This is a genomic window from Maricaulis maris MCS10 (genome assembly GCF_000014745.1).
GTDB lineage: Bacteria > Pseudomonadota > Alphaproteobacteria > Caulobacterales > Maricaulaceae > Maricaulis > Maricaulis maris_A.
The window spans coordinates 55928-111654 of the sequence record NC_008347.1 but is presented as its reverse complement, the minus strand read 5'-3'; the positions used below and the strand labels follow the sequence as shown (position 1 = coordinate 111654).

Below are 55727 nucleotides of genomic sequence, written 5' to 3'. Positions count from 1 at the left end.
TGCACCGCGCGCCGCGCGGCGCTAGACGCTGGGACAAACAAGGATGACGCCATGACCGTGCACTATCACAAGGGCGACCTGCCCGCAGACATCGACCTCGGCCCTATTGTCGCGGTCGATACGGAAACTCTCGGCCTGTCCCTCACGCGCGACATGCTGTGCGTGGTCCAGCTTTCGGCCGGTGATGGCGATGCCCATGTCGTACAGATGAACCGGGCCGATTATGACTGCCCCAATCTCAAGCGGGTCCTGGCGGACCCGGCGGTCGAGAAAATCCTGCATTTTGCCCGCTTCGACGTGGCCATGGTCGATAAATATCTCGGCGTGACCATGGCGCCGGTCTTCTGCACCAAGATCGCCTCCAAACTGGTACGCACCTATACCGACCGGCACGGCCTCAAGGATGTGACCCGCGAACTGGTCGGGGCCGAAATGAACAAGCAGCAGCAATCCTCCGACTGGGGCGCCGACGAATTGTCGCCGGCGCAGCTGGATTATGCCGCGTCGGACGTCCTGCACCTGCACAAATTGCGCGAAAAGCTGGGCATGATGCTCGAACGCGAGGGGCGCACGGATCTCGCCAAGGCCTGTTTCGACTTCCTGCCAACCCGCGCGAAGCTGGACCTCGCCGGCTGGCCGGAAATCGACATTTTTGCCCATTCCTGACCTTGGCCGCCTTGAAAAGGCCAGCAAAGGCTGGTCTTTCTGACATGCGGGACTGATGAGAGTGCCCGATCGGATGTGTGTGACCCGGTGACCAGCCTGACCGCTTCTTCTGGCCTTGATGCCTTGCAGTCTCCCGCACCTGTGCGGTGGGAACCCAGGCGCGCGCTTGCTCTCAGCGTTGCGCGCAAACGCACGGCCTTCGTGCGCGGGATGCGGCTCTTCTTTACCGCTGCGGCACTGGCCATCACCGGCCTGCTCGTGGCCCAGCTTGTCCTTGGATCCGGCGGGCCGACGACAGGCGAGACCGAGGCGGTGAGCGAGGATGTCCGTATGACCAACCCGCGCTTTACCGGTCGGGACGAAAACTTGACGCCCTATGTCGTGACCGCCGACACGGCGATCCGCCGGCGTGATGCCGCGGACGGGGTGACCGAGCTGGAACACCCACGCCTCGACTATAACTTTCTCGAGACCGGCACCGACGTGTCCCGGGTGCTTGCGGAATCGGGCCGGTATGACCTGCCGAACCGCATTCTCGACCTCCATTCCGATGTCAACTTCCGGACCCGGGCGGGCTATACCTTCCAGTCCAACCACGCCCGTATCTTCCTGCGCGAGGAGCGCGTGACCGGCGAGGAATCCGTGGAAGGGACAGGCCCGATGGGTACAATCCGGGCCGATAGCTATGAAATCACCGACGGTGGCAATCGGATCGTCTTTTCCGGAAATGTCCGGGCCCGACTGACACAAGACCGCACCGCGCCCACACCGGATGCGACGCCCGAAGAAGGAAATGACTGATGCGCCTGCTAGCAATCTCCCTGTTCGGAATGGCCGCGGCAGCATTGCCGACCACCGCCGCGTCGGCGCAAATCGGGAACTCGTCGCTGCCGTTGGACATCGAAGCCGAAACCTTTGAGGTGCTCGATGCCGAGCGACACATTGTCTGGCTGGGCAATGTCCATGTCGTCCAGGGCGATTCGAGCCTGCAGGCCGATCGGATGGACGTTTACTACACCGGCGAGGGGCCCGGCGGCGGCTGGGGTGATATCGACCGCATCGTCGCCACCGACAATGTCTTCTATATAACACCGGCCCAGCGGGCGCGCGGCGATCGCGGCGTCTATGAGCTGGCCGAGGAAGTGATCACCCTGACCGGCGATGTCGTCATCACACAGGGCGACAATGTCATTACCACCACCCGTTTCGTGAATAATCTGACCACCGGAAACTCCAATTTCGGAGAGGCGGGTACCGGCGAACGCGTGCGCATGGTGCTTCAACCGGCCCGCTCGACCGACACCACGGAATCCTCCGAAGCGGCCGAAACCCCCGAAGGCTGACAGCGCGCCTGCTCACAGGCCTGCGGAACAAGGATACACCGCTTCATGGCGATCACTGAACCCACGCCCCGGACCGAAACCGCATCGGCGGGCGGTCTTGTCGTCGAACAGATCGGCAAGGCCTATCGCAAGCGTCCGGTTGTGAAAGGGGTCTCGGTCTCGCTCCAGCGCGGCGAGGTCGCCGGACTGCTGGGTCCCAATGGCGCCGGCAAAACGACCTGTTTCTACATGATTACCGGGCTGGTCGAAGCCGATTATGGCCGCATCCTGCTGGATGGCGAAGATATCACGCGCCTGCCCATGTATCAGCGCGCCCGGCTGGGTATCGGCTATCTGCCGCAGGAAAAATCGATCTTCCATGGCATGACCGTGGAGCAGAATGTGCTCGCTGTCGCCGAAGTGGTCGAGAAGGACCGCGACGCGCGCCATGCCCTGGTCGACCAGTTGCTGGAAGACCTGCGCATCTCGCACCTGCGCGAAGCTCCGGCACCCTCACTGTCAGGCGGTGAGCGCAGACGCATGGAAATCGCCCGTGCGCTCGCGACCCGCCCCTCCTTCATGCTGCTGGACGAGCCCTTCGCCGGGATCGACCCGCTGGCGATCACCGATATCCGCGACCTGATCCGCTTTTTGAAAGAGCGCGGGATCGGCATCCTGATCACCGACCATAACGTCCGCGAAACTCTTGAAATCACTGACAGAGCCACGATCATTCATGAGGGTGAAGTTCTGTTTGAGGGCTCGCCGGCGGAGATCCGGGCCGACCCCGATGTGCGGCGCGTTTATCTCGGAGAAAGCTTTGGCTGATTAACCTCTGCATGAAACGTACCAAACAGAGGTTCACATGGCCGGATTGATGCAGAAGCTGGATATGCGCCAGGGACAATCCCTGGTGATGACGCCCCAGCTCCAACAAGCCATCAAGCTGTTGCAGCTCTCGAATATCGAGCTTGCCGAGTTCGTCGAAGGCGAGCTGGAACGCAATCCCCTGCTCGAACGCGATGACAGTGGCGAATCGGCCGAATCGCAGCGCGAAGAGGGCCAGGGCGAGCCGCGCGAACTGGAATTGGCGGCACCCTCGGCCGACGCCAATGATTCCATCGATGCCGATGTCGACATGATGCATGGCGATGATTCGAAGTCGGACCTGTCCGGCGTTGACGGGGTCGAGAGCGGCGCCGCCATGGGCGCCGGGTCGGTCTCTGGTCACACATCCGGCGGCAGTCGTGGCCCGGCGAGCGAAGACTATGACGCCATCGCCAACTCCTCGCGCGACATTTCACTGGCCGATCACCTGCATGAGCAATTATCGATGGCGACCGGTGATCCGGTCGACCGCCTGATCGGCGCCCATCTGATCGACCTGGCCGATGATGACGGCTATATGCGTTCGGACCTCGACGAGATCTCGGCCCAGCTGGGTGTCGAACGGGCCCGCGTCGAAGCCGTGCTCGACCTGACCCAGACCTTCGACCCGGCCGGCGTGATGGCCCGTGACCTGCCCGAATGCCTGGCCCTGCAGCTCAAGGACAAGGACCGGCTCGACCCGGCCATGGCGACCCTGCTGGACAATCTCGAGCGCCTCGCCAAGCATGACTATGTCGCCCTGAAATCCCTGTGCGGCGTCGACAGTGAAGATCTCGACGAGATGATCTCCGAGATTCGCGCCCTGACGCCCAAGCCGGGGCATGCCTTCGGCAGCGATTCGACCCGCGCGGTGGAACCCGATGTCTTCATCCGTCAGTCGCCGGACGGCAGCTGGCAGGTCGAGCTGAATTCAGAGACCCTGCCGCGCGTCCTGGTCAATAACAGCTATTTCAATGAAATCTCGGCGGTTGCCAAATCCGAGACCGACAAGACCTTCATCACCGAGTGCTCACAAAATGCCTCCTGGCTGGTCAAGAGCCTCGACCAGCGCGCCCGGACGATTCTCAAGGTGGCGAGTGAAATCGTGCGCCAACAAGACATGTTCCTGGCTCATGGCGTCGCCTATCTGCGCCCGCTCAATCTGAAAACCGTCGCGGATGCCATCGGCATGCACGAATCGACCGTCAGTCGCGTCACCTCGAACAAATACGTCGCCACTGCGCGTGGCATGTTCGAGCTGAAATATTTCTTCACCTCCGCGATTCCGTCCGCCGGTGGCGGGGAGGCCCACTCTGCCGAGGCTGTCCGCCATCGCATCAAGCTGATGATCGGCCAGGAATCGGCCGACGGGGTGCTGTCCGATGACAGTCTGGTCGAACAATTACGGGATGAAGGGATTGAAATCGCCCGCCGGACTGTGGCCAAATACCGGGAGGCGCTCAACATCCCGTCCTCGGTCCAGCGTCGTCGCATGCTAAAACGCGCTGGCTAGGGATCGCTTGAACGAGCGCCCCGGTGGTAAACTTCCACCGAGATCGCGGCCTGCTGGCATCCGGAGAACAGTCATTGACTCCCCCTGCGGCCCGCGACTAGGTTCCGCCCGCTTTCCGAGGAGAGGCGGAACTACACGTCAACGCCTCACGTGCCGGTGAATGGCCGGCGGGAAGGAGCGCATGCATATACAGGTGGTCAGCAAGGGCATCGACGTCAGCGGCGCGCTGCGAGAACAGATTCTCGGGCGCGTGGAAGACGGGGTTGCCAAATACTTCAACCGTCCCGGTGAAGCTTATGTATCGATCTCGCGCGAAGGCACAGGCTTTCGCGTGGAGTGTTCGGTGCATCTGCCATCGGGCGTCATGCTGCAGGCTCACGGCGAAGCCGACGACGCCTACAAGGCAGCGGAAAATACCATGGAGCGCCTGGAGAAGCGCCTCCGCCGCTACAAGCGGAAATTGAAGAACCACCACAATGACAACAAGGCCGAACTTCCGGCCGAAAGTCTTCCGATCGTCGTCCTCAAGGGCATGCGCGACACGCATGTCGATGACGAGGATTTCGACGATGAAGACACGAGTGGTGCACCGCTCAATGGTGCCCCTGAGCCGATCGTCATCGCGGAACAGGTCGGAGAAGTCCGGACCCTGACCGTGGGCATGGCATCGCTGGAACTGGATGCGGCGGATTCGCCCTTCCTGATGTTCCGCAACGCCGCCAATGGCGGTCTCAATATCGTCTACCGGCGTCCGGACGGCCATATCGGTTGGCTGAACCCGGCGCGGGAAGACCGCTCAGAGCCAGCCTAGGAGCGCGTGGTCGTACAATGGCGTTAGCTGATTTGATCCCCAATGCGGGAATAAGCATTGATTTGGGTGCGTCCAGCCGGAAACAGGCCCTTCAGGCCATGTCCGAACTGGCCGCCACGGTTACGGGACAGGCGTCCCGAACCGTTTTCGATGCCGTGCTTCAGCGCGAACGCCTCGGCTCCACCGGAGTCGGACAGGGTGTTGCCATTCCCCATGCCCGCCTGAGCGGGATGGATGAGGTGGTCGGCATTTTTGCCCGGCTCCGGACGCCGGTCGACTTCGAGTCGATCGACGGTCGGCCCGCCGATCTGATCTTCATGCTGCTGGCACCTGAAAACGCCGGCGCCGAACACCTCAAGGCGCTGGCCCGGGTGTCACGCCTTCTGCGCCGGGAAGATGTCCGGCAGCGCCTGCGTGCGGCTCCCAACGCCGATGCCGTACACGCGGTCCTGGCCGGCGAACCGGCCTCGGACGCCGCCTGAAGCTGGCCCGCCTGAACAGGGCGCTCATCACAGGTTCAGCCAGACCCTGCTTTCCTGCACCTCCCATTGTCAGGAGACCGGGCATGCTGCGCGTCTGTCTACTGGCCGGAATCATGGCGCTCACGGGCGCCACGGCATCGGCCCAAACCCCACCCCCAAGCCTGCGTGAGCAAGCCGAAGCCGGCGACCCCGTCGCCGCGTTCGAATTCGGCTATTCATTGACCTTTCCCGAAGATGGCGAACCCGACACGGTGACCGGCCGCTACTGGCTGGTCCAAGCCGCCAATGCCGGGCATCAACCGGCCAATCACATGCTGGGCGTCGTCTATCGCGATGGATTCGGCGTCGCGGCAGATATTGATCGGGCACGGGCCTTCTTTGAGCTCGCCTGGCAGGCCGGTGACACCGTCGCCGGCCACGACCTCGCCGAACTGATCCTCTACGACTATGGCGACGAACGCGATGTGGCTGTCGAGATCCTGGAAGCCATCCTGGGCGATGTGGATGCCGGTCCGGCGGCCAGCCTCACGCTTGCGGAAACCCTGATGTTCGACGGAGATGGCGAGGCCGACGCGGTGCGAGCAGTGACCCTGGCGCGGGACGCACTTGATCGCGATGGTGAACTCTATCGCGCCCACTATCTGCTGGGTATCGGGGCCGCAGAAGGCTTGTCAGGACCGGTTGACCAGGCCGCCGCCCGCCTTGCCTGGGAAGCCGGGTCCGCTGCCGGTGACACACTGGCTCTGATCGCCCTCGCAGACAGCTGGCTGGACCCGGACTGGGGCGTCAATGACCGCGGCGAGGCTATGGCACTATACGCCCTGGCCGGCGAACTGGGGGACGATCAGGCAGCCGCAATGGCCGCTGAACTGGTCGATGACCTCGATGAGGCGGAAACAGAACGCGCGGACCTGCGCCGTCGGGCCTGGGAAAACCGCATGGGCTGGGAGCCATTGCCCGAATAGTGGTCCGCCTGTCCGGGCCGGACACGAAAAAACCCCGCCGGTAACCGGCGGGGTTTGATCTTGGTGGAGCCAGACGGAATCGAACCGACGACCTCTTGCATGCCATGCAAGCGCTCTCCCAACTGAGCTATGGCCCCGAAACTCGGGTCACCGCGGGCGAATGGGTATATGCTCGGGGCGAGAGGCGCGGAACCTAGTCCCGGTTTTCACCGGGATCAAGCCTCTTTTGCGCAGCAAATGCAGCGCAGATGCAGAGGCCTAATTGTCCTCGTCCTTGTCGATGTTGAAGTCGCCGAAATCATCGTCCTCATCATCATCGATCAGGACGCCGGTATCGTCGCCATCATCATCATCGTCGGCATCATCATCAACGCCGTCTTCGCCGAAACCGTCGGGAAGGTCGTCGCTCAGACCTGATGCGCCGTCGTCATCATCATCGTCGTCATCGTCATCATCCCCGGCCGGCTTGCGGGCGAGCGTGTCGGCATCGACTTCGGGCGTATCATCCGCCTCGTCGCCATAACCGTCCTCTTCGTCTGTCTTCACAGACTTTTTCGGCGAATCATCCTCTTCGGCGGCTTCGAGTTTGGCCTTCAGGCGCGGGTCTTCGCGCTCCGGGTCAAACTCGGTTTCGCACTTGGGACAACGGGCCGGCCGGCGTCCGAGATCATAAAATTTGGCGCTGCAGCTGGGGCAGGCGCGCTTGCTTCCTAGTTCTGGCTTGGCCATGGCTTCCCTACATAACCAGTTTTCTAAATCGGCGCGCCCCGTTGCCACGATCATCGCGCTCTGTCAAAACCTCATCGCCGTCATGTCACCTCAAACCTTGCAAATCCGTTGATGACCCCATCTTTGAAGCGCCTTTCCGGCGCCATGCGGGCCAGGCCCGCGCCTGCCCTGTCCGGAACCATCAAGGCACCGGGCGACAAGTCAATATCCCATCGCGCCTTTATTCTGGGCGGGCTGGCAAAAGGCGTGACCGAAGTCACCGGCCTGCTCGAAAGCGATGATGTGATCAATTCCGGGCGCGCCGCCGCAGCGCTAGGCGCCAAGGTCGAGCATCTCGGCCCGGGACACTGGCGGATCGACGGGTGCGGCGGTCAATGGACCACCCCGTCCGCGCCGCTGGACTTCGGCAATGCCGGAACCGGTGTCCGCCTGATGATGGGCGCCGTGGCCGGGACCGGGACCAGCGCCGACTTCATCGGCGATGAAAGCCTGTCCTCCAGGCCGATGCGTCGCGTGACCGATCCGCTCGGCGAAATGGGCGCCCGTTTCACCACGACCGGGGGACGCCTGCCGGCTCATCTGGACGGCGGCCCGCTGGCCGGGATTCACTACACGCCGCCCATTGCCTCGGCACAGGTGAAGTCCGCCGTCCTGCTGGCGGCACTCGGTGCGACCGGAACCACGGTGGTTCATGAACCGCAGATCACCCGTGACCACACGGAAACCATGCTCAGGGCCTTCGGTGTCACGCTGACGGTCGAACGAGACGGCGCTGCGGCGACCGTCACCCTGACCGGGCCGCAAACGCTCATCGCCTGCCCGGTCGACGTGCCGGGAGACCCGTCCTCCTCGGCCTTCGCGATCGTGGCGGCACTGATCAGTCCAGGCTCCGACATCACCCTGGAAGGCGTGATGGACAATCCGGCCCGGACCGGCCTGATCGAGACGCTGAAGGAAATGGGCGCCGACATCACCCTCACACCGGGACCGGACATGGCCGGCGAGAAAACCATGCATATCCACGTGAAACACAGCCAGCTGCACGGCATCACGGTGCCGGCAACGCGGGCACCGTCGATGATCGACGAATATCCGGTCCTGTGTGTCGCGGCGGCCTATGCGGACGGCATCACCCACATGCCGGGCCTCGAGGAGTTGCGCGCCAAGGAGAGTGATCGTCTCGCGGGGAGTGCAGCGATGCTGCGCGCCAATGGCGTTCCGGTCGAGGAAGGCGAGGACAGCCTCGCCGTCACCGGCATGGGCATTGGCGGCGTGCCCGGCGGTGGCCGCACCGTGACTCACCACGACCATCGCCTCGCCATGAGCGGCCTGGTGATCGGGCTGGGTGCCAAGGCCGCCTCCTCCGTCGATGACATTGCCATGATCGCCACCTCCTACCCCGATTTCTTCGACCATATCGCCACGCTCGGCGGCCGCCTGGAGCCCCTCACATGATCATTGCAGTAGACGGTCCGCTGGCATCGGGAAAAGGCACGATCGCGCGGGCGCTGGCGACCCGTTTCAGCCTGCCCTATCTCGATACGGGATCGCTCTACCGGGCGACCGGTATTGCGGTGCTGGACGCCGGTATCGATCCGGCCGATACCGCTGCTTGCGCCACCATTGCCCGTGCGCTGGACATTGGCGGCATTGACGAGGCCCGGATCCGCACGGCGGAGGCCGGAGCCATGGCGTCCCGCGTCGCTTCGATCCCGGAGGTTCGCAAGGCCCTCTTCGACCTGCAGAGAGCCTTCGCCACGCAGCCGGGCGGGGCTATTCTCGACGGGCGCGACATTGGCACCGTCATCTGCCCCGATGCCGACGTGAAACTCTATGTGACCGCTGATACCGAGACCCGCGCCACCCGGCGCTGGCACGAACTGGTCGCCCGCGGCGAGACCATCACGCTTGACGAAATGCTCGCCCAGACCCGCGAGCGGGACCGCCGCGATGCGGAACGCGATGATGCCCCCATGCGCCCGGCCGACGACGCGACCTTGCTTGACACGTCATCCTTGAGTATAGACGCGGCCGTTGCCGACGCTGTCGCGATTGTGGAAAAACGCCAAAAGGCGTGATCATTCCGTCGCCAAGGTAACAGATCGCCGGGCGTTCTGACCGCGGAATGTCGTGATCCTGACGGGTCACGGTGCCGTTGCGGACGCCCATACAGTTCAATTTCCAACCGGCCGAACCCGGCCAAGCTGCGAGACTACACACGGTTCAAAACCCATATCGAGACCTCGCGGCTCCGGAGCAACCCTTTAACATGTCTACAGAAACCCTTACCCCGTCCACCGATGATTTCGCCGCCATGCTGGAAGCCAGCCTGGCTGGCCGTGATCTGGCTGAAGGCCAGGTCATCAAAGGCAGCGTGACCGCAATCGAAAATGGCGATGTGGTCGTCGATGTCGGCCTCAAGACCGAAGGCCGTATTCCGCTGCGTGAATTCACCGGTCCGGGATCCGACGCCCCCAAGGTGGGCGACGACGTCGAGGTTTACCTCGAGCGCATCGAAAACGCCCTCGGCGACGCCATCCTCTCGCGCGACAAGGCTCGCCGCGAAGAGAGCTGGGATCGCCTCGAGAAGTCCTTCGACAAGAAGGATCCGGTCAATGGTGCCATCGTCGGCCGCGTCAAGGGTGGCTTCACTGTGGATCTGGGTGGCGCTTCCGCCTTCCTGCCGGGCTCTCAGGTTGATATCCGTCCGGTCCGCGATGTCGGCCCGCTGATGAACCAGGAACAGCCGTTCGCGATCCTGAAAATGGACCGCCCGCGCGGCAATATCGTGGTTTCGCGCCGCGCCGTTCTGGAAGAAAGCCGTGCCGAACAGCGCGCCGAGCTCGTCGGCCAGCTGGCCGAGGGCGAAGCCCGCGACGGCGTCGTCAAGAACATCACCGATTACGGTGCCTTCGTTGACCTCGGCGGCATTGACGGCCTGCTGCACGTCACCGACATGTCGTGGAGCCGCGTTGGCCACCCGTCTGAAGTGGTGGAAGTCGGCCAGACGGTCAAAGTCCAGATCATCAAGATCAACAAGGAAACCCAGCGCATCTCGCTCGGCATGAAGCAGCTCATGTCCGATCCGTGGGAAGGCGTTGCCGCGAAATACCCGGTGGGAGCGACCTTCGAAGGCCGCGTCACCAATATCGCGGAATACGGTGCCTTTGTGGAACTGGAAGAGGGCGTAGAAGGCCTCGTCCACGTCTCCGAAATGTCCTGGACCAAGAAGAACGTCCACCCGGGCAAGATCCTGTCGACCTCCCAGGAAGTCCAGGTCATGGTCCTCGATGTCGACGCCGACAAGCGCCGCATCTCGCTGGGCGTCAAGCAGACCCAGCGCAATCCGTGGGAAGTCTTCGCGGAAACCTTCCCGTCCGGCACCGCCATTCAGGGCGAGATCAAGAACATCACCGAATTCGGTCTGTTCGTTGGCCTCGAAGGCGATATCGACGGCATGGTCCACCTCTCCGACATCTCCTGGGATCAGTCGGGCGAGCAGGCCATCGAAGGCTTCAAGAAGGGCGACATGGTCGACGCCAAGGTTCTCGATGTTGACGTCGAGAAAGAGCGCGTCTCCCTGGGTATCAAGCAGCTGGCCGGCGATCCGATGGATTCGTCCGGTGTTGGCCGCGGCGACACCGTCACCTGCACCGTCACCGAAGTGACGACCGGCGGTATCGAAGTTGCCTTCGGCGACGACAGCCCGGTCAAGGCCTTCATCCGCAAGTCCGACCTCTCCCGCGATCGCGGCGAGCAGCGTCCGGAACGTTTTGCGGTCGGCGACAAGGTTGATGCCCGCATCACCAATATCGACAAGGGCACGCGTCGCATCTCGCTCTCCATCAAGGCGCTCGAGATCTCCGAAGAGCGTGAAGCTGTCGAGCAGTATGGTTCCTCGGATGCCGGCGCTTCGCTGGGCGACATCCTCGGCGCCGCCCTGCGCGAGAAAGACGACAAGGCTGAATAGGCCCCTGTCACGACCCAGTTGGTCATGAAGAACGGCCGGAGCTCAGGCTCCGGCCGTTTTTTATTGCGCTAAATTGTCCGTGTGGATTGACGGGGCGAGCGCCAGACGTAAGGATTAGGCATTCACTCGCGGAGGGTTAGCATGATCAAATCAGAATTGATCGACCAATTGGCCGAAGCCAATCCCCATCTCTATCACCGCGATGTGGAACGCGTGGTCAACACCATCCTCGATGGCATCACCGATGCCCTGGCGCGCGGAGAGCGTGTCGAGCTTCGTGGCTTTGGCGCCTTTTCGGTCCGCCACCGCCCGGCCCGCGTCGGTCGCAATCCGCGCACCGGCGAAAGCGTCGCCGTCAAGGAGAAGCACGTTCCCTTCTTCAAGACCGGCAAGGAATTGCGCGAGCGGGTCGATGCCTCTCGCGAGAGCAATCCGGAAATCGCCTGATCCGCGCGATCGGCCCTGCGGTCACGACAGCTTTACCAATCCGATTTACCGGCACTTAAAGGCTTGAGTGCACGCTCGCCTGCATGATCAGCGGATCTGTGTCCTCATTCCCGTCAGCGTCGGCCTTTGCCGGCGGCCTTCGTGCGCCCGTCGCTGCGGAGCCGGCGGCAGCAAAGGGCACGGGCTGTGCGTCCTGCGGCGGGGCGGACTGCTCCGGCTGTGGTGGCGCCTCCAAGGCGAAGGAAACCGCGGAGCTTTCCGACGAGGAACGCAAGCAGGTCGACAAGCTCAAGGCGCGTGATCGCGAAGTGCGGGCGCATGAGCAGGCGCACCAGGCCGCAGGCGGCCAGTATGCCGGCGCGGCCAGCTATACTTTCCAGAAGGGCCCTGACGGCCGCTCCTACGCCGTTGGCGGCGAAGTTCCGATCGATGCCAGCGAGATCAAGGGCGACCCGCAAGCCACGATCGACAAGATGCAGCAGGTCAAGGCTGCCGCCCTGGCACCGGTTGAACCGTCCGGCCAGGACCGCAAGGTCGCCGCACTGGCCGACGCCAAGATCGCCCAGGCGCGGGCGGAGCTGAACCGGTCCGAGGGTGAAGATGGCGGTGAGGACGAGCCCGCAGCGCCTGGGGAGAAGCTGCAGCCCTCGCTGAACCAGCAGATCGCGGAGATGCGACAGGCTGATACCCGGTCGGAAACGTCATCGGCATCAACGGCACCGACCGACCTCACCGCCTATGCGGCCCATGCCTATCGGCATCAGACATCGGCCGTATTCTCAACGCAGGCCTGACTCTCAGACCTTGCGGTTCCAGTCCGCATGACCGTCCAGCCAGGCAAAGCGCCGAACCATCCAGCCCAACCAGTCATGGCGCCCTGAATGTCGCGGCATAATCGCGTTCACGCGCTGGGGTTCGGTGGTTTCAATCATCAATTCAACCAATGTCATGGCCGCCTCCTGTTCAAGCGATGACTTGATATAGGGGCCTGGGCATGGCACTGACCAACGGGTTCTCAGCGGTCTGACATAAGGTGAATTAATGGCTGAACAGCCCAGACTTCCACCGATCAATGCGATCCGCGTGTTTGAGACCGCAGCCCGCCTGGGTAATTTCACCCGCACAGGAGAAAGCCTCGGCATGACCCAGGCAGCTGTGAGCTATCAGATCAAGCTGCTGGAAGACCGGCTCGGCTTTGCCCTGTTCGAACGCAAGGCCAGGCATGTTGAATTGACCGCCCGCGGAGCGCGGCTGGCCACCGGTACGTCTGACGCTTTCCGGCTGCTGGAACGCACCTTCCGCGATGTGCGCGAGGACCGCGATACGGTTCTGTCGATCACCGCCCTGCCAACCTTCTGCTCGAACTGGCTGGTGCCCCGGATCGGCGCTTTCCAGCTCGACAATCCGCAGCTTGCGGTCCGCATCGACAGCCGCGCCGACATGGTCGACATCAAGGCAGGTGAGGCGGATATCGGCATCCGGATCGGCAAGGGCCATTGGCCGGGCCTGGAGGCGCGCCGCCTGTTTGGCGACACCACCGCGCCACTCGTCTCGCGCGCCGCACACGACCGCTTTGGCCCCTTTGATCGCCCGGAAGACTTGCTCAAACTCCGCCTGTTCGGGCCGATCGGATGGTGGAATGACTGGTTCAAACAGGCCGATGGCGACCCGGCTCGTCTGCCGGACCGCCCCGCACTCGAGCTTGAAACCCAGACCATGGAAGTCTCCGCCGCCATCGCCTCGGGCGATGCCGCAGCCATGGTCTCACCGGTCTATTTCGCCGAGCAGCTTGCAGCCGGTTCGCTCGTCGCGCCCTTCCGGGTCGAACTCGATCATGGCAAGGCCCACTACATGGTCTTCGATCCTGCGCGCTCAAAGGAGCCCAAGATCAAGGCCTTCATCGCCTGGATGCTGTTCCAGCCCATGGCGTTTTGCCTCAATCGTCAGGAACCCGCCTTTCCTGAGGCGGGGCAGGCGGTGGGCAAGAACTAATATTCGCGGAGACCGCCGACCACGCCCTGATGATCGCGCGTAGCGCAGATGTCGCCTTAAATCCCTTGCCGGGAGAAAGCCGTATCCGTTTGTTGAGCTCAAGGGGCATGCCCGCGAAACGGCGCCTGCGGCGCCCTTGACCTCAACAACCGGATACGGCCCGCTGGCTGCCATGGGGTTTATGGCTGGATCCGCGCACAGCGCTCGAAAATTGAAACAAGTACTGCCTGTTCTGGCGACAGCATCTTCCTTCATCAAAGACTTCCCCCACTGCACTGAAACCGCTAACGCTCAGCCCATGACCGACATCAAGTTCTGCGGATTGAAGACCGGACGGGATATCGCGGCGGCCGAAGCGGCCGGGGCGCGCTGGACGGGGTATGTGATCTTCCCCAAGAGCCCGCGCCATGTCTCCCCGACGCTGGCCGGTGAGCTGTGTCACCTGGCCAGAACAAGCGAAACCGTAGCCGTCACCGTCAATCCCGATGACGATTTGCTGGCGCAGATCCGCGACGCCATGCGGCCGGACTGGATCCAGCTTCACGGATCGGAAAGCCCACAGCGTGTCGTGCAGGCCCGGGCCTATGCAAAGCGTGGTATTATCAAGGCCTTGCCGGTGGCCGAGGCGAGCGATCTCGACGCGGCCAATCCCTATGACCGCGTCGCCGACATGCTGCTCTTCGATGCCAAACCACCCGCAGGCGCCGACCGGCCGGGCGGGCTGGGCCATGGCTATGATTATGCTTTGCTGAAATCCCTGCAGATTTCCGTGCCCTGGCTCTTGTCCGGCGGGCTTGATGACACCAATGTCTGCGCCGCTGTCGCGGCTGCCGGAGCCAAGGCAGTGGATGTCTCTTCCGGTATCGAAAGTGCGCCGGGCATCAAGGATGCCGGTCGCATTGCCGGCTTTGCGTCTGCCCTCGCAGCCTGCTGAGCCCCATCCCAGCGCACAGGAGCGTGCCATGAGCGAAACCGTCTCTGCCGACACACGACCGAATGCGCTGTCGGCCTGGCCCGACGCACGTGGCCATTTCGGACAATTTGGCGGTCGTTTCGTTGCCGAAACGCTGATGCCGAACATTCTCGAGCTGGAAAAGGCCTATGCGGCGGCGAAGACGGATCCCGGCTTCAAGGCCGAGATGGACCTCTTCCTGAAGGACTATGTCGGCAAACCGAGCCCGATCTATTTCGCCGAACGGCTGACCGAGGAATTTGGCGGCGCCAAGATCTGGTTCAAGCGCGACGAGCTGAACCATACCGGCAGCCACAAGATCAATAATTGCCTCGGCCAGGTCCTCCTGGCCAAGCGCATGGGCAAGACCCGCATCATCGCCGAGACCGGCGCCGGCCAGCATGGCGTGGCGACGGCGACGGTGGCGGCGCGCTTCGGTATTCCCTGCACCGTCTTCATGGGCGCCACCGATGTCGAGCGCCAGGCGCCCAATGTCTTCCGCATGAAGCTGCTGGGCGCCGAGGTGATCCCGGTCACGGCCGGCACCGGCACGCTCAAGGACGCCATGAATGAAGCGCTGCGGGACTGGGTCACCAATGTCACCGACACTTTCTACGTCATCGGCACGGTCGCCGGTCCGCACCCCTATCCGGCCATGGTGCGCGACTTCCAGTCGATCATCGGCCGCGAGGCCCGGGCCCAGATGATGGACCGACTGGGCCGCCTCCCGGACGCCTGTGTGGCTTGTATCGGTGGCGGCTCGAACGCGATGGGGCTGTTCCATCCCTTCATCGAGGATGAGGAGGTTCGCCTGATCGGGGTCGAGGCCGCGGGCCTAGGCGTCGAGACCGGCAAGCATGCCGCCTCCCTGAAGGGCGGACGGCCCGGCATCCTGCACGGCAACAAGACCTATCTGCTGCAGGATGATGACGGCCAGATCATCGACGCCCACTCGATCTCTGCCGGCCTCGACTATCCCGGCATCGGCCCGGAGCATGCCTTCCTGCACGACATGAAGCGCGCCGAATACGTCTCCGCCACCGATGAGGAAGCGATGGAGATGTTCCAGCTCTGCACCAAGCTGGAGGGCATCATCCCGGCCCTGGAACCCGCCCACGCCCTCGCCCGCGTCCGCGACCTCGCCAAGGAGCTCGGCCCGGACGGCGTCATCCTGATGAATATGTGCGGCCGCGGCGACAAGGACGTGCCGCAAGTCGCGCGCATGCTGGGGGTGGAGTTGTAGCGCCTTACGGTTGCGTTCCTTCTTTGTTCCCGCATAATGCGAGTGGAGATCGATTGCGGAAAACGACAATTGTAGCTACACTTCATGGAATTCGAATGGGATCCGGCCAAGGATGAGGCCAACCGGCGCAAGCACGGACTGAGCTTTTTTCAAGCTATACGGGCTTTTTACGGACGACCGCTCACCCTTCCCGGGCGCGAACACAATGGCGAGCTGCGCAGCCTGACCATCGGGCGGATCGAGACGTTGCTGGTGGTTTCGGTCGTTCACACAGACCGGGCGGGCCGCACCCGCCTGATCTCCGCCCGGCCGGCCAGCCGACGTGAAAGGGAGTTATTCCATGGCTTTGAAGCGCGTGAAAATTGAAGACCTGCCGCCGCTCACGCCGGAGCAGCGGGCCGAACTCGCGCGCCTGGCTGCCATCCCCGATGACGAGATCGATTTCTCCGACATCCCGGAACTCGACGAGGCGTGGTTCGCCGAGGCGGTGGTGTGGAGCCCGCCGTCGAAGAAACAGATCACCTTGCGCCTTGACGACGACATCATTGCCTTCTTCAAGGAGAGCGGAAAAGGCTATCAGACGCGCATGAATGCCGTACTGCGGGCCTTTGTGGATGCGAAGAAGAAGCGAGCGTGAGTGGGACTGTGACGCCGCAAGTCGTGATTAAGTCAGACTGCGCACGCTGCGGCGAAGATGTGTCAGTGGTGACACGCGTGTCGGGAGCAACATTGTGATCGGAGCGATTGTTATAGCCAGCGCGCTCGGCCTCTCAAGTCAGGACTTTGAGAGTTCGATTGTGTTGATGGGAGGGTATCTGCCAACTCCAGCACACGTCGTATATGGCCCCGACAACTCGACCTCGATTGATCTGACGGGCACACTCCATCAACGGTTGATGATGCTGGGTCGACCCGACCCTGGCGTCATTGAGTTCCACCTGGACCATTTGATCGCAGACCAGTGGCGCGTGGGGGAATCGGACGAGAATCTGCTCAAAGCCGTTAGACGCACACCAAACACGGGATGCGAAGAAGTCCTGCGGCTGGACCTGACGCGCGAAGGCGGTCTTCTCTGGCCGGACTACACGCTTAATCGCTCCCCAACCTGCCCGACCTTCCAACCTTTGACGGGACAAGAATGACCAACCGCCTCACTACCCGTTTCGCGGAGCTGTCCGCCTATAATCGTGCCGGATTTGTCGCCTATATGATGGCTGGCGACGGTGACAGCCAGGGCTTGCTGGATGCGCTGCCGGCTGCTGGCGCCGATGTGATCGAGCTGGGCATGCCCTTTACCGATCCGGCGGCTGACGGCCCGGCCATCCAGGCCTCGGCGCTGCGGGCGCTGGAGGCGGGGATGACGCTGAAAGGCACGCTCGCCCAGGCGACCGAGTTCCGCAAACAGGACAAGGACACGCCGCTGGTCCTGATGGGCTATGCCAATCCGATCTTCTCGATGGGTTGGGAGAAATTTGCCAAGGCCGCGGCCAAGGCCGGTGTTGACGGTCTGATCTGTGTCGACGTGCCGCCGGAGGAAGACGACGAGCTGCGCACGGCCCTCACCAAGCAGGGCATTGCGCTGATCCGCCTGGCCACGCCCACCACCGATGATGCGCGTCTGGCGACCGTGGTCGCCAATACGGCGGGCTTCGTCTATTACGTTTCCACGACAGGGGTGACCGGGGCCGGAACCGGCGTGGTCACCGAGGTTGGCGCCGCTGTCGACCGGGTCAAGGCCGCTTCCGGCCTGCCGGTTGCGGTGGGATTTGGCGTTCGCGAGCCTGAGCAGGCTGAAGCGATCGCCAAGCGGGCCGACGCTGTCGTGGTCGGATCGGCCATTGTCGACGCCATGCATTCGGGCGGCGTCGCGGCGGCGACCGGCCTGGTGAAGACATTGTCGTCGGCGGTGCATGCCGCCCGGCGCCAGGACAAATAGGCCTTCGGGCCGAAACGAGTAAGAAACGGGTACGGGGCGAACACGCATGACCGAGAAGTCGAACGGAATGAGCTGGCTGTCGAAAATCACCCCGCCGGGCATGTCGAAGATCTTTTCCAAGCGCGACACGCCGGACAATCTGTGGGTCAAATGCCCGGTCTCCGAGGAAATGGTCTTCCACAAGGACCTGGAAGCCGGCCTGTTCGTGACCCCGGCCGGTCATCACATGCGCATCGCGCCGGCCTATCGCTTCCAGTTCACGTTCGACGGCGACTATACCGAGATCGAGACCCCGGAAGTGGTCAAGGATCCGCTCAAATTCCGTGACGACAAACCCTATACGGCCAAGCTGGCCGCGGCCCGCAAGAAGACCGGACGCGACGACTCGATGGCCATCGCCACCGGTACGATCGGCGGGCTCGACGCTGTTGTCCTGGTCCAGAATTTCGCCTTCATGGGCGGTTCGCTCGGCATGGCCGCTGGTGAGAGCTTTATCAAGGCCGCCGAAACGGCTCTGGCCCGCAAGGCACCGATGATCGTCTTCACCGCTGCCGGTGGCGCGCGCATGCAGGAAGGCGCCCTGTCGCTGATGCAGATGCCGCGCACGACGCTGGCCGTCGAAATGCTGCGCGAGGCCGGCCTGCCCTATATCGTCGTCCTCACCGACCCGACCACGGGCGGGGTCACCGCCTCCTACGCCATGCTGGGCGATGTCCACATTGCCGAGCCGGGTGCGCTGATCGGCTTTGCCGGCCCGCGCGTGATCGAGCAGACGATCCGCGAGAAGCTGCCGGAAGGCTTCCAGCGCGCCGAATACCTGCTGGAAAAGGGCATGGTCGACAAAGTCGTGCATCGGGCCGACATTCCCGCTACACTGGCCCGCATGTTGAGGGTCCTGATGAAAAAGCCCGGCACATCCATGCCTGCCGCCCTGACACCCCCGGCACCGGATCACGTGGTGGCCGACGGGGGGAGCCATTAGCACGCGTCGACAAGCCCTCGACGACGCGCTGGCGCGCCTCGCGCGCCTGCATCCCCAGAAAATTGACCTGTCCCTGGGCCGTCTGCAGCGACTCCTGGCTACGCTTGGCTCGCCGCAGGACCAATTGCCGCCGACCATCCATGTCGCCGGCACCAATGGCAAAGGCTCGACCTGCGCCTATCTCGCCGAAATGGCGCGGGCCAAGGGCGAGCGCGTCCATATCTACACCTCGCCCCACCTGGTCAATTTCAACGAGCGCATCCTGCTCGACAGCCGGCCCGTTGATGACCGCACGCTGATCGAGGCCTTCGCGCGCTGCGAGGCGGCCAATTTCGGCGAGCCGATTACCTTCTTCGAAATCACCACGGCGGCGGCTTTCCTGCTCTTCTCCGAGCATCCGGCCGACCGGCTGATCCTGGAAGTCGGCATGGGCGGGCGGCTGGACGCCACCAATGTCATCGCCAAGCCGGCCCTGACCGTGATCACACCGGTCAGCCTCGACCATCAGGAATTCCTCGGCGACCAGCTGGCCGACATTGCCCGCACCAAGGCCGGCATCTGCAAGTTCGGCGTTCCCGCCGTCATCGCCAACCAGTGCGATGTGGCCGAAGCGGCCATTCTCGACGAGGCGACCAAGATCGGGGCCCCGACCTATGTTTGGGGCCGCGACTACAATGCCTACATGCAGCACGGACGCTTGGTGTTCGAGAATGACCATCAGGTCTGGGACCTGCCGGCACCGGGCCTTCTGGGACCGCACCAGATCCTCAATGCCGGCGCTGCAGCGGCCTGCGCGGCCATGCTGCAATGGCCGGAAGAGGCAGTGGCCAAAGGCATTGGCGATGCCCGCTGGCCGGGACGCCTGCAACGGGTCTCGACCGGACCGATTGGCGATATCGCCCGCAAGGCCGATGCCGAGCTGTGGCTGGACAGCGGCCATAATGAAGCCGCCGCCAAGGCCCTCTCCCACGCGCTCGCCGACATGGACGAGCGCGAGGATCGCCCGCTGATCATCATCGCCGGTTTCACCCCCGGCAAGGATGTCGAAGCCTGGTGCAGCCAGTACGCTGGTCTGGCCCGCCGCCTGATCGCGGTCGAGTTCAAGTCCGGCCGCGGCGGCTCGCAGGACGCAGACCATGTGGCCGCGGCGTCCACGCGCGTCGGGCTTGAGGCCAGTGTCGCCGCCGGCCTGATACCGGCCATGAAAAACGCCGCCAAGGAACACCCCTCGCCGCGCATCCTGATCAGCGGCTCGCTCTACCTGGTCGGCGAAGCGCTGGCCCTTGGCGACGAGCCGCCTCACATCACGCCGGGCTGATTGCCCGGACCGGGCCACGCCCGGACGCAAAAAGCGGGCACCTCCAACCGGAGAGGCCCGCCTTTCATTGTGCCTTGTCGGTCAGGACGCCTACAGCGTTTCCTGGACCCACTCGGAGATCTTGCCCTTGGCCATGGCACCGATCTTGGTCGAAACGACCTGACCGTCCTTGAAGATCATCAGCGTGGGGATGCCACGCACGCCGTACTTGCCCGGCGTCATCGGATGATCGTCGATATTGACCTTGGCGACCGTCAGCGAACCTGACATTTCCTCGGCAATCTCCTCGAGCGCCGGGGAGATCTGCTTACACGGACCACACCATTCCGCCCAGAAGTCCACAAGGACCGGGCCGCTGGCATTGATCACATCACTCTCGAAGGATTCATCGCTGACCGCTTTGGTCGCCATGGGACACTCCTTTGTTGGGACGAATCCGCAGGGGGCGGACTCCGTTGATGGCGCGTGAGTTAAGGAGGGCTGGCCCTCCCGTCAAGCCGCGCCCGTGTCGAAGATGGTGTCGAGAACCGCGTCGGGAAGCTCCATCAATCGCGCCGCATCGGTCCACAGCAGGGCGCAACGCACGGATTTACCGGGGTGAACTGCCCGAAGGAGAGCCCGGTAAGTCGCCATCTGGCCGAGATAAACTTTCGCCACTGCAGCAACATCAGCCGGTGGCGGCCGGTTGGTCTTGTAGTCGATGATCAGCACTTCATCGCCGGTCACGACCAGCCGGTCGACCTGACCGCGGATGATCATATTGGCGGGCAGGCCGGGCGCCTGACCGACCAGGGCCACTTCGGCCCGGCTGCCCGGACCGAAGAGCGGCGCGAAGTCGGGATGATCCAGAATGCCCAGAGTCTCGGTCAGGATCTGTGCCCTATCCGACTCGGCGATATCAGACTGCGCGGCCAGAAAACGCTGACCGGCAGCTTCGCGGCGATCCGATGGCAGGTCGGGCAGGGTCTGCAGCAGCTTGTGGATCACATCGCCGCGGCGGAAACGATGCCCGCCCGGGTCAGCCAGCGGCGACAGGACGGCCGGTTCGCTGTCAGCATCGGCCAACAGGCTGGACGGCGCAGCGCCCAAAATCTGTCCGCCCTCGGCCGGCGCCGCCAAGCGGGCCCAGGCGGGGAGGCTCGTGTCTCCGGCGCCCGCCTCGCTGACCGCACCGAGTGCCACTGGCGCCGGACCGAAGCGCAGGCCAGGCTCCGCGTCCTCAACGAGGCGGGAGACAGGGGTCTCGAAGGGCATCCACTCCTCACCCTGCCAGGCTTCTGCCAGCTGAGTGTACCAGCTGTCGTCGGCGATCCGGCCCGGATGGCCCTGCCCCTGACGCCAACCACAGACGATCAACCGGTCTCGTGCCCGGGTCAGTGCGACGTAGAGCAGGCGGCCATGTTCGGCCAATTGCCGGTTCTCGGATTGCTGGCGGAGCGCTGCAACTGCGTCGGTATCGTCATCCTTGCGCTGCGACCACAACAGGCCGCAATCCGTCTGCGCGAAGATTGGCGTGGTCTTGCCGGTCAGCGGACTGCGCGTGGTGTCCGGCAGGATGATGACCGGGCGCTCCAACCCCTTGGAGGCGTGCACCGTCATCACCTGGACCTCGTCGCGGTCCGGGCTCATTTCGCGCTTGATCTGGACGTCTTCGCCCTCGATGCGGGCGATGAAGCTGGCCAGGGCGCCGCCCTCTTCACGCTCGTGCTGCAGCGCCCGCGCCAGGAATTCCTGCAGCGGATCGCGCGCCTCCTCGCCCAGACGCGCAAACATGCGCGCCCAGCGCGTCTCACCGGTCGGCGTCCGGGCATTGAGAAAGCCGGTGAAGAAGTCATACAGGCGCGACTTGTCGGCCTGGTCACGCAAGGCCGACAGGGCAGAGCGGGCGTCGGCGAAGCGCGGATCTTCGCTGGTGAAGAGCGCATTCCACAACGTGCCGCGGCGTTTCAGGTCGGTGCGTGAGCGGGCGAGGTCATAGAGCGCCTGCTCGTCTATCCCCGCCTTTGCCGGGTCGACCGGGTCGAACAGCGGCGAGCGCAGGACCTCGGCCAGCGCCAGATCATCACCGGAGGTCATGGCAAAGCGCCCCAGCGCCAGCATGTCCTTCACCGCGGTCTGGTCGCGCAGCACCATCCGGTCCGCCCCGGCGACCGGAACGCCGGCCAGCTTGAGCTGACGGATCACCTCTTCAAAGAAGCCACCCGTCCGGCGCCAGACCAGGATGGCGATATCCGAGGGTCTCACCGGGCGCTGGGTAAACTGTCCGCCCTTTTCCTCCCAGACCGCATCGCCGCGGCTGATCATGTCGGCGATCTCACCGGCCACGGTCTGGGCCAGCACATCGCGCGAACTGCCCCGTGCCCGCAGATCGACCGGGTCGAAGATCGAGCCTTCTTCGGTCTTCTCCGGCTTGGGGATGGCGGGCCAAATCTCGACACAGCCCGGCGTGTGCGACCGCGCAGCCCGGTGGCCCTGATAGCGCGCGAAGGGCAGATCAGTGGCACCGGCGACAAACTTCATTTCCAGCGCCGGCCGCTTGGCCTCGAAGGCCTGGTCGACCGCGGTGAGAATCTCCGGCGCCGAGCGGAAGGAGACATCCAGTCCCGGGCGTTCAAACGGCAATTCCACCGCTGCCGCGGAGGCCGCAATCCGGTCGCCCTCTTCGATGAAGCGGGCCGGTTCGGCACCCTGGAAGGAATAGATCGACTGTTTCTCGTCGCCAACCACGAACAGGGTCCGGCCCGTCTCCTGCGCGCCGGCTCCGGCGAAAAACTCGGCCGTCAGCCCGCGGATCATGTCCCACTGGCGCGGCGCGGTGTCCTGGGCCTCATCGATCAGGGCATGGGCAAGCTGGCCATCAAGCTTGTAGCCGACCCAGCCGGAGAAGGGGTTTTCCGGCGCCAACAACAGACCGGCCAGCCGGATCAAATCGTCAAAATCCAGCGCGCGAGCCTGTTCCAGAGCTTCGGAATAGGCGCGCGTAAAATCGTCGACAATGCGCAGCGCCACGGCGCTCGCCCGCGCAATATCGGCCCGCTTGATCATGTCCCTCAGCGCATCCAGCCGGTCGGCCTCGGCCTCCAGCAGGGACAGGACATGCGGAAACCTGTCGGAGATTGTCTTGGTGGCCAGACTGGCCGCCCGCGTCCCCGTGCCGCCCTTGGTGTAGAACGCCGCCAGATAGGCATCGAAGGCTTGGGCCGGGTCGCCCGCTGCCAACGCTACACGGATGGTCTCACCGCGCGTGACATCGGTTTTCGCCCCTTCATGGATCAGAGCGTGCGAAGCGGCCTCCACCTCGGTGCGCGGCATGGCGGCCATGGCATCCTGTTTGAGCGCTGCGGCATGGCTGCCCTCAGGCAGCTCCAGCACCGCCCACAACTGCGCGATCAACCCGTCGCATCCCCCGGCCCGCTCACAGGTCTCGGCGAAGTCATGACGGTTGGACCGGGCCCAGCGCAGGATGGTGTTGATCGCATCGGGGCCGCCGGTCTCGATCAGCGTGTTGACGGCCTCCGGTGCCAGACCGGACAGGACAGCCCGGCGCGCCGCATCCATCGCCTTTCCGGCCGATATGTCATCCAGCGTGTCAAAGCCGGGCGGGGCACCGGCCTCGAGCGGAAAGCGGCGCAGCAATCCTTCGCAAAAGGCGTGAATGGTCTGGATCTTGAGGCCACCCGGCGTTTCCAGCGCCTGGGCGAACAGTTTTCTGGCCCGGTTGGCGTCACCCGGCTTCAGATCACGATCGAGCAGCGCCTTGAGCTCGACAGCCAGGACCTCGTCCGGCGTCACTGACCAGTCACCGAGACGTTTGAACAGGCGCTCCTTCATCTCGGCGGCGGCGGCCTTGGTATAGGTCACGCACAGGATGGTTTCCGGCTTGTGGCCAGCCAGCAGCAGGTTGATCACCCGGTCGACCAACACCCGCGTCTTGCCGGAACCGGCATTGGCCTCGACGAAGACACTGGCCTCGGGACGGGCGGCACGCTGCTGGTCAGCGCTGGCCGATTTGAGGATATCCGGATCGAAACGGGCCTCGCTCATGTATCGCCCTCCGATGAACCCTCTGCGGCCGAGCCCCATTCGCCGCGCCGGGCGAGATGGTCGAAATCTCCGTAATCATTGGTGTACTGAGCGCGGATCTGGCTCTCATAGGGCGTCGTTTCGTCATCGAAACGGGCAATCCAGCCGGTCAGGTCGGTCAACGCGCCCTCGACATAGCTGGCGACATCCGGATTGCGGCCACCGTCGATGCGGACCTCCTTGCCGCCGCCGGCATTGCCCGGCAGCGAGATGTAGTAGAGCCCGGCCGCCTCGCCCGCCTCCAGCGCCTCGAACGCGCCCGCCGCGGCCATCGCCGCCGTCAGCGGCAATTGCGGATCAAAGCCGGCCTTGATCGACTTGGCGCTGGCCGAGCCGCCGGTCTTGTAATCGATGATATCGAGGCGGCCGTCCGGATGGCGGTCAAACCGGTCCGACCGGCCGGTCAGCGTCCACGGTCCCGCCGGTCCCTCAAAGGGCATGGACCCAAAGATTTCGACCTTGTCGAGATGGATGCCACGGGCCCGACGCTCGGCCTCCCAACCGACAAGCCAGGACGCCGCCCGCTCGAAACGGGCCCGCTCCAGCACCATCTCTTCCGGCCCGAACCCGGCCTCGGCCAGCTTGAGCTCGGCATGGGCGACCAGCTGTTTGACGGCATCTTCGGGAATGCCATCGCTCCAGGCCGGAACCACCGCCTCCAGGGCGTCGTGCAGTGCCGAACCACGTTCGCGGGCATCAGGCGGCATGTCGGCGGGATCAAGGCGGCGCAGCCCCAACACATGGCGGGCATAGATCGAATAGGGATCGCGGACCCAGGTCCGGATTTCAGTGATCGACATCTGCCGCGGCCGCACCGGGACCGGCGGTGCCGGCTGGGGGCGTGGCGCGGCGCGTGGTGGCGCGCCGGGATCGTCAAGACGGCGTGACAGGGCCGCATAGTCCGTCTCGGGCGCGAACGCTGCCTCCGCCGCCGCTCCCAGTGCACCACGGGCCAGAGTCTTCAGCCGCCACAACCAGCGCGAGGCGACCGTGGGCGAACCTTCCGACTTGCCCGACCTCGTCATGATCACATCCGGTGCGGCTGCCAGCTGCGCGAAGTCATGGGCCGCCAGGCCATAGCGCCGCTCCGGCGCGCCCAGGCCCACCGTGCGCCGCATGCCCGGGGACAGCCATGGATCGGCGCCGGGACCGGGCGGCCAGACGCCTTCATTGAGACCAGCCAGGATGACCCGGTCGGCGGTGATCAGGCGCGCCTCGAGCGGGCCAAGCACCTGCAGGCGCGGATGCACACCCAGGCGCGGCGCGACGCGGCGCGACCGGCACATCTCGCCAAAGGCCGCCGCATATTCGGGCAGGCTCATATCGGGCAGGCTTTCGCTTTCCTCCAGCAAGGAACGCAGCAGGCCGGCCGCCGCTTCGCCGCCTTCACCGACCCAGACCGCCTGCGCGCCCGACCCGCTATCGTCAGACGCCAGAGCCTCGGCCGCTTCGGCATGGGCGCGCGCCCACGCGCTGGCGGATCGCTTGCCCGGTGTCAGCAATCCGGCCAGTGAAGTATCGAGCTGATCGAGAATGGCGTTGATGGTCGCCCGATCCTCGTCGAACAGTCTGACATACTGGCCATCAAGCCGAGCCCGCACAGCAGCCAGGTCGCGACCGGGGCGGGCGCCACGTAGGGCTTCAGCCTCGAACTTCGCGAGCACCGTATGGGTCTGTCCTCGCCTGTGCCCGGCCCTGAACAGGGGCGAGCCCCACAGCGCTGTCAGGGCGACGACACGACCGCAATCCAGCGCCACATCCAGCAGGCGGGTCAAAAAGGCGCCCGCCATTGTCTCTGCCAGCGCCGCGCCGCCGGAATCATCCAGCCGGACGCCAAACCGCGTCATCTCGGCGGAGACACGCCGCGCCAGCATGCGGTCGGGCGTCACCAGGATGGCCGTCCTGTCCGGCGTTTCCAGCACTTCGCGAAGCATCAGGGCACAGGCCCGGGCCTCGCTGATCTCGTCCGCCGTTTCGACCAGGCTGAGCCCGGTCATGCCGTCATTGAAAAAACTGTCGCCGAAGCGGCCCTGCAATTCACCGATCCGCTTGAGCCATTCATCAGTCGTATCGGCGGGCCGCAGCGCTTCGGCGATCAGGCGGCGGCGGCGTTCGGCGAGACTGTCCTCCGCTGCGCCCGGCCAGGATGGCATTTGCAAGCGATCCACACCGAGCTCGTCGACCAGTGTCTTCATCGCCCATTGCGGGTGGTCATCCTTGATCGAGTCCCAGGCCGATGCGTCGGCGTCCCAGTCAAAGCCCGGCAGGACCACGGCACCTTGCGGCAGGTTGGCGATGACTTTCATCAGTTTGCGAGCGGCGGGGATCGAGCCGGTGGAGCCGACCGCGAGAACCGGATGGTCCGGAGGCTGCTTCGTCCAACGGGCGACAAGCTCGTGCAGGATCAGGGATCGCCGTGCTGCCGCATCGGTCAGGCCCAGCTCGGCCAGGCGGGCCGGCCAGACGCGCTGGACGATGTCGATGAACTCGACGGCCTCACGCCGATCCGCCGGCAGATAGGTCGTGACGGCGTCCTGCAGGTCGGACAGGTCGCTGACATCCTCGGTCGCGAGATCGTCGAGCAGGGCGGCCAGCGAGTCCGACAGGGCCAGCGCCCCGCCGACACCGAGCGGGCGACCGAGCGCGGCTTCCTTGGCGAGGATCAGGCGGGCGAGCTCATAGCGTCGACGTTCGATCGAGATTGCCGGCGCCGCCAGCCCGGCCAGCTCTCCTGGTTCGAAGGGCGGGTCATCGACATCGACATCACCGATGGGCCGGATCAGGGGGAGTAGCGCGACACCATTGCCGGCGAGCTCGGCGAAGACATCGCCCAAGGCTTTGGCAGCGCGGCGGGTCGGGGTCAGGATCAAAAGACGGGTCAGGGCATCCGGATCACCCGCCGCGTCGAATTCCTCGCGCAATGTCGTTGCCAGGACGCGCAGAAAGTCCGCTTGTGGCGGAATGGTGTAGAGGCACGGGCCCGACGTATCGAAAAGACGTCCGCTCACCGCGCCAGCCGCGCCTCCGCCTCGGCCAGGGCGCGCGGGTCGCCCACATGCATCCAGAAGGCCGGCAGGGTGACACCGTGCAAACGCCCCTCGGCCGCGATCTCGCGCCAGACCTCCATCATCGAGAAGCGGCTGACAGTGCGACCGGCCAGGGCTGCCGGATTGAGGATCTGGACACCGGCATAGGCATAGGGCGCCGATTTTGCCTTGCCACGGAAGCGGACTTCACCGCCCGTTTCCAGAAAAGCATCGCCCGGCCCGTCAAATCCGAGCGTCGCATCCATCGGCGCCAGCAGCAGGAGTGCGTCCATCGCCGCGCCATCCCAGACCGCCCGCAGGCTGTCGAGCGAAGCGGCGCCGGCCTCTTCCCAGATGGCATCGATATTGGCGATGAAGAAGGGATCGGACCCCAGCTCGGGCAGGGCTTTCACCACGCCGCCACCGGTTTCCAGCACTTCGCCGCGCTCGTCGGAAATGGTGATGGCCGGCTGACCGGTCCGCGCCGCAAGATGCGCCTCCATCTGATCGGCGAAATGGTGGATATTGACGACGCAGCGCTCAACACCGCCGGCGCCATAGCGATCCAGGGTCCAGTCGAGCAGGCATTTGCCGCCCACCTCGACCAGCGCCTTGGGACGCTCATTGGTGATCGGCCGCATGCGGGTGCCCAGACCGGCGGCGAGCGCCATAGCGTTGCGAATCTCGATCATTTGTGGGCTTCCGCGAAAACCTGCGGCGCGTGGGACTTCATCCACATGTGAAGCGGCATCAGCGCCGGATGCTGGAGGTCGGCAACGAAATGACGGGCGACGCGTGGCAGCAGGTCCAGATAGCGTGCCTTGCCATCGCGCACGGCCAGACGGACGAAAATGCCGAGAATTTTGGCGTTTCTCTGGGCGCCGAGCACGGCATAGGCGGAGTCAAATCCGGCAACGTCCTCAATCCCCGCTTTTTCGACAAAGCGGGCCTTGAGCGGGACGGCGAGCTTGCGCTCGACATTGCGACGGGCATCCTCGATCAACGAAACAAGGTCGTAGGCCGGGTGACCGATCAGCGCGTCCTGGAAATCGAGCAGACCAATCTCGCCCTCGCCTTCGCGCTCGGGCAGGTAGATCAGGTTCTCGGCGTGGAAGTCGCGCAGGACCAGGCCGGGCGCACAATGATCCAGACGCTCGAAGGCGCGGGTCCAGATCTCGCGCCAGTGGTCGCGCGCCGCGGCGTCCGGCGCTGCGCCGGCATGCTTGTCCAGGAACCAGTCCAGGAACAGATCGGCTTCCGCCATCAGCGCGGTCGCGTCATAGGCCAGCAAAGGCCAGGCCTCGCCATCGCGCTCGACCGCATCAGGAAAGCTGGACCGATAGATCGCCGCCAGCACATCCACCGCCTTGGCGTAGAGCGTACCCTCGTGCAGATCACCGGGCAGAAGCCGGGCGATCAGGTCATCGCCGAGATCCTCCAGCAGCAAAAATCCGGACTGCGTGTCGCTGGCCAGCACGGTCGGCGCGGAAAAGCCGCGCTCGCACAGCGCATCGGCCAGGCCTGCAAAGGCTGTGAGATTCGACCCGGCCAGGCGGGCAACGGCGTTATAGCCCAGCGCGGCGCGGTCCTGTGGACCGGCATCGGGCGGGCAGATCGGCGCCTCGGCGGCGGCCGGCGCATCCATCAGCATGGCCCGCTGATCATCCCGTTCCAGACGGATATAGCGGCGCGTCGATGCATCGCCGGGAAGCGGGTGATGCGTGGCATCGCCCCAGCCGGCAGCGCTCAGAAAAGCCGTCATTGCGGCTTTACGTTCAGATGTCATCAAGGCGCGCCTCCCACTCGCCAAACCCTGTTAAGCTCGCCCGCCTGGGTGTGTCCATTGCCGCGCCCGGGCTTTCCCCGGCCATTTCGAGCTGCACTTCCAGCCTGTCATCCGGGATCAGGCCGAACAAGCGGTCGGGCCACTCAATCAACATCGTGGCGTCGCCGAAGGCGTCGTCGAGGCCCAGCTCATCCAGCTCGTCCGGGGATTCAATCCGGTAGAGATCGGCATGCCACAGCTCGCCGCGTCCCCAGTCATAGGTCTGGATGATGGTATAGGTCGGGCTGGGGGCGTCATCGACGCCGCACAGCGTCGCAATGACGGTCCGGGCAAATGTCGTCTTGCCGGCCCCAAGATCGCCAGTCAGAAACACCGTGTCACCGGGACGCAACGCGTTTGCGAGACGCAGGGCCAGCGCTCGTGTTGCCGCCAGATCGGGCAAGGAAACAGTGTTCGAATTCCCCATGTATTGCGCTTAACGAAGCCCGCTCCCGACGGCAAGCGGTGAGGCTGAATCTTGACTCCCTCGTGAACGCTGTTCATTTCCTTGGCGAAGAACGGAGACTTGCATGCCGAAGATTACCTATATCGAGCACAATGGAACCGAACACGTCATCGACGTCGCCACCGGGCTGACCGTTATGGAAGGCGCCGTACGCAATCTGGTTCCTGGCATTGACGCCGATTGCGGCGGAGCCTGTGCCTGCGCGACCTGCCACGTCTATGTCGACCCGGCCTGGGCCGACAAGACGGGTTCCCGCGAGGCAATGGAAGATTCGATGCTCGATTTTGCCGAGGAGGTCCAGGAGACCTCCCGCCTGTCCTGCCAGATCAAGGTCAGCGATGAGCTGGACGGCCTGGTCGTTCGGATGCCGCAAAACCAGGGCTGAGCCTGTCCGTCAGCGTTTCAGGCCGGGCGGCGCCTATTCGGCCCGCGCCCGGTCTCCGGCTAGACGTGTCGCCGGGCGGCTGGCCAGGTCAAGTTCCGGCGGCACGGCATTGCTGCGCGGCTCGGGAGGCAGATGGCAGGACACCAGCGTCCCGCGCTCGGGTTCGGACTGAAGCTCGACCCAGCCGCCATGCAGCTCGGCGATTTCCTTGACCAGTGACAGGCCGAGGCCGGCGCCGCCGCGCTCGCCGCGCGCGAAACGATCAAACACGCTGGCTTGTTTTTCTGGCGCAATGCCTTCGCCATCATCCTTCACCCACAAGGTGATGTCCTCGCCATTGCGGCGGGCACCGATGGTCACGGCACCACCGGTAGCGACATGGCGGATGGCGTTGGAGAGCAGGTTCATGGAAACCTGCTTGAGACGATTGCGATCCGCGCGAAGCAGGCCGAGTCCGTCTTCGATGTCCACATCGAGCTTGATGGCATGATGGTCCGCCCTTGCCGCGACCAGGTCGGCCGCCTCACGCGCCACATCACCCAGATCCACGTCTCCCAGCTCGAGTTCGAGCTGGCCGGCATCAATTGCCGCGACATCGAGGATGTCGTCGATCAGCTTGGCCAGGTGTGCTGCCGCTGACTGGATCGCCGACATCGGCTCTTTCTGGCGGTCAGAAAGTTCGCCGGCAAAGCCTTGCGCCAACATGTCGGCATAGCCGCCAATCGTGGTCAGCGGTGTGCGCAATTGATAGCTCACATGCTCGACAAATTCGGTCTTGATGCGCTCGGAGGTTTCCAGCGCCTCGGCCCGCTCACGCAGGGCTTCCTCGATCCGGCGGCTGTCGGTGACGTCATCCCAGCAGATCAGGGTCGCGCCATCGGGCAGGGGACGGGTCAGATAGGTCAGGACCCGGCCGTCCAGGCGACGCATCTCGCCGGTGACCTGTTTGCGGGCCTGCGGGCTGGGATCGGTGACCCGGGCCTTGATGTCAGTCCAGACCCGGTCGTCGGTGAACAGCGCGGCACAGGTCTCTGACACCGCGTCGAAATCGGGCTGGCCGTCGAGTTCCTCGGCGTCGAAGCCCCACAAGTCCTCGAAGGCGGAGTTATTGAGCTGAAGGCGGCCATTGGCACCAAATACGGCGACGGCCTCGTGCAGCTTGTCCAAGGTGGCGCGCTGGACATTGATCAGCGTGTTGTAGCGAGCCCGAAGAGCCAGCTCATCGGTCTTGTCCTCGAAGATCAGCATCAAACCGCCCAGCGGGTGACGCTGACGGGCGACGCGCAAGGTGCGACCGTCCGGCAATGGCCACAGCTCGTCCGGCGTCTCTTCACTGGGAGGCGCGTCGTAGCGGGCGAGCTCGTCCGTCTTCCAGGCACCGAAATCGGCCTGTTCCGGCAACAGGCGCTTTTCCCGCATGCGATCAAGGAACTGGCCATGGCCTGGCCGCTCGTTCAGCCAGGCATCATCCAGTTTGAACAGGTTGGAGAAAGCCTTGTTGTGGAAATTCAGCCGCTTGGACCGGTCAAAAACGACCACGGCCTCGGCCATGTGATTGAGGGTGTCGTCATGGGCGCGACGGAAGCGGGCCAGGGCCGCCTTGGCTTCCTCGCCATCGGTCACGTCGAGCGCGAAACCGGCCGCCCCGCCCGAGACCGGGAAGACCAGGAATTTCAGTCCGCGCCGAGATCCGTCGATGACGACAATGCGCATCTCGTCGACCGGCTCGCCAGCAATTGTCGCCCGGGAGGCGAGATCGGTCATGGCAGCGTCGAGCAGGGTCTGCTTTTCGATGACCGCGTCGACCGCATCGCCCTCGACGGCCTCGACATAGGCCTGGTTGGCCCACTCGATCCGGCCAGTAGCATTCATGCGCCAGGCTGGAACCGGCGCGCGGCCAAGCATGTCGAGGAAGGCAAGCGGATCCTTGGACACCAGGCGGCGCGCTTCCTCGATCCGCCCACGGGCGCCTGACTCTTCGAGACCGCGAATGGTGGCATCCGAAAGCCAGACGACAAGCTGGGTTCCGGCGGCGCGCCCATCGACTTCCAGAAAGCGCCCGCTCGGACCCAGGATGGTGAGAGAGAAGGGCTGGCCTTTTTCACTGAGATCACCGAAGCGCCGACGCAAGGTGGTTTCCTCGCCACCCGCTGACCGCGCTTCATAGTCGGCAAGGCCTTCCATCAGGATCCCTGCCGGATTGGGACCTTCATTGGCCTCGGCAAACCGCAGCAATGAGGCCAGGGCCACCGACGAGCCAAAGATGCGGGGCGCTCCCCAGCTGGTATCGGCTGAATCGACGGGAGGCTGGTCCCAGACCAGCACCAGGCCGGGATGGGCGCCGAACACACTGTCGGCCCGCGCGACGCGGTCTTCCAGATCGGCCATCTTGCGACGCCACAATGCCTGGGCACCGCGCGCTCCGGCGGTCTGCTTGAAGGCCCAGATACCGACGGCCACGGCGAAAGCCACGGCGCCGATGGTGACAGCAAGTGTCACGAACTGAAATGTTTGTCCGGTCATCAATGTTGCCCTGGGTGCGGACCCGCCCCCATTGCCTGCGGCCCTCACGAATCACCATGATACCGGCCTGTGGAGTCGCGGGCGATGCCCGCACCGGTAAATTTCCTCATACATTATATACCCCGGGCGCCATTGGCGGGGAAAATTCCGGTTCACCGGGTCACTGGCGGTCGAGGCTGCTGTGCTGGCAGGTCGGATCGGCTGCCATCGCCGGGGCGTCAACGCCGGGCCGATAAACTGCATGAAGCTGTGGATAGTGGCCGGTCGGTCAGCGGATATGGACCTCTCCGGCGCGGAATTCGAACATCACCACACAGTTTTCGAGGGTCTCGACACCATCCAGCGGCGCGAATTGCCAATCCGATACGGCGCGTTCCGTTGCCCGGTTGAAGGGCCCATCAGGCACGGCACGGTGTACGCGGGCCCGATGCACACTGCCGTCTGCATAGACATGGAAGCGCACGACGACCCAACCCTGTCGCCCGAACCGCCAGGCGCGAGCGGGATAGTCGGGCAGCTCTGCCGAGACCGCCGCAAGGGTCGATCCGCGACAATCCTCGGGGCCCATCATCCGTTCGACATTGGGCGGAACCGGCAATTCGTCACGCGGGATGAACGGCCCACGCCCCGGTGGAGCCAGTCCCGGCAGATCGACGGTCGGCATGCCGCCGCAGGCGGTCAGAACAAGGCAGAGACAGGCAGCAAGTGTTCGCATGGCCGCAAGCTAGCGGCTCGCCGGGAGCCGAGAAAGTCCGCATTCAGCGCCCCGCAAGGGCCGCCGATGTTGAACAATTCGTAAAGAATGAGTGAACCCCGTTCAATTTCCGGCATCAAACTTGTAGGGTTCTGGCGAAATGGGTGAGGGGCCTGCCGATTTGGGACAATCGGCAAGGCATTACGTTGTTAGAGGTGCGTCAAGCCATGTCTTTGTTGCCAACCGCGCATGCCGGGCAGTCTTTCGGGGCCCGCCGGATTGATTTTTACACCGTCTCCGGTGAGGTCTCCGCGTCCGACGACACAACCGGTCGCGTCATTGATACCGACAGCATGACTCACGATGTCCGGCTGCTGGACCGCTCGAATGCCCTGGCGCCTGGCGACACGGCCAGCGTCTTGCGCGTACAGGCCGGTCCCAACCGGCGATCGCGCCCTGCAGCCATCATCAATCACAGTCGCGGCACCTGGATGCGCGCCGCTCCGGAAGCGACGACGCTGCTGGCCCGGTCCGGTGTCACCCGCAGCTTCAATTGGTGGCTGTCGGTGTTGTTCCTGGCGTTTCTGGCCCTGGCCGCTGTTTGGCCGGCCATTCACGGCTTCCTGACCGAGGTCAACGCAAGCCTTATGGCCCAGATCCCGGCCTTTGACGTATTTGCTGAAATCAATGCCTTCCTGCCGGCGCTCGGTGGATGGCGGATGGAAGCTGCCCTGCCTGCCGGCCTGATCGACAGCCTGGCCTCGCTCGGCTTCGTGCCGATGGACCAGCTCACCGAGTGGAGCCTCGCCCTCGGTGCCGGCCTTATCACCCTGCTGGCCTTTTTCGGGCGGTCCTGGCGCCTGATTTACATTCCAGCCCTGGGCGCACTGGCCCTCGCTGCCGGTGCCATTCTCGGCTCCGCCCTGCCTACCCTGGCCGTGGTCGGTGGCAGCCTCGCCTTCTTCACCCTGGCCGGGCTGGTCAACCGGATCCGGGACGGTGGCCGGCTGAACGCGCGCATCGCGCGCCTGGCCGAACATGCCCTGCGCAATCCGCCCCAGGAAGGGGTCCGCGCCAGCAATACCGGACATCCGGCCGCCGCCGGCATTGCGGCGTCGGCTGCAATTGCCGCCGCGACGGCAACAGCTGAAGGCGAGCACGCCGAGGCAGGCCCGGCCGAAACGGTCGACCTCGCGCCTGAGACCGACACTGACGTCTCGGCCGAAACCGGTGATCAACCAGCCAATGACGCTTCCGCCGACGATCACGCCAGCGGGGAAGTCGCAGCGCCGGACCAGTCCGATCTCCTGCCCGCCGCAAGCGGTGGCGATGCAGAGATCGAATCCGAGGCTGCAACACAGGCTGAAGCCGCGGCACCGGAAGTGTCCGGCGACGCTGTCGGCACGCCGGAAGCCGGCGAGGCCGCCCCCTCCGCCGACCCCATCGACGAAATGCCTGAAAGTGGTGCGGAATCATCTGACGATACAGCGGCAGTCATGGCAGTTGGCGCCGATGCAGAGCTGGACTCCGACGCCGGGGTCGCCGCGGAACCGGCCGGCAAGGAGGTCGCTGACCCCGCGCCTGAGACCCGGGTCGACAGCGGCTCCAGCACCGACATGAATGCGGCCGAAGAACCTGCCGCACCCGAGGCGGTAGCGGTTGCCGAGCCAGACAGTGCCGAGCCAGAAAGTGCCGAGCCAGAAAGCACCGAGACTGACAGTTCCGGGTCGGACAGTGCTGAGCCGAAAAGTGCCGAGACGGAAAGTGCCGGGGCGGATGATGCGGGGCTGGATGATGACCTGCCCAGCCTCGATGAAGTGGCAGCCGCCGCCGCATTGAACGAGACCGAAACCAATCTTGTCGATGGCCCGTCGGGTACGACCGGTGTAGCGCCGCTGGTCGCGGTTGACCTTGACGACGAACGGACCATGCCGGTCGCCCCGCCGCCGCCAATGCCCGGAAATGACGCCCCTGCCACTGCCGTCCAAGAGCCCGAAGCAACGCAAACCCCGGAGCCAGTCGCGGAAACGCCTCCGGCAGAGCCGGACGCCGCCGCAGACCTGCAGCCGGATGACGCCGCTGCGGAAATGCCTGTTACGGAAGCTGCGCCGGAGCCTGAGGCAGAGCCCACCCCCCGGGCCAGCGTCGACGCCGCCCCGCCGATCGTCGACGATCCGATGATGGAGGAGGCTGCTGACCCGATGGTTCCACGGGCGGAAGCAAGCGATTTCGCGCCCGGCGCACCGGATATCGAGATGGACAGGAGCCCGGCCGAATAACAGCCGGTCTGCCCGTCAAACAGAAAAGCCCGCCATTCGGCGGGCTTTTTTTTCTGATCAGTCCCTGCTGTGCGAGCTGCTCGCGTGTGCGGATTACTCGTCTTCGTGGAACTTGGCTTCGACCAGATCGGCCAGGCTGTCGGCCGCACGCTCGGCATCAGCCCCCTCCGATTCGATCGCGATCACCGAACCTTTCGACGCCGCCAGCATCAGCAATTCCATGATTGAGTCGGCATTCACGGTCTCGCCCTCACGCGATACATGAATGGTCGATTCAAAACCCTGGGCCAGCTCGACAAATTTCGCGGCCGCTCGGGCATGAAGGCCACGCGCATTGCAGATGGTGACCTTGCGCGCGACTTTCGTCACTTGTCCGCACCTTCAAGAACGTTGGACGCAATGGCGATATAGCGCTTGCCGGCGTCCTCACCCATGCGGGCCAAGCTGTCCAGATCCGCCCGCGACCGCGCCTCGGCGAGTTTGATCAGCATCGGAAGATTGACCCCGGCAATCACTTCAACCTTGCCCGGGTCAAGCAGGGAGATCGCCAGATTGGACGGCGTGCCACCGAACATGTCGGTCAGGATCAGCACGCCTTCGCCGCGATCGGCGTCCTCGATAGCCTGCCGGATATCACCGCGTCGCTTTTCCATGTCGTCATCCGGGCCGATGCAGACAGCCAGAAACGCATCCATCGGGCCCACCACATGTTCCGTGGCAGCGACAAATTCATCGGCCAAACGGCCATGACTGACGACGACGACTCCGATCATGAATGTATCTAAACGCGGCTTCACTTTGGGGGGAAGCGTCTTTTTGCAACTGGGCGACCAATTTGTCAGTCAGCGTCGGCGGCCGGCAGCTCGACGGTAAAGCGCGCACCGACGACATCGCCATCCTGATTGTGGCGATTGCGGGCGATGATGGTACCGCCATGGGCCTTTACAATCTGACGCGAGATCGCCAGTCCGAGACCGGAATGGGTCCCGAAAGCCGCCCCTTTGGGGCGCTCGGTGTAGAAGCGGTCAAACACCGCTTCCAGATTGTCGTCCGGAATGCCTGGCCCCTGGTCATCGACATGAATCTTGAGACTGGCCCGCCCGTCATGCTGGCCGCGCCGGATCGATATCAGCACTTCGCTGTCCGCCGGAGAAAAGGTCAGGGCATTGTCGAGCAGATTTCGGAAAACCTGCCCCAGCGGATCACCACGACCAATGACCAGCGCCGAGCGGGCCTGCTGGTCCAGACGGATCACCGCCGGATGATTGCCGGCCTCGTTATAGGATTGGGCCAGATCGCCGAGCAGGGTCGCCAGGTCAAACCGGCTGACATCCTCGCGCGCCAGCTCGGCATCGACGCGCGAGGCGCGGGAGATGTCGGTGATAAGGCGGTCGAGCCGCCCGACATCCGCCGTGATGACCGCCAGCAAGCGATCACGGCGCTCGGCATCCTTGGCTTTCGGCAGGACTTCAACGGCTGAACGGATCGATGTCAGCGGGTTTTTCAGTTCGTGCGCCACATCGGCGGCGAAACTTTCGATGGCATCAAGCCGGTCATAGAGCGTCGCGGTCATGTCGGAGAGCGCGACGCCGAGCTCGCCGATCTCGTCATTGCGGCTGCGCAGGTCCGGCATGGTGACCCGTCGCCCGCCTGCCCGACGGGCCTCGCGCGCGGCCCGCGCCAGCCGTCGGATTGGCCGGGCGATGAACACGGTCAATGCCAATGACGACATGGCGGTGACCAGCGCCGCAATGACCATGAAGGGCAGCAGCGCGCGCCGCTCGGCCTCGATCAGGGTATCAAGATCATAGGATTCAATGGTCACCACACCGACAATCGCGCGCACTGGCTGGATCGGTATCGATACCGAGACGACCCGGCGCCCGTCGGCTTCGCGCCGCACCCCGGCAACGGCCTCGCCATTGATCACCTGGCGGACCTCGTCACGCAGATTGCGGCCCATCGCGGCACGCTCTTCCGAGGATCGCAGCAGGTTGGCAAGACTGTCGAGCAATTGCACCGGCAGCGAGCGGGCGCTGTCGGCAATCGGCGCACGGGGCGTGCCGGGCGGGGGCAATTGCGTGGTCTCGAACACATCCGCCAGCAAATGGCTGTCGGCAACGATCGCCGCGCCCTTGTCGAACACGATCACCCGCGATTCTTCGGGTACGTAGAGCTGTCGCAGGATGGCCCTTGCATCCTCGTTGCGCAGCGCCGGAGCGGGTGCTCCGTCGGATGCGCCCTCGGCGAGGACATTGGCGATCAACTCGCCCTGGGCGCGCAGCGAATCCAGCTTGGCATTGACCAGGCCGCGCCGGGTTTCGGTCAGCGCCAGCATGCCCACGACGAGCACGCCAAGGGCGACGAAATTCGCCATCAGGATCAGCTGGGCCAGACGCGAGGAAGGGCGCGGCGCCAGGCTGCGTAGCCAGGCACCGGCCCGCCGCAGACCCGACGTCACAGAGCTCGTCTCAGTCTTCTTTATAGCGGTAACCCACGCCGTAGAGCGTCTCGATCGCGTCGAAACTCTTGTCGCCTTCGCGGAATTTCTTGCGGATACGCTTGATATGGCTGTCGATGGTCCGGTCATCGACATAGACCTGGTCATCATAGGCCGCGTCCATCAAATTGTCGCGGCTCTTGACGTAGCCGGGCCGGGTCGCGAGCGCCTGCAGGATCAGGAATTCGGTCACCGTCAGACGGACCGGCTCACCTTTCCAGGAACAGGCGTGGCGGTTCGGGTCCAGCAACAGGCTGCCACGCTCCAGCGGCTTGCTGTCGCCCGGCTCCAGGCCGACCGTGCCAACGGGCTCACCTGACAGGCGGGCACGGCGCAGGACGGCCTTCACCCGCTCGCCCAGCAGGCGTTGCGAGAACGGCTTGGCGATATAATCATCTGCGCCAAGGTTGAGGCCGAGCGCCTCGTCGAACTCGTCATCCTTGGAGGTCAGGAAAATGACCGGCAGGTTGGAGGACTGGCGCAGTCGTCGCAGCAGCTCCAGCCCGTCCATGCGCGGCATCTTGATATCGAAGATGCCCAGATCCGGCGGATCCTCGGCCAATGCGGTCAGCGCGGACGCCCCGTCATTATAGGTCCGCACATTATATCCCTCGCCTTCGAGAAAGATCGAAACCGATGTGATGATGTTTTCATCATCGTCCACGAGTGCAATCGTCGCCATGCCATCTCCGCGCGTTGACCCCAAAAAATCGGGCCGGAATTGATCCGCGTGCCGGAACCATAGCCGCGGCCGGGTCGACACGCCAAGCTCCCTTGATGAATCAGGAGCATGGTTCACTCGGTTTTAAGCCTCTTTGTGCCATGAATAAGGCTCACGGGGAGCAGGTTCATGGCGGGTGACGTACATTACGAGGTCTTCTTCAAGAAGAACCGCAAGGCGAGCTGGGCCCTCCACGAGGCCCGCGATGACCGCGACCAGGCCATCCGCCTCGCCCATTCGCTCGTCGCCAAGCAAAAGGACGCCTCGGTCCGCGTGACCAAGGAGACCTTCGACCAGGAACACCGCAAATTCCGCTCCGTGCCCGTATTCGAACGCGGTGCCGAGATGATGGGGGCTGAAAAAGAAAAGACCGGCGAGGCCCGTCTGCCCTGCCTGACCCCGGACGATCTGGCCAAGCCGCATGCGCGCGACACGATCCGCCGGGTGCTGACCGGCTGGCTGGAGCGCGTTCAGGCCATCCCGATGGAATTGCTGCACCGGCCCGATCTGGTCGAAAGCCTCGAAGCCTCCGGAACCGAATTGCAGCACGCGGTCCAGAAAGTCGCGATTGCTTCGGCCAGTGACAGCGATGCCGGCGTGCACGGCTATGTCAAACAGCTCAACGAGCTGGTCCAGAAGTCGCTGGCCCGAATTTACAAGGACGGCCGTGACAATCGCCTGCCGGAATATCCCAAAAAGGCGGACTTCGCCGAGATTGCCGGTGAGATCCACAAGCGGGACCGGCGCGCCTATTCACTGCGCGCGGCCATGGCCGACCGCCTGCGCCACGAAAAGAAATATGGCGACAAGCTCGAAGCCCTGCTGGACATGGGCGACAATCTGCCTGCCGACGAAGACGCCCGCAGCTTCGCCCTGGACGAAGTCGACAGCTATATTGCCGAAGTCATCGCCTTTGATGCCGGGCGCGAGGCCCTGTTGGGCAAGTGCAAGGATCTTGGCGAAACCCTCGAGCGGCTGGCCTGCCTGTTCGATGGCGACCACTCGGCCGATGCATTGAACCTCGCTCCCAGTGCCGCCAAACGGCTGGCCCGCAAGATCAAGGGCAAGGAGTTTCCAGCCTGTCGCGCGACCATCGCCGGCTGCATCCTGAAAGACCTCGAACGCCCCAAACGCCTGCGCCCGAGCAGCGTCCGCGATGAAGTCCGCCTGGCCCGTGACCTCGCCAGCCGCCTGGTCATCTGCGCCGACAGCACCCTGCCCGCCGACGCGCTGATCAAGGCCTTCGCCTCACGCTCGGCGCGACTGCTGCAGCCCGAGATCATCGATGAATTGCTGCGTCATTCGCGCGGTGCAGACGAGGAACTCGACCGGCTGATCGCCCTCGAGGAAAACCTCGTCGGCGAGAGCAACAAGCAAAAACTGGCCGGCTATATCCGCTCGACACTGGGCTCCAACCAGGCCGATGCCTGGTATGTGCGCGGTGATGCCAAGCCGCTGGAACGCCTGGCCAAGCTGACATCGCAGCAGGCAAAAGTGCTCAAGGGCGGATACCCCGAGCGCGACAAGCTCGAGCTGGCTGCCAGTTTTGACGCCATGGGCATGAAGGTCGTCGACGACAGCAAGATCCTCAACATGGTCGAGGGCGGCGACCGTCCGGCGCTCGACAAGGCGACCGGGCTGTTGCGCCTGGCGACCGGCGGCGCGCTGCCGATCGGCAAGTGTTCGGCAGACGCCCAGGCGCGCGCCTTGCGTCATTTGAAGTCGGCTGTCGGTCTAAGCGAGGCCCAGGCCGAGGACGGTCGACCCAAGCTGCGACAAATCCAGGGCATGCTCCAGGAATTGACGATCCTGCAGACAAAGTCCGCCTGACGCTTTTCGCTTTCACCTGACCTTCGAAACTGGCTAGGCTCGCATCATGATGCTGCGCCATGTTCTCACCTTCATCGTCGGCCTTGCCTGCGGCACGGCCATGGCGGCGATCCTCGTTTTCAGCCCGATCGAGATCGGTGGCGTCAGCAATGGCTCCTGGATCACCAATCCGCATATCGGTTCCAACGATGCCAATCCGCTGACGCGGGCGCTGGTCGCGCGGCGCGGTCTGCTGGCGCTGACGCGTGAGGAAGCCGTCTATTTCACGGCCACACGCGACAGTCAGGGTCATAATCTCACGGAGCGATGCGCCTATGAGGTCACCGGCCAGATGCCGCCGACCCGCTGGTGGTCACTGACGATCTATGACGAGGCCAGCTTCCTGCCGCGCAATGACCGAAACCGCCATGCCGTGAGCCAGACCACGGCCCGTACAGACGCCAGCGGCCACGTCATCATCCCGATCGGACAGGATGAGGACGGCGCGATCGCCACCGAGAATGCCGGCCTGTTCTCCCTCACCTTGCGCCTCTACCATCCCGACCCGGCCGTGCTGGACGATCTGGACGCACAGACCTTTCCGCGCATCCAGCAGCTGGGCTGCGAGGGCGAGACATGAAACGCCGCGGCCTGCCCTTCGCGCCCTATATCCTCGGCCTGCTGATCGGCGCCGCCATCACGCTGCATGTGCTGCCCGGCGTCATCATGGGACGCGCCATGGACCGGATTGAAAGCCTCGGCGGAGACACCGTCGGCGTGCGCCACGCACCCCCCGTTACCGCCGAAAACCAGACCATTGTCCGCGCCAGCCCGGACATTCTCTATTCGGTCTGCCTTTACGACCTCAATGACGGGCCGATGCGGATCGATGTGACCTGGCCGGCCAATGACAACTACGCCTCGGTCAGCTTCTACGACGCCAACACCAATAATTTCCGGGCGATCAGCGATCGGGATGTCAGTTCAAGCACCACAAGCCTGGTACTGGCGCAATGGGCGGATTGGCTGACAGTGCCGGATATGCGCGGTGATGCAGACGAACAAATCAATGCCCCGACAAAGACCGGCCTGATCCTCTACAGGCGCGTCATCGACGCCGGCACCGACCTCGACATCGCCGAGACCGAGCGTCAGGGCTTCACCTGCCGGCAGATGGCCGATCAGTAATTTGCCTTTGTCGGAGCAGCTGGCGAGACTTCCCGTTTACTCATGCTGGGGAGAGCCATGAACACCACATTGATCGCCGCGCTGGCCACATCCGTCGCCCTCGTTGCACCCGCTGCCGCGCAGGACGACAGCGCCGACATCCAGACCGCCATTGACGCGCTCTACGCCGTGATCTCCGGCCCGGTCGGACAGGCCCGAGACTTCGACGCCATGCGCGAGATGTTCATGGAGGGCGCCGCGATGGGCGCTGTGGGCGCCGGTGAGGGCGGCAATGGCGCCGGTGGCGTCATTTCGCTGGACGACTACATCGAACGCTCCGGCGCCTGGCTGGTCGAGAATGGATTTACAGAACGCGCCACCCGCACCGAAATCGAGCAATGGGGCGAGATCGCCTATGCCCGCTCCGCCTATGAGGGCGTCAACGGCGTCACCGGCGAGGTCTTCCTGGTCGGGGTCAATTACATCACCCTGTTCAAGATCGACGGTGACTGGAAGGTGGCCTCCATCCTGTGGCGCACCGAGACGGAAGACTGGCCGGTCGAGGCCGCATTCGAATGATGGCGCCTTTCCTCCCCACAGCGTGAGGCGGAGGGTCGGCGCACAACGGCGAGCGGTCAGAAAGACCCGGATCATGCCGTTTGTGCACCTCGTTCCTTCTCCCCCGGGCGACGGTGCGCGAAGCGCGGATGAGGCGGGACCCGCCGCGCTCACCGGGATTTACCACTCTCTCTCCTCATCATTTTTCCCGGAGGCGCGCAGCGCCATCCGGGACCGACGGGGGACTCATCGCTTGCCGGAGGGTTTCGTTGGTCCCGGCTCTCCGCCCCGCTTTTGCGGGGCTGCGGCCGGGAAAAATGGGGTTGGTTTGAAGGGGCTGTATTTTGACGAGGCTTGCTCGCAAAGCGTGAGCTTATCCCCGCTGTGCGCCACTTTCCTTCTCCCTTGGGAGAAGGTGCGCGTAGCGCGGATGAGGGGGAATTCTCCTGCGCTCACCGGGATTTACCCCTTACCCTTCCCCTCTCCCAAGGGAGAGGGAAAACGTGCTCTGCGAAAAAATCCAGAAAACTAATCCTCCCCCCTTTTGCGCCATCGCATAATCCTCCCGTTCCCAGGCCATCTTGAGGCCCGGACCGGTTATCCGGGGGTTTGGGGATAGCGGAGCGCATCCGGTTTGGTGGGGTTGACCACCGCCAGACCCGGTGCGGCCGCCGGCAGGACTCGCGGCACAACGATTGACCGCCCTGATCCTGTCGGCTTCGATTCGGGGGCTGGAAGGCAACCCGGGAAATCTTCGCGTGCGGGATGCTTGTCGTGGCTACCGTTATTAAAATCAGCGCTTTATCGGCTCCGGCCGGCATCCCGCACACCCTCTCTGCCCAAAACGCCAGGCGAGCTCGTCGTGGCGCCTTTCGGCATGCGTCAGCCAAGCAGGACGGACAGTCCCGCAATGACGGCGATGGCGGCGAAATTGATCCTCACGCCGGTTTTCATCATCTGCCATTGGGTCACCGCGCCGGAGGCATAGACGATGGCATTGGGTGCCGTGGCGACCGGCAGCATGAAGGCGGTCGAGGCGGCAATCGCGACCGGCACGACGAGATCCTGCGGCGGCACGCCGGCCTCTATCGCGATCACGCCGAGCACCGGCAGGAAAGCGGTGGTGGTGGCGACATTCGAGGTCAGCTCGGTCAGGAAGACGACGAGGGTCACGAAGATCAACAACAGGACCGGGACCGGCAGGTCGGCGAGAAAGCCCATCTGTCCGCCCAGCCAGTCAGCCAGCCCGGTCGAGGACAGGGCCGCCGCGAGTGAGAGGCCGCCGCCGAACAGGATCACGACATTCCAGGGCAGGCGGGCGAGGCCGGCCCAGTCCATCAACATCTCGCCCTTTCGGGTCGTGCGGTCACCGGCCGGAACCAGGAAGGTCGCAAGGGCGCCAAGAATGGCGATCTGCGTGTTGCCGAGCGCCAGGGTGACTGGCATGTCGAGGGCGTTGCCGAGACTGGCGAGAAGCGGGTTCCAACCCCATTGGGTGCCTGGTTGTCCGATCAGCTCGCCGGGCAGTATCCGACCCATCCACAAGATTGCGACCGTGCCGAACAGGGCCGCGACCCGCCATTCCGGTCGGGTCATTGGTCCCAGCTTGGCCAGCTCTGTGCGGACCAGTTCCTTGGCGGCATGGCTGTCGCCGCCGCCTTTCAGATTGAAGGCAAGACGGGTGAGGATGAACCAGGCGATCGGGATCAGGATGATCACCACCGGCAACCCGATTCCCATCCAGGTGGCGAAATCGATCGAGATGTCGAACTCATTTTGCAGATAGCCAATGCCGATGAGGTTGGTCGGCGTGCCGACCGGGGTCGCCATGCCGCCGATCGAGGCCGCATAGGCGACGCCGAGCGCCAGGGCCGGGGCAAAGAATTTCGACGACACGCCTTCGCGTTCGACCTCCTGGGCCACGCGCAGGGCGATCGGGATCATCATCAGCGTTGTGGCGGTGTTGGAAATCCACATCGACAACAGGGCCGAGGCCAGCATGAAGCCGAGAATGAGGGCGGCCGGTCGTCCACCGAAGCCGCTGACAATGTTGAGGGCGATCCGTGTGTGCAGGTTCCAGCGCTCGATCGACAGGGCGACGATGAAGCCGCCCAGGAGCAGCATCACGATCGGGCTGGCATAGGGTGCGGTTGCGGCCCCGGTCGAGGTGATGCCGAGAAAGGGGAAGAGCGCCATCGGGATCAGCGCGGTAGCGGCGATCGGGATGGCTTCGGTGGCCCACCAGCAGGCCATCAGCAGGGCCAGGGATGCCAACATCCAGGCTTCGCGGCTGAGACCGTCGGGCAGCGGCAGGAATTGCAACAGGGCAGCAGTACCGATGCCGGCGAACAGGCCGATGATCTGCGATGTGGATTTGCCGCGCGGGGCGGGCGTCGTGTCAGTGTCTGGCACAGAACGCCTCCCCAGCCGTCTGTTGCAGACCCGTCAGTCTGACGTGCGCCGTCAGGCGTTCGGATCTTCGGCGGAACCGGTTCTCACGAAACGGCGGTCGCAGTAAGGGCATTCGACGAAATCATCCTGGCCCATTTCCAGATAGACGCGGGGATGTCCCAGCGCGCCACCACCGCCGTCGCAGGCCATGCGGTGCTGGTCGGTGACGATTATTTCGGACGGCGGTACGGAATTGGCGGCGTCGGCCATGGACAAGCCCTCATGGACAGGATGAATGACGATCCCTAAGTGTTGAACCTAGTTATGGCCTTTGGCCCTCATCCGTCAATTCCGAGGCGACATGTCCGACAGCTACACCCTCCCCGAATTCGCCCTCGAAGCCACAGGCCTGCGGAAAACCTATCGCGGTTCCAAACTGTCCGAACCGAAGGAAGCGCTGAAAGGGGTCGACCTGAAGGTGCCGCGCGGCTCGATCTTCGGCCTGTTGGGTCCCAACGGAGCCGGCAAGTCGACCTTCATCAATATCTTTGCAGGCCTGGTGAAGAAGACCGGCGGCACGGCGAAAACCTGGGGCATAGACATTGACCAGGACAGTCGCGGCGCCCGGGCGGCGATCGGGGTCGTGCCGCAGGAAATCAACATGGACGTTTTCTTCACGCCTTATGAGGCGCTGGAGCTGATGGCCGGTTTTTACGGCGTGCCCAAGGCCGAGCGAAAGACCGACGAATTGCTCGAAGCCGTGGGACTGTCAGACAAGCGCAATGCCTATGTGCGTCAACTGTCAGGCGGGATGAAGCGGCGCCTGCTGGTGGCCAAGGCCATGGTCCATACCCCGCCCGTCCTTGTTCTCGATGAACCCACCGCCGGCGTCGACATCGAATTGCGGCGGCAGCTTTGGGAGTATGTGCGCGAGCTGCATGCGCGCGGCACGACGATCGTACTGACCACCCACTACCTGGAAGAAGCGCAGGAGCTGTGTGACCAGATCGCCATCATCGATCACGGCCAGGTCATTGCCTGCGAGCCGAAGGAAACCCTGCTCAAGCGCATGGACTCCAAGACGCTGGTGATCGAGCCGGCCGAGGCCCTGACCACTGTTCCCGCCGAACTGGCCGAATATGATGCCGAGATCCGGGACGATGGCGCCCTGGCAATCACCTATCGCTATGGCCAGCAATCAGTGGCCGAGATGATTGAGAAATTCCGCGCCGCCGGTGGCCGGATCGAGGATTTGCGCACCGAAGAGGCCGATCTGGAAGATGTCTTCCTTGCGCTCACCTATAACCGCCAGGATGCCTGACCGGGCCTTGCCTGTCAGCGGGGACACAATCCCGGCCGGTCCCGCCTGGACTGCCCCTTTTTCGGCATGATTTCAGCGCATTCTGACCTCGGCCAAAGGAGGGCCACAGCACACCAACTCATCACACATCAGGCCGGTTCGGAATCAAGCCGGCCGGCATGACACCAGGGAGGCCCGCATGCGTACGCACTTCATCCGCCAGTTTTTCGCCATTTCGGTCAGCGCACCGCTTTTTGTTGCCCTGGCCTGGTTCTTCGGCATCTTCCTACAGCCGCAAGGCGAGACTGGTGCCGGGTTCGCCCTGATCCTGATCCTCGCCAGCGCGATCGCCGCAATCTGGCTTTACGCCTGGCTGATGCGTCCGGGCCGGAAGGTCAATTTCCGCAATCGCGGCGTCGACGGCTTCGATCGTGACTGGGGCGTCGGGATGACCGGCTATTCAACCCACAAGGACGGCCGCCGCCGGCGCGACGATACCGATGGTGATGATCTGGGCGGGCGGCGTAGCGCCGATGACATGGATGATGAGGGCGCTGTCGGATTGAGCTGAGGTTCAGTTCAGGCCTGATAGCTTTCGCCCCGGACTGGTTCCGGGGCGTTTTCATGTCCGGCCCTGTTGACAACAATTTGATGATTAGCTAAATGTCTTGTCATGAGTGATGTTTTCAAAGCCCTGTCCGACCCGACCCGACGCGAAGTCCTGCGGATGCTGAAGTCCGGACCCAAAAGTGCCGGCGAACTGGCCAAAGCCTTTCCGGTGTCGCGGCCCACCATGTCGGCACATTTCAACGCCTTGCGGGCGGCCGGCCTGGTCTCTACCGAAAAAGCCGGCAAGTCGGTCATCTATCATCTCAATGTCTCGGTGCTCGAAGAGGCCCTGCTCGGTTTTGCCGGCGCCTTCGGCCTGGGTTCGCGCCCGGCGCCCGACGCATCGTCCGAAAGAAAGGAATAGCCATGATCACCCGTTCCATCCGCGGCTCGCTGGTTCTGGCCGCCATCCTTCTGGCCTCCGCCTATGGCCTGTCCCTGCTCGCCGATTTCAACTGGGTAGGTCCGGACATGCCGGATCGTGTGACCCAGGTCATGATCGGCCTTATCCTTGTCCTGTTTGGCAATGCCACCGGCAAACGTGAAAAAGACGCGGATCCGGCCGGCGACGGCAAGCCGGCCCTGATGGCGGCGCGCCGCTTCTTCGGCCTGGCCCTTGTTCTCGGTGGCCTCGTCCATGCCGGTGCCTGGTTGCTGGCGCCGCTGGAACTGGCCAACACGGTTTCAATGGTGGCGGTAATCGCTGCACTGGTCGCAGGGCTGGCGCGCGTCGCCTATGCCGTGATCGGGCAACGCGAAACCCCCGGCAAAGGCTGACCGCCGAACGGCGTCGACGCGCTGAAGCCCGAACGCAAAGGCGCGTTGCGCACCTCAACCGCATCGGCTATGGGTTCGCGTTCAACGCACCCATAGCTCAGCTGGATAGAGCGCTGCCCTCCGAAGGCAGAGGTCAGAGGTTCGAATCCTCTTGGGTGCGCCATTTTTCTTATTTCACGGCAACTCGCTGCGCTCGCGCCTCCGATGGGGCGGCCTGACCGGCCGACGCGCGGTCGCGCTTGCGAACCCGTTGGGTTCGAATTGGCGCTTCCACGGTGCGCCATTTTCTCTTTGTTCCCGTTCCGCTCGACCCGAGCCTGATGCCAACTTCGGTGCCGGGGTCGATGCTCACATGGAACGCGCTCAAGGCTGTGGGATTCGAACCTGATCCCTCAAGACGAGCCATTCTTCTTGTTTCGCGACAGTCCGCTGCCCGGACGGATCCGACACGCTGACGACCGGCTGACCCTTGCTGGTCAGCCGGCGATCAGACCATCGATCAGTCGAGGCCCATGACGTTGCGGGCCTGCCAGGTGTCGGCGTATTGCTGGAAGGCGATGGCGCGACCATTCTCGATCGTCCAGACATGGACGAACTGGGCGTCCATGGCCGTGCCGGTGGCGTTGAAAGTGCCGGTATAGCGGCCCATCACGGCGACCCGGTTGCCTTGCGCGATCATGCTCTCGGGCGTGGCGGCGAAGCCGTCCCATCCATTGACGACCGGTCCGATCACACCGGCCAGGACCGCGTCCGGCCCGATATAGGGATTGCCGCCGTCATAGGGATAGTTCTCGGCCTCGTTCCAGACGATTTCCGGATCAAGAAGCGCCGTGAATGCCGGAACATCGCCGACCGCGAATGCGTCATAGATGGCTTGCGCCACGGCAGCCGATTCATCGCTCGCGTCAGAGCTCCGCTCGCCCGGAAAACAGGCCGTTACCGCCAGGGCCGCAATGGCCACAATCATCAGTCTCATATTGGTCTCCCCCCAAAAAATCCAACACAGACAATCACGGCAGGGAGACATTGTCGTCAGTTTTGTGAGTTCCGGTGCCTCAACTCAGGCACCAAAGCCCGGTGCACACCCCGAAAAACACCTGCATGCCCAGGTCCAGCAGACCTGTCAGGACCAGCAAGGGCAGTCCGACATAGAGAAAGGCCAGCCATACCGCCATCAGTGTCGGACGCGGCTCGGCAATGCGGTGACCCATCACGGACTGGGGGCGTTTGGCGAACATGACTGCGTCCTTTTGGCTATGCTTAACTCTCATTAACCGGATTTCCCTAACGCTTCCTGCCATGCAGATTGACCTCGACATCGGACGTCCGACCTGGGACCTGGCCTTGATGGCCCGGCCTGCCGCCTTGCAACAGGACTGGAGCTATGGCGATGCTGTCCGGGCGCTGGGCGGCACAGTCTTGCGCGCCGGACTGGTGGCCGACGGTGTCCTGATCGGTGTTGCGCAATTCACCAGCCGCAAGATTGCCGGCGTGGTCGGCATGGCACTGTGCACGCGCGGCCCGGTCTGGCTGGAGGCGGTGCCACCCGATGCGAAAGCGGCTGCCTGCCGCGCGCTCAAGCGCGGGCTGGGCCTGGATCGTCCGAGAATTGTCCTGTTTTCCCCGGATGAAACCGACCGGTCGGGGATGAAGGGCATGAAGCGCGTGATGACCGGCCATTCGACCGTCCTGCTCGATCTTGATCAATCGCTCGACGCCTTGCGCGCGAGCCTGGACTCAAAGTGGCGCAACAATCTTACAGCCGCGGAGAAGGCGGGCCTGAAGGTGACGGTCAGCGGCACCAAGCCGGCACAGTATCGCTGGCTTCTGGAGACCGAGGAAGGTCAACGCGCGGCCCGTGGCTATCGGTCGACACCGGCGGCGCTGATGCCTGCCTATGTCGAAGCCAAGGGCGACCGCGACACGCTTCTCGTCTTGAGGCTGGACGAAGGCAAGCAGAAACGGGCGGCGATGATGTTCGTTATCCATGGGGCCGCGGCGACCTATCAGATGGGCTGGCTCGATCATGAGAATGCCCCGCGCGGAGCCCATAACCTCCTGCTGTGGCAAGGTATCGAGCAGTTGCGGGCGCGTGGTGTCCGGCAGTTGGATCTGGGCGGCGTGAATACGACCAGTGGTGCCGGGATCGCACGCTTCAAGATCGGTGCCGGCGGTCAGGTGATCACCCTGGCCGGCACCTATCTGTAGACCCTGGCCCGTCAGTCGTTGCGCGGGTTGGCGATGACCCGGCCACTCAGAAGCTGCAAATCCATCCGCGTCGCCGGACCAGACCGGTTCATCTGGAAAACAAACCGGGCCTCGTCATCGTCCGGCAAGCGGAAACGGTGATCTCCGAGCGCTTCCATGGCAACGGCCGGGGCTCCGTCCCGGCTGTACATCAACCGGCCATTCTCGACAGTGAAACTGCGAATGCCATAGCTGCCGGCATAGCGCGCCAGTTGCGCGGCATCGACCGAGGCCGGATTGTCCCTGAGTTGAAGACTTTCCAGCCCCCATTCCAGGCCCAGACGCGCGCTGCCGCCGACATCGCCCTCAAGCAGGGTCGAATAGGCGTCCGCCAAGGCGGTGTCGAGCGCGTCATCGGCGCTGACCGGAATGTCCGGAACGACCCCGGTGGTTTCCCAATTGGTACCGGTGACCGGATTGCGGGCCGACCCGGTCGAGACGAATATGGAAAAGCCTTCATCGACCAGGAAGGTCCCGCCGGGATTGCCGGCGCCGTAGGTTGTTTCACCGATCAAGGTAGCCCGTTCGAGCGCCTGGAGATGGTATGGGAAAGCCTCGCCGGCTGAGCCGGTACGGCCGCTGGTGAGCACGTAAAGAGGAACATCCGGACGAAAGCCGGCCGGGTGCGAGGGCAGTGACCACAGCTGGTTGGGGTATTCGTAGTCGCGTGACACGAAGGTATTGATCAGCGTGTCGCCACCGGGCTCGAGGAAGTGGCTGACCAGGTATTGCACCATTGATGGCGCACCGCCGCCATTCTGGCGGACATCAAAGATCACAGCGTCCGTGCCCGCGATGAATTCCAGCGCAGCGCGGGCGGTCGCCTCGGCGGGTTCGATGGGTGCGAACATGCGCAGGTCAATATAGCCGATATTGCCCGGGAGGATTTCCACGCTGGCAAAGCCGAAATTCTGGCGCCGCAGACCGGCCCAGCGATCACCGTCAGACGGACGCGGGCGGCTCTCGCGCGGGGCATTGGCAGCGGCGACCGCTTCCGGTCCGGCATAGTTGACGCCGAAATGACGATCCTCTTCCGACAGGCGCGCGGTCAGGGCCGCCGCCAAAGCTTCGGCCTCACCGGCGGTATTGAATGCACCATCGGCATTCGCCGTGCGCAGGGAATCCGCGATCTGCACCGCCCGTTCGGCGTCAAAAAATTCGTCTTCGATCACTTGTGCGAGAGCGGTGATAGCCGCTTCGCGCTCGCTCGCGCTGATCGATGTCTGGGCTGCTGTGGCCGCCGAGAATGCGAACACCAAAGCGCTGGAGACCAGGCCTGTTGTGATGTGATTGATCATTTCGGCCCTCCTTTCTGGCCGCGGAGCATCGGCGAAAACCACGCAGACTCAACTTAATTGGGGGTCATCCGGCTGCAATGAAGACGCAGAAAAGCCTTTCCAGATCGGGCGACAACTTCCTAATGTGCGCGCAGCAATCAATTGGGGAGTGGTATGGACGCCATATTCGACCTGATCTTCACGATCAGCGACTTTCTCTGGGGCGGGCAGTGGAACGGGACGCGCATCATCCCAGTCTCCGGACCCATCACCTATATGCTTCTGGGCACAGGCCTCTATTTCATGGTCCGGCTCGGCTTCCGCCCCCTGCGCCGCCTCTTCCCGGCATTTGGCGAGCTCTGGGCCGGCCGCAAATCCACCGGTGAAGGCGAAATTACGCCCTGGCAGGCCCTGTCGACGGCGTTGTCTGGCCAGGTCGGTACCGGCAATCTGGCCGGCGTGGCGACTGCACTCACGCTCGGTGGTCCCGGTGCGATCTTCTGGATGTGGGTCACAGCCATCTTCGGCATGGCTGCCGCCTATGCCGAGTCCAGCCTGGCGGTGCGGTATCGCGAGAAACACCCGGATGGCCATTATCATGGCGGCCCGATGTATTATATCCGCAACGGTCTGGGTAAGGGCTGGGGCTGGCTGGCGATCCTGTTCTGCGCCGGCACCGTGTTGTCGGCCATCGCCACCGGCGGCATGATCCAGGCCAACTCGGTTACCCAAAGTGCCGTGGAAGCCGGCGCCTCGATGGGCGTGACGATCCCGACCTGGGCAGTCGGCCTGGTTCTCTCGGCGCTTGTCTTCATCGTCATCATTGGTGGCATCAAGTCGATCGGTTCGATTGCCGGCAAGATCATCCCCTTCATGGCGCTGGCCTATGTCGGTGCCGCGGTCTTCGTGCTGGTGACCCATCTCGATCACATTCCGGGTGCTTTCGGCACGATCTTCAGCCATGCCTTCGGTCTCGAGCAGGCCGTCGGCGGGGCTGCCGGTTACGGTGTCCTGGCTGCCATCCGAGCCGGTGTGGCCCGGGGCCTGTTCTCGAACGAGGCCGGCCAGGGTTCCGCGCCGATCGCACATGCGGCTGCGCAAACGAAGAACCCGGTCAAACAGGGTGAGATCGCCATGTTGGGCGTGTTCATCGACACCATGGTGATCTGCACCATGACCGCCCTGGTTATCCTGGTTGTCGAGGGCAGTTTCCCGTCCGGCGATGGTGCCACCGTGGCTTACGCCTGGCAGTCGACTTCACTGGAAGCTTCAGCGGTCACCACAGCGGCCTATGCCGAAGGCATGTTCGCCGGGGCCTGGGTCATTCTGGCGGCGCAGGCCTTGTTCGCCTTCACCACCATCATCGGCTGGTCCTACTATGCCGAGCAGTGCATCACCTATCTGGCCGGTGACTGGATCGCCAAGCCGTTCCGGTTCGCCTGGGTCGGTGTGGCCTTCGTCGGCACGTTGATCCTGAATGTCGAGGGTCTGTGGCGTTTCGGTGATATCGCCAATTCGGCGATGCTGATCCCGAACGTGATCGCGCTGATCCTGTTGTCGGGAGCCGTCATCTCGATGACCAAGCGGTTCGACAAGACCGGAGAGCTACCGCCGAACTTCAACGGTGATGACTGGGGTACGACCGGCCCCGCAGATCCCGCGGAGGACGCGCCTGCCAAGGACTGATGTCCTGACAATGAAGAGAGGCCCCGTTTCGGCGGGGCCTTTTTTTTTAGATATGCGCCGTTCGGCGTGTTCCGATCCAGGCGCTCATTCCCAGCCCCGCCACAACGCCAAGCGTATCGGCGACCATATCGCCGATGGACGCGGTCCGACCGGCGTCGCCGGCTGCCTGCAGCCATTCGATCCCGCCACCATAACCGACCAAAAGCAGCAGGCCGATCCAGCGCGGTGCACCAGGCCAGGCGATGCGTGCGAGGACTGCCAGCATCAGGAAAGCCCCGAAATGTTCAAGCTTGTCCGTGCCAAACAGGCGCGGCGGCAAAGCGGTTCCCGGTTGCAGGGCGAGGTCGGTGATGAGCACAATGGCGACCACCAGCAGGATCCTGGCAGCCCAGCGCAGTGTCATGTCTGGACGCGGCGCGCCGGTCTTTCTAGTTTCCGGTGTCATTTTTCGGGACTGAACTTCCATGAGTCTTCTCAACGATATCGACCAGCTGTCGCAGGTCCGCACGGACTGGACACGCGAAACAGCCGGTGAAATCTACCGTGCGCCGTTCAACGATCTCATCTTTGCGGCGCAATCCGTGCACAGGCAATGCCATCCGGCCAATCAGGTGCAGACCAGCCAGCTATTGTCGATCAAGACAGGTGGCTGTGCCGAGGACTGCGGCTATTGCAATCAGTCGGCCCATTTCGACACCGGGCTAAAAGCCTCCAAGCTGATGCCGCTCGATGATGTCCTTGATGCGGCGAAGAAGGCAAAAGACGGTGGCGCGACGCGTTTCTGCATGGGTGCCGCTTGGCGCGAGCTGAAAACCCGCGATGAAGACGTGATCTGCGACATGATCAGCGGCGTGAAATCAATGGGCATGGAAACCTGCGTCACGCTGGGCATGCTGACCGACAGCCAGGCCAACAAGCTGCGCGAAGCCGGCCTCGACTACTACAATCACAATCTGGATACGGCGCCGGAAGATTATGGCCGCGTCATCTCGACCCGGACCTATCAGGACCGCATCGATACGCTCTCACGCGTTCGTGGTGCCGGCATCCATGTCTGCACCGGTGGCATTGTCGGCATGGGTGAGGACGAGGCGGCGCGGATCGGCCTTTTGACCGAGCTGGCCTCGATGGATCCGCATCCGGAAAGCGTGCCGATCAATCATCTTGTCGCGGTGCCCAATACGCCGCTGGGGGACAGCAAGCCGCTCGATGGAATCGAGTTTGTCCGCACGATCGCGACGGCCCGCATCCTGATGCCGCGCTCGATGGTCCGCCTGTCGGCCGGTCGTGAAGGCATGAGCCGCGAGCTTCAGGCGCTGTGCTTCCTGGCCGGCGCCAATTCGATCTTCGTCGGTGAGGAACTTCTGACCACGCCCAATCCGGAACAGAATGAAGACTTCGATCTGTTCAAATCCCTGGGTATCGAACCGATGCGCCTGGGCGAAACCGGAACGGTACCGGCGGAATAAAACGGAACGGGAGGGCGCTGGTCATGGAAAGAATTGGTGCAGAGGCGGCGCTCCTTCGCCTGTCCGGTTGGCAGGTCGTGAACGACCGCGATGCGATCCGCAAGGTCTTCGAGTTCGGTGACTTCAACGAGGCCTGGGGCTTCATGAGCCGCGTGGCCGTGAAGGCCGAGGCGTTGGACCATCATCCCGAATGGTTCAATGTCTGGAACAAGGTGGATGTGACCCTGGCGACCCACGACGCGGATGGCGTCACCGAGCTGGATGTCAAACTGGCCGGTTTCATGGATATGATTGCAGACCGGTGAGCCGCATCAGTCTCCGTGGATGATGATCATCCCGATCAGGAGTTCGGCACCTTCCTGCCCCAGCGTGATGTCGGTCGCTTCCTGCAGGATCTGCGCGATGCGGTCAGCGTCCGGGACTTCGCCATAGCGGTAGTGCATGCCGGTATAGATGGTCAGGGCCGACAGGTAGGCATTACGCAGCCGCGGCATGTACATTTCGACCCGCCGACGCAGCCGGTTGTCGGAAATTTCCAGCCCGGCCTCGATCTGCAACAGGCCCTGTGCGCGATGATTGGCCTGGACCGTGGCGGTCATCGGCGGCAACGGCATATAGGTTTCCGACGATGTGATCATCCGATGCCGGTTTTCGTCCGACGCGTCCTGTGCAGGCGGGCTGGGCGCCTCACTGGTTGACGCGGCGGCAGCCAGTCCAGGACTGGCGAGCAACGCGCCAAGCAGGGCGCAGAAGGAGGCGGCGAGCTGTTTCATACCCCCTCTGTAACGGTTCGCGGTAAAGGAAGCGTTCCTGTGGCCGCTTCTGCTTGTTGGTCACTCCGACCGGGTAATCATTTGATGGTGTGCACGACCATCGGTTCGCTTCGGTCTGCCATCAGCGCCAGGTATTGCGGTTCGGCAAGCGGCTTCATCGCGCAATGGAGGAACCAGGCGCCCACACTTGAACGGACCGGCGTCAGTATCCCCTGCCAGTGGCTCACATGATGATCGAATTCGGCCGTCCAGACCGCATCGATTGCCGTTACCTTGCCGTTGAAGGCCCCGCGACCGATTGATGCAAGCATGAGCGCCTCATCGATGCGGCCGGCCTGTTGGCGAACCCGCTGCCCGACCTCGATGCTCCGAAAATGCGGATGTTCGCGAAACCCCCGGGACAGGGCCACATAGCGGATGTCGTCACCATCCGGCTGGACCAGGCAGGTCACATGCGGGCTGAACTGGATTGTTGTTATCAGGCCGTCGAACAGGCCGCGATTGCCGGGTTTATGGATAAGGGCGCGGATCGCACTCGCGACATCCGGTCTCGGCAGGACAGTGCCCGCCTCGATGCGCGATACCTGCGGCTGGCTGATGCCCAGATGAGCGGCCAGGTCTTGCTGATTGACCCCTGTCCGCGCCCGGTAGGAACGCAAGGCCTTGCCCCAATCCAAGAACGCCCCCGTCCGACAGCAAATCCACTCCAAAAATCACCTGTAAATGCCGAACCCGCCGAGGCAAGGCAAAAAACCAGCTTGGTGTGAGCTGGAACACAGGCCCTTTTTGGCCTGATGTGCCAGCGTCCCGCGGAATGGCGCAGGGCAACGTATCCTGTGTCAGGTGAGGAACCCAGGCGGTCGGTCAGCATGCCCGGCTCCCTGGTCTAGCGGTTGAGCGTGTCGATGAAGTCCGTATTGCTGGTCGAGGATTGCGAAGACGATATTGGATTGGTTGAGCAGGCGTT

The 55727-nt window shown here is 63.8% G+C and carries 60 protein-coding genes and 2 tRNA genes (2 of these 62 running past the window's edge); 39 read left to right on the top strand and 23 right to left on the bottom strand.

The genetic code is table 11. The features are described 5' to 3' along the window. The 9 genes from MMAR10_RS00585 to MMAR10_RS00545 form a co-directional block, all read left to right on the top strand. Positions 1-25 carry the 3' end of a hypothetical protein gene (locus tag MMAR10_RS00585; protein WP_011642053.1) on the top strand. The gene continues 1235 nt to the left of window position 1, outside the view, so only the last 25 of its 1260 coding nucleotides appear in the window; its start codon lies off the left edge, out of view; it ends in the stop codon at positions 23-25. A 26-nt stretch (positions 26-51) separates the two neighbouring features. Beyond that, positions 52-666 (top strand): ribonuclease D, encoded by a 615-nt coding sequence (locus MMAR10_RS00580; protein ID WP_011642052.1) that lies wholly within the window; start codon positions 52-54, stop codon positions 664-666. Between the two features lie 210 nt (positions 667-876). After that, entirely contained in the window at positions 877-1467 is a 591-nt protein-coding gene (lptC, locus tag MMAR10_RS00575; RefSeq protein WP_041636658.1) for an LPS export ABC transporter periplasmic protein LptC, read from the top strand. Next, a complete protein-coding gene (locus MMAR10_RS00570; protein WP_011642050.1) occupies positions 1467-2009 on the top strand; it encodes an LptA/OstA family protein in 543 nt (180 codons plus the stop codon). The genes lptC and MMAR10_RS00570 overlap by 1 nt, the downstream gene beginning before the upstream one ends. A gap of 45 nt (positions 2010-2054) precedes the next feature. Then, on the top strand, positions 2055-2816 hold the full coding sequence (lptB, locus tag MMAR10_RS00565) for an LPS export ABC transporter ATP-binding protein (RefSeq protein WP_011642049.1): 762 nt from the start codon (positions 2055-2057) through the stop codon (positions 2814-2816). Positions 2817-2853: 37 nt separating this feature from the next. Next, on the top strand, positions 2854-4368 hold the full coding sequence (gene rpoN / locus MMAR10_RS00560) for an RNA polymerase factor sigma-54 (protein ID WP_011642048.1): 1515 nt from the start codon (positions 2854-2856) through the stop codon (positions 4366-4368). A 181-nt stretch (positions 4369-4549) separates the two neighbouring features. Then, positions 4550-5179 (top strand): ribosome hibernation-promoting factor, HPF/YfiA family, encoded by a 630-nt coding sequence (gene hpf, locus MMAR10_RS00555; protein WP_011642047.1) that lies wholly within the window; start codon positions 4550-4552, stop codon positions 5177-5179. Positions 5180-5196: 17 nt separating this feature from the next. Next, positions 5197-5661 carry a PTS IIA-like nitrogen regulatory protein PtsN gene (gene ptsN, locus MMAR10_RS00550; protein WP_011642046.1) on the top strand — a complete coding sequence of 155 codons (465 nt, stop codon included), beginning with the start codon at positions 5197-5199 and terminating at the stop codon, positions 5659-5661. An 83-nt stretch (positions 5662-5744) separates the two neighbouring features. Beyond that, a complete protein-coding gene (locus MMAR10_RS00545; RefSeq protein WP_011642045.1) occupies positions 5745-6626 on the top strand; it encodes a tetratricopeptide repeat protein in 882 nt (293 codons plus the stop codon). Positions 6627-6687: 61 nt separating this feature from the next. Here the strand turns inward: MMAR10_RS00545 and MMAR10_RS00540 are convergent. Next, a tRNA-Ala gene (locus tag MMAR10_RS00540) sits at positions 6688-6763 on the bottom strand. A gap of 121 nt (positions 6764-6884) precedes the next feature. Beyond that, the gene (locus MMAR10_RS00535) at positions 6885-7355 is read right to left on the bottom strand and encodes an FYDLN acid domain-containing protein (protein ID WP_011642044.1); all 471 of its coding nucleotides are present in this window, start codon (positions 7353-7355) and stop codon (positions 6885-6887) included. A gap of 111 nt (positions 7356-7466) precedes the next feature. Here MMAR10_RS00535 and aroA point away from each other — a divergent pair, with 111 nt between their 5' ends. The 5 genes from aroA (at position 7467) to MMAR10_RS00510 (ending at position 12566) form a co-directional block, all read left to right on the top strand. Beyond that, positions 7467-8810: a 3-phosphoshikimate 1-carboxyvinyltransferase gene (aroA, locus tag MMAR10_RS00530; protein WP_011642043.1), complete on the top strand. Its 1344-nt coding sequence runs from the start codon at positions 7467-7469 to the stop codon at positions 8808-8810. Continuing rightward, the gene (cmk, locus tag MMAR10_RS00525; RefSeq protein ID WP_011642042.1) at positions 8807-9433 is read left to right on the top strand and encodes a (d)CMP kinase; all 627 of its coding nucleotides are present in this window, start codon (positions 8807-8809) and stop codon (positions 9431-9433) included. Before aroA ends, cmk begins: the two co-directional genes overlap by 4 nt. Before the next feature lie 191 nt (positions 9434-9624). Continuing rightward, the gene (gene rpsA, locus MMAR10_RS00520; protein ID WP_011642041.1) at positions 9625-11325 is read left to right on the top strand and encodes a 30S ribosomal protein S1; all 1701 of its coding nucleotides are present in this window, start codon (positions 9625-9627) and stop codon (positions 11323-11325) included. A gap of 141 nt (positions 11326-11466) precedes the next feature. Then, positions 11467-11772 (top strand): integration host factor subunit beta, encoded by a 306-nt coding sequence (locus tag MMAR10_RS00515; RefSeq protein ID WP_011642040.1) that lies wholly within the window; start codon positions 11467-11469, stop codon positions 11770-11772. A gap of 83 nt (positions 11773-11855) precedes the next feature. Then, the gene (locus MMAR10_RS00510) at positions 11856-12566 is read left to right on the top strand and encodes a putative metalloprotease CJM1_0395 family protein (protein ID WP_011642039.1); all 711 of its coding nucleotides are present in this window, start codon (positions 11856-11858) and stop codon (positions 12564-12566) included. Between the two features lie 3 nt (positions 12567-12569). On the opposite strand, the gene MMAR10_RS16985 is transcribed toward MMAR10_RS00510, so the two are convergent. Next, complete coding sequence (locus tag MMAR10_RS16985) at positions 12570-12722, bottom strand: hypothetical protein (RefSeq protein ID WP_190273940.1); 153 nt, start codon at positions 12720-12722, stop codon at positions 12570-12572. A gap of 91 nt (positions 12723-12813) precedes the next feature. Between MMAR10_RS16985 and MMAR10_RS00505 the strand changes: the two genes are divergently transcribed. The 9 genes from MMAR10_RS00505 to MMAR10_RS00465 all read left to right on the top strand — a co-directional run bounded on the left by MMAR10_RS00505 (position 12814) and on the right by MMAR10_RS00465 (position 20195). Next, complete coding sequence (locus tag MMAR10_RS00505) at positions 12814-13764, top strand: LysR substrate-binding domain-containing protein (RefSeq protein ID WP_011642038.1); 951 nt, start codon at positions 12814-12816, stop codon at positions 13762-13764. A 298-nt stretch (positions 13765-14062) separates the two neighbouring features. Then, a complete protein-coding gene (locus MMAR10_RS00500) occupies positions 14063-14698 on the top strand; it encodes a phosphoribosylanthranilate isomerase (RefSeq protein ID WP_011642037.1) in 636 nt (211 codons plus the stop codon). A 28-nt stretch (positions 14699-14726) separates the two neighbouring features. After that, on the top strand, positions 14727-15959 hold the full coding sequence (gene trpB / locus MMAR10_RS00495) for a tryptophan synthase subunit beta (protein ID WP_011642036.1): 1233 nt from the start codon (positions 14727-14729) through the stop codon (positions 15957-15959). 84 nt (positions 15960-16043) lie between these two features. Beyond that, entirely contained in the window at positions 16044-16325 is a 282-nt protein-coding gene (locus tag MMAR10_RS00490; protein WP_011642035.1) for a BrnT family toxin, read from the top strand. Then, a complete protein-coding gene (locus tag MMAR10_RS00485) occupies positions 16300-16596 on the top strand; it encodes a BrnA antitoxin family protein (protein WP_011642034.1) in 297 nt (98 codons plus the stop codon). Before MMAR10_RS00490 ends, MMAR10_RS00485 begins: the two co-directional genes overlap by 26 nt. Positions 16597-16690: 94 nt before the next feature. Next, entirely contained in the window at positions 16691-17101 is a 411-nt protein-coding gene (locus tag MMAR10_RS00480; RefSeq protein WP_041636657.1) for a hypothetical protein, read from the top strand. Beyond that, entirely contained in the window at positions 17098-17895 is a 798-nt protein-coding gene (gene trpA, locus MMAR10_RS00475) for a tryptophan synthase subunit alpha (protein ID WP_011642033.1), read from the top strand. The genes MMAR10_RS00480 and trpA overlap by 4 nt, the downstream gene beginning before the upstream one ends. 67 nt (positions 17896-17962) lie before the next feature. Beyond that, positions 17963-18877, top strand: a complete 915-nt coding sequence (gene accD, locus MMAR10_RS00470; RefSeq protein WP_190273968.1) for an acetyl-CoA carboxylase, carboxyltransferase subunit beta — start codon at positions 17963-17965, stop codon at positions 18875-18877. Next, the gene (locus tag MMAR10_RS00465) at positions 18846-20195 is read left to right on the top strand and encodes a folylpolyglutamate synthase/dihydrofolate synthase family protein (protein ID WP_324602946.1); all 1350 of its coding nucleotides are present in this window, start codon (positions 18846-18848) and stop codon (positions 20193-20195) included. The genes accD and MMAR10_RS00465 overlap by 32 nt, the downstream gene beginning before the upstream one ends. Before the next feature lie 90 nt (positions 20196-20285). On the opposite strand, the gene trxA is transcribed toward MMAR10_RS00465, so the two are convergent. The 6 genes from trxA to tsaE all read right to left on the bottom strand — a co-directional run bounded on the left by trxA (position 20286) and on the right by tsaE (position 29556). Then, positions 20286-20606 (bottom strand): thioredoxin TrxA, encoded by a 321-nt coding sequence (gene trxA / locus MMAR10_RS00460; RefSeq protein ID WP_011642030.1) that lies wholly within the window; start codon positions 20604-20606, stop codon positions 20286-20288. An 81-nt stretch (positions 20607-20687) separates the two neighbouring features. Then, positions 20688-24239, bottom strand: a complete 3552-nt coding sequence (gene addA / locus MMAR10_RS00455; protein WP_011642029.1) for a double-strand break repair helicase AddA — start codon at positions 24237-24239, stop codon at positions 20688-20690. Then, positions 24236-27286, bottom strand: a complete 3051-nt coding sequence (addB, locus tag MMAR10_RS00450; RefSeq protein ID WP_011642028.1) for a double-strand break repair protein AddB — start codon at positions 27284-27286, stop codon at positions 24236-24238. The genes addA and addB overlap by 4 nt, the downstream gene beginning before the upstream one ends. After that, positions 27283-27996 (bottom strand): nucleotidyltransferase family protein, encoded by a 714-nt coding sequence (locus MMAR10_RS00445; protein ID WP_011642027.1) that lies wholly within the window; start codon positions 27994-27996, stop codon positions 27283-27285. Before MMAR10_RS00445 ends, addB begins: the two co-directional genes overlap by 4 nt. Next, a complete protein-coding gene (locus tag MMAR10_RS00440; RefSeq protein WP_011642026.1) occupies positions 27993-29090 on the bottom strand; it encodes an aminoglycoside phosphotransferase family protein in 1098 nt (365 codons plus the stop codon). Before MMAR10_RS00440 ends, MMAR10_RS00445 begins: the two co-directional genes overlap by 4 nt. After that, complete coding sequence (tsaE, locus tag MMAR10_RS00435; protein WP_011642025.1) at positions 29080-29556, bottom strand: tRNA (adenosine(37)-N6)-threonylcarbamoyltransferase complex ATPase subunit type 1 TsaE; 477 nt, start codon at positions 29554-29556, stop codon at positions 29080-29082. Before tsaE ends, MMAR10_RS00440 begins: the two co-directional genes overlap by 11 nt. A 103-nt stretch (positions 29557-29659) precedes the next feature. Between tsaE and MMAR10_RS00430 the strand changes: the two genes are divergently transcribed. After that, positions 29660-29980 (top strand): 2Fe-2S iron-sulfur cluster-binding protein, encoded by a 321-nt coding sequence (locus MMAR10_RS00430; RefSeq protein ID WP_011642024.1) that lies wholly within the window; start codon positions 29660-29662, stop codon positions 29978-29980. Between the two features lie 33 nt (positions 29981-30013). On the opposite strand, the gene MMAR10_RS00425 is transcribed toward MMAR10_RS00430, so the two are convergent. Continuing rightward, the gene (locus tag MMAR10_RS00425; RefSeq protein ID WP_011642023.1) at positions 30014-32503 is read right to left on the bottom strand and encodes a sensor histidine kinase; all 2490 of its coding nucleotides are present in this window, start codon (positions 32501-32503) and stop codon (positions 30014-30016) included. A gap of 268 nt (positions 32504-32771) precedes the next feature. Beyond that, positions 32772-33218 carry an energy transducer TonB gene (locus tag MMAR10_RS15880; protein ID WP_011642022.1) on the bottom strand — a complete coding sequence of 149 codons (447 nt, stop codon included), beginning with the start codon at positions 33216-33218 and terminating at the stop codon, positions 32772-32774. A gap of 206 nt (positions 33219-33424) precedes the next feature. On the opposite strand from MMAR10_RS15880, the gene MMAR10_RS00415 reads away from it, so the two are divergent. Further along, positions 33425-35476 carry a hypothetical protein gene (locus tag MMAR10_RS00415; RefSeq protein ID WP_011642021.1) on the top strand — a complete coding sequence of 684 codons (2052 nt, stop codon included), beginning with the start codon at positions 33425-33427 and terminating at the stop codon, positions 35474-35476. A 93-nt stretch (positions 35477-35569) separates the two neighbouring features. Here MMAR10_RS00415 and MMAR10_RS00410 read toward each other — a convergent pair whose 3' ends face one another. From MMAR10_RS00410 to MMAR10_RS00395, 4 genes are all read right to left on the bottom strand, one after another. Next, positions 35570-35845, bottom strand: coding sequence for an HPr family phosphocarrier protein (locus MMAR10_RS00410; protein ID WP_011642020.1), 276 nt, complete (start codon positions 35843-35845; stop codon positions 35570-35572). Next, positions 35842-36249: a PTS sugar transporter subunit IIA gene (locus tag MMAR10_RS00405; RefSeq protein WP_011642019.1), complete on the bottom strand. Its 408-nt coding sequence runs from the start codon at positions 36247-36249 to the stop codon at positions 35842-35844. The genes MMAR10_RS00410 and MMAR10_RS00405 overlap by 4 nt, the downstream gene beginning before the upstream one ends. Before the next feature lie 65 nt (positions 36250-36314). Next, positions 36315-37937: a stimulus-sensing domain-containing protein gene (locus tag MMAR10_RS00400; protein ID WP_011642018.1), complete on the bottom strand. Its 1623-nt coding sequence runs from the start codon at positions 37935-37937 to the stop codon at positions 36315-36317. Between the two features lie 10 nt (positions 37938-37947). Next, complete coding sequence (locus MMAR10_RS00395; protein ID WP_011642017.1) at positions 37948-38658, bottom strand: response regulator transcription factor; 711 nt, start codon at positions 38656-38658, stop codon at positions 37948-37950. A 168-nt stretch (positions 38659-38826) separates the two neighbouring features. Between MMAR10_RS00395 and MMAR10_RS00390 the strand changes: the two genes are divergently transcribed. From MMAR10_RS00390 to MMAR10_RS15875, 4 genes are read left to right on the top strand one after another with little or no spacing between them, the layout of a single operon-like run. Beyond that, positions 38827-40527 carry a hypothetical protein gene (locus MMAR10_RS00390; protein ID WP_011642016.1) on the top strand — a complete coding sequence of 567 codons (1701 nt, stop codon included), beginning with the start codon at positions 38827-38829 and terminating at the stop codon, positions 40525-40527. A gap of 46 nt (positions 40528-40573) precedes the next feature. Next, complete coding sequence (locus MMAR10_RS00385; RefSeq protein WP_011642015.1) at positions 40574-41146, top strand: DUF1214 domain-containing protein; 573 nt, start codon at positions 40574-40576, stop codon at positions 41144-41146. Next, positions 41143-41694 (top strand): DUF1254 domain-containing protein, encoded by a 552-nt coding sequence (locus tag MMAR10_RS00380; RefSeq protein WP_011642014.1) that lies wholly within the window; start codon positions 41143-41145, stop codon positions 41692-41694. Before MMAR10_RS00385 ends, MMAR10_RS00380 begins: the two co-directional genes overlap by 4 nt. Before the next feature lie 57 nt (positions 41695-41751). After that, complete coding sequence (locus MMAR10_RS15875) at positions 41752-42252, top strand: hypothetical protein (RefSeq protein WP_011642013.1); 501 nt, start codon at positions 41752-41754, stop codon at positions 42250-42252. Between the two features lie 861 nt (positions 42253-43113). On the opposite strand, the gene MMAR10_RS00370 is transcribed toward MMAR10_RS15875, so the two are convergent. After that, the gene (locus MMAR10_RS00370; RefSeq protein ID WP_011642012.1) at positions 43114-44643 is read right to left on the bottom strand and encodes an SLC13 family permease; all 1530 of its coding nucleotides are present in this window, start codon (positions 44641-44643) and stop codon (positions 43114-43116) included. Between the two features lie 51 nt (positions 44644-44694). Then, positions 44695-44892 carry a zinc-finger domain-containing protein gene (locus tag MMAR10_RS00365; RefSeq protein WP_011642011.1) on the bottom strand — a complete coding sequence of 66 codons (198 nt, stop codon included), beginning with the start codon at positions 44890-44892 and terminating at the stop codon, positions 44695-44697. Positions 44893-44983: 91 nt separating this feature from the next. On the opposite strand from MMAR10_RS00365, the gene MMAR10_RS00360 reads away from it, so the two are divergent. The 5 genes from MMAR10_RS00360 to MMAR10_RS00340 all read left to right on the top strand — a co-directional run bounded on the left by MMAR10_RS00360 (position 44984) and on the right by MMAR10_RS00340 (position 47471). Further along, positions 44984-45943, top strand: coding sequence for an ABC transporter ATP-binding protein (locus MMAR10_RS00360; protein ID WP_011642010.1), 960 nt, complete (start codon positions 44984-44986; stop codon positions 45941-45943). A gap of 178 nt (positions 45944-46121) precedes the next feature. Beyond that, positions 46122-46493, top strand: coding sequence for a hypothetical protein (locus MMAR10_RS00355; RefSeq protein ID WP_011642009.1), 372 nt, complete (start codon positions 46122-46124; stop codon positions 46491-46493). 102 nt (positions 46494-46595) lie between these two features. Further along, positions 46596-46895 carry an autorepressor SdpR family transcription factor gene (locus MMAR10_RS00350; RefSeq protein WP_011642008.1) on the top strand — a complete coding sequence of 100 codons (300 nt, stop codon included), beginning with the start codon at positions 46596-46598 and terminating at the stop codon, positions 46893-46895. 2 nt (positions 46896-46897) lie between these two features. Continuing rightward, positions 46898-47308, top strand: a complete 411-nt coding sequence (locus MMAR10_RS00345) for a hypothetical protein (RefSeq protein ID WP_011642007.1) — start codon at positions 46898-46900, stop codon at positions 47306-47308. Between the two features lie 86 nt (positions 47309-47394). Continuing rightward, positions 47395-47471: transfer RNA gene (locus MMAR10_RS00340), tRNA-Arg, on the top strand. A gap of 336 nt (positions 47472-47807) precedes the next feature. Here MMAR10_RS00340 and MMAR10_RS00335 read toward each other — a convergent pair. Further along, positions 47808-48284, bottom strand: a complete 477-nt coding sequence (locus MMAR10_RS00335) for a nuclear transport factor 2 family protein (RefSeq protein ID WP_011642006.1) — start codon at positions 48282-48284, stop codon at positions 47808-47810. 79 nt (positions 48285-48363) lie between these two features. Further along, the gene (locus MMAR10_RS00330; RefSeq protein ID WP_041636655.1) at positions 48364-48546 is read right to left on the bottom strand and encodes a hypothetical protein; all 183 of its coding nucleotides are present in this window, start codon (positions 48544-48546) and stop codon (positions 48364-48366) included. A 61-nt stretch (positions 48547-48607) separates the two neighbouring features. Between MMAR10_RS00330 and MMAR10_RS00325 the strand changes: the two genes are divergently transcribed. Further along, on the top strand, positions 48608-49516 hold the full coding sequence (locus MMAR10_RS00325) for a GNAT family N-acetyltransferase (RefSeq protein WP_041636654.1): 909 nt from the start codon (positions 48608-48610) through the stop codon (positions 49514-49516). Positions 49517-49527: 11 nt separating this feature from the next. On the opposite strand, the gene MMAR10_RS15870 is transcribed toward MMAR10_RS00325, so the two are convergent. Then, complete coding sequence (locus MMAR10_RS15870; protein ID WP_011642004.1) at positions 49528-50853, bottom strand: S41 family peptidase; 1326 nt, start codon at positions 50851-50853, stop codon at positions 49528-49530. 153 nt (positions 50854-51006) lie between these two features. On the opposite strand from MMAR10_RS15870, the gene MMAR10_RS00315 reads away from it, so the two are divergent. Next, entirely contained in the window at positions 51007-52518 is a 1512-nt protein-coding gene (locus MMAR10_RS00315) for an alanine/glycine:cation symporter family protein (protein WP_011642003.1), read from the top strand. A 46-nt stretch (positions 52519-52564) separates the two neighbouring features. On the opposite strand, the gene MMAR10_RS15865 is transcribed toward MMAR10_RS00315, so the two are convergent. Next, positions 52565-52921 carry a VanZ family protein gene (locus MMAR10_RS15865; protein WP_011642002.1) on the bottom strand — a complete coding sequence of 119 codons (357 nt, stop codon included), beginning with the start codon at positions 52919-52921 and terminating at the stop codon, positions 52565-52567. 61 nt (positions 52922-52982) lie between these two features. Here MMAR10_RS15865 and bioB point away from each other — a divergent pair, with 61 nt between their 5' ends. Both bioB and MMAR10_RS00300 read left to right on the top strand, forming a co-directional pair. After that, positions 52983-53987 carry a biotin synthase BioB gene (gene bioB / locus MMAR10_RS00305; RefSeq protein WP_011642001.1) on the top strand — a complete coding sequence of 335 codons (1005 nt, stop codon included), beginning with the start codon at positions 52983-52985 and terminating at the stop codon, positions 53985-53987. A gap of 23 nt (positions 53988-54010) precedes the next feature. Then, the gene (locus tag MMAR10_RS00300) at positions 54011-54292 is read left to right on the top strand and encodes a 4a-hydroxytetrahydrobiopterin dehydratase (protein WP_011642000.1); all 282 of its coding nucleotides are present in this window, start codon (positions 54011-54013) and stop codon (positions 54290-54292) included. 6 nt (positions 54293-54298) lie between these two features. Here the strand turns inward: MMAR10_RS00300 and MMAR10_RS00295 are convergent, their stop codons facing one another. Together MMAR10_RS00295 and MMAR10_RS00290 are read right to left on the bottom strand one after the other, a co-directional pair. Then, positions 54299-54760, bottom strand: coding sequence for a flagellar basal body-associated FliL family protein (locus MMAR10_RS00295; protein ID WP_011641999.1), 462 nt, complete (start codon positions 54758-54760; stop codon positions 54299-54301). Positions 54761-54837: 77 nt separating this feature from the next. Continuing rightward, positions 54838-55437 (bottom strand): helix-turn-helix domain-containing protein, encoded by a 600-nt coding sequence (locus tag MMAR10_RS00290; RefSeq protein WP_011641998.1) that lies wholly within the window; start codon positions 55435-55437, stop codon positions 54838-54840. Positions 55438-55665: 228 nt separating this feature from the next. Between MMAR10_RS00290 and MMAR10_RS00285 the strand changes: the two genes are divergently transcribed. Beyond that, a protein-coding gene (locus MMAR10_RS00285; protein WP_011641997.1) for a response regulator crosses the window boundary here: on the top strand, positions 55666-55727 show its 5' portion. The gene runs 355 nt beyond the window's last position; 62 of the gene's 417 nt are visible here — the first part of the coding sequence; it begins with the start codon at positions 55666-55668; the stop codon falls past the right edge of the window.

Coding starts and splice junctions, on each gene's coding strand:
- MMAR10_RS00580 (WP_011642052.1), top strand. CDS start 52: ATGACCGTGCACTATCACAAGGGCGACCTGCCCGCAGACATCGACCTC.
- lptC (WP_041636658.1), top strand. CDS start 877: ATGCGGCTCTTCTTTACCGCTGCGGCACTGGCCATCACCGGCCTGCTC.
- MMAR10_RS00570 (WP_011642050.1), top strand. CDS start 1,467: ATGCGCCTGCTAGCAATCTCCCTGTTCGGAATGGCCGCGGCAGCATTG.
- lptB (WP_011642049.1), top strand. CDS start 2,055: ATGGCGATCACTGAACCCACGCCCCGGACCGAAACCGCATCGGCGGGC.
- rpoN (WP_011642048.1), top strand. CDS start 2,854: ATGGCCGGATTGATGCAGAAGCTGGATATGCGCCAGGGACAATCCCTG.
- hpf (WP_011642047.1), top strand. CDS start 4,550: ATGCATATACAGGTGGTCAGCAAGGGCATCGACGTCAGCGGCGCGCTG.
- ptsN (WP_011642046.1), top strand. CDS start 5,197: ATGGCGTTAGCTGATTTGATCCCCAATGCGGGAATAAGCATTGATTTG.
- MMAR10_RS00545 (WP_011642045.1), top strand. CDS start 5,745: ATGCTGCGCGTCTGTCTACTGGCCGGAATCATGGCGCTCACGGGCGCC.
- MMAR10_RS00535 (WP_011642044.1), bottom strand. CDS start 7,355: ATGGCCAAGCCAGAACTAGGAAGCAAGCGCGCCTGCCCCAGCTGCAGC.
- aroA (WP_011642043.1), top strand. CDS start 7,467: ATGACCCCATCTTTGAAGCGCCTTTCCGGCGCCATGCGGGCCAGGCCC.
- cmk (WP_011642042.1), top strand. CDS start 8,807: ATGATCATTGCAGTAGACGGTCCGCTGGCATCGGGAAAAGGCACGATC.
- rpsA (WP_011642041.1), top strand. CDS start 9,625: ATGTCTACAGAAACCCTTACCCCGTCCACCGATGATTTCGCCGCCATG.
- MMAR10_RS00515 (WP_011642040.1), top strand. CDS start 11,467: ATGATCAAATCAGAATTGATCGACCAATTGGCCGAAGCCAATCCCCAT.
- MMAR10_RS00510 (WP_011642039.1), top strand. CDS start 11,856: ATGATCAGCGGATCTGTGTCCTCATTCCCGTCAGCGTCGGCCTTTGCC.
- MMAR10_RS16985 (WP_190273940.1), bottom strand. CDS start 12,722: ATGACATTGGTTGAATTGATGATTGAAACCACCGAACCCCAGCGCGTG.
- MMAR10_RS00505 (WP_011642038.1), top strand. CDS start 12,814: ATGGCTGAACAGCCCAGACTTCCACCGATCAATGCGATCCGCGTGTTT.
- MMAR10_RS00500 (WP_011642037.1), top strand. CDS start 14,063: ATGACCGACATCAAGTTCTGCGGATTGAAGACCGGACGGGATATCGCG.
- trpB (WP_011642036.1), top strand. CDS start 14,727: ATGAGCGAAACCGTCTCTGCCGACACACGACCGAATGCGCTGTCGGCC.
- MMAR10_RS00490 (WP_011642035.1), top strand. CDS start 16,044: ATGGAATTCGAATGGGATCCGGCCAAGGATGAGGCCAACCGGCGCAAG.
- MMAR10_RS00485 (WP_011642034.1), top strand. CDS start 16,300: ATGGCTTTGAAGCGCGTGAAAATTGAAGACCTGCCGCCGCTCACGCCG.
- trpA (WP_011642033.1), top strand. CDS start 17,098: ATGACCAACCGCCTCACTACCCGTTTCGCGGAGCTGTCCGCCTATAAT.
- accD (WP_190273968.1), top strand. CDS start 17,963: ATGAGCTGGCTGTCGAAAATCACCCCGCCGGGCATGTCGAAGATCTTT.
- trxA (WP_011642030.1), bottom strand. CDS start 20,606: ATGGCGACCAAAGCGGTCAGCGATGAATCCTTCGAGAGTGATGTGATC.
- addA (WP_011642029.1), bottom strand. CDS start 24,239: ATGAGCGAGGCCCGTTTCGATCCGGATATCCTCAAATCGGCCAGCGCT.
- MMAR10_RS00445 (WP_011642027.1), bottom strand. CDS start 27,996: ATGATCGAGATTCGCAACGCTATGGCGCTCGCCGCCGGTCTGGGCACC.
- MMAR10_RS00440 (WP_011642026.1), bottom strand. CDS start 29,090: ATGACATCTGAACGTAAAGCCGCAATGACGGCTTTTCTGAGCGCTGCC.
- tsaE (WP_011642025.1), bottom strand. CDS start 29,556: ATGGGGAATTCGAACACTGTTTCCTTGCCCGATCTGGCGGCAACACGA.
- MMAR10_RS00430 (WP_011642024.1), top strand. CDS start 29,660: ATGCCGAAGATTACCTATATCGAGCACAATGGAACCGAACACGTCATC.
- MMAR10_RS00425 (WP_011642023.1), bottom strand. CDS start 32,503: ATGACCGGACAAACATTTCAGTTCGTGACACTTGCTGTCACCATCGGC.
- MMAR10_RS15880 (WP_011642022.1), bottom strand. CDS start 33,218: ATGCGAACACTTGCTGCCTGTCTCTGCCTTGTTCTGACCGCCTGCGGC.
- MMAR10_RS00415 (WP_011642021.1), top strand. CDS start 33,425: ATGTCTTTGTTGCCAACCGCGCATGCCGGGCAGTCTTTCGGGGCCCGC.
- MMAR10_RS00405 (WP_011642019.1), bottom strand. CDS start 36,249: ATGATCGGAGTCGTCGTCGTCAGTCATGGCCGTTTGGCCGATGAATTT.
- MMAR10_RS00395 (WP_011642017.1), bottom strand. CDS start 38,658: ATGGCGACGATTGCACTCGTGGACGATGATGAAAACATCATCACATCG.
- MMAR10_RS00390 (WP_011642016.1), top strand. CDS start 38,827: ATGGCGGGTGACGTACATTACGAGGTCTTCTTCAAGAAGAACCGCAAG.
- MMAR10_RS00385 (WP_011642015.1), top strand. CDS start 40,574: ATGATGCTGCGCCATGTTCTCACCTTCATCGTCGGCCTTGCCTGCGGC.
- MMAR10_RS00380 (WP_011642014.1), top strand. CDS start 41,143: ATGAAACGCCGCGGCCTGCCCTTCGCGCCCTATATCCTCGGCCTGCTG.
- MMAR10_RS15875 (WP_011642013.1), top strand. CDS start 41,752: ATGAACACCACATTGATCGCCGCGCTGGCCACATCCGTCGCCCTCGTT.
- MMAR10_RS00365 (WP_011642011.1), bottom strand. CDS start 44,892: ATGGCCGACGCCGCCAATTCCGTACCGCCGTCCGAAATAATCGTCACC.
- MMAR10_RS00360 (WP_011642010.1), top strand. CDS start 44,984: ATGTCCGACAGCTACACCCTCCCCGAATTCGCCCTCGAAGCCACAGGC.
- MMAR10_RS00355 (WP_011642009.1), top strand. CDS start 46,122: ATGCGTACGCACTTCATCCGCCAGTTTTTCGCCATTTCGGTCAGCGCA.
- MMAR10_RS00350 (WP_011642008.1), top strand. CDS start 46,596: ATGAGTGATGTTTTCAAAGCCCTGTCCGACCCGACCCGACGCGAAGTC.
- MMAR10_RS00345 (WP_011642007.1), top strand. CDS start 46,898: ATGATCACCCGTTCCATCCGCGGCTCGCTGGTTCTGGCCGCCATCCTT.
- MMAR10_RS00335 (WP_011642006.1), bottom strand. CDS start 48,284: ATGAGACTGATGATTGTGGCCATTGCGGCCCTGGCGGTAACGGCCTGT.
- MMAR10_RS00330 (WP_041636655.1), bottom strand. CDS start 48,546: ATGTTCGCCAAACGCCCCCAGTCCGTGATGGGTCACCGCATTGCCGAG.
- MMAR10_RS00325 (WP_041636654.1), top strand. CDS start 48,608: ATGCAGATTGACCTCGACATCGGACGTCCGACCTGGGACCTGGCCTTG.
- MMAR10_RS15870 (WP_011642004.1), bottom strand. CDS start 50,853: ATGATCAATCACATCACAACAGGCCTGGTCTCCAGCGCTTTGGTGTTC.
- MMAR10_RS00315 (WP_011642003.1), top strand. CDS start 51,007: ATGGACGCCATATTCGACCTGATCTTCACGATCAGCGACTTTCTCTGG.
- MMAR10_RS15865 (WP_011642002.1), bottom strand. CDS start 52,921: ATGACACTGCGCTGGGCTGCCAGGATCCTGCTGGTGGTCGCCATTGTG.
- bioB (WP_011642001.1), top strand. CDS start 52,983: ATGAGTCTTCTCAACGATATCGACCAGCTGTCGCAGGTCCGCACGGAC.
- MMAR10_RS00300 (WP_011642000.1), top strand. CDS start 54,011: ATGGAAAGAATTGGTGCAGAGGCGGCGCTCCTTCGCCTGTCCGGTTGG.
- MMAR10_RS00295 (WP_011641999.1), bottom strand. CDS start 54,760: ATGAAACAGCTCGCCGCCTCCTTCTGCGCCCTGCTTGGCGCGTTGCTC.